The organism is Maribacter aquivivus (genome assembly GCF_900142175.1).
Taxonomy (GTDB): Bacteria; Bacteroidota; Bacteroidia; order Flavobacteriales; family Flavobacteriaceae; genus Maribacter; species Maribacter aquivivus.
Window position 1 is genome coordinate 1,844,227 of sequence record NZ_FQZX01000001.1, and the last position, 57,671, is coordinate 1,901,897.

Annotated in this window: 52 protein-coding genes and 2 tRNA genes (2 of these 54 only partly in view); 30 read left to right on the forward strand and 24 right to left on the reverse strand. The window is 35.2% G+C overall.

What is annotated here, in order from left to right:
• Both BUC31_RS07825 and BUC31_RS07830 read right to left on the reverse strand, forming a co-directional pair.
• A protein-coding gene (locus BUC31_RS07825) for a DUF3800 domain-containing protein (RefSeq protein ID WP_073242797.1) crosses the window boundary here: on the reverse strand, window positions 1-44 show its 5' end (the start). It extends 1,111 nt beyond the left edge of the window; 44 of the gene's 1,155 nt are visible here — the first part of the coding sequence; the start codon lies at window positions 42-44; its stop codon lies beyond the left edge, outside the window.
• Window positions 45-92: 48 nt separating this feature from the next.
• Window positions 93-776, reverse strand: a complete 684-nt coding sequence (locus BUC31_RS07830) for a cell division ATP-binding protein FtsE (protein ID WP_073242799.1) — start codon at window positions 774-776, stop codon at window positions 93-95.
• Between the two features lie 155 nt (window positions 777-931).
• Between BUC31_RS07830 and BUC31_RS07835 the strand changes: the two genes are divergently transcribed.
• The 3 genes from BUC31_RS07835 (at window position 932) to BUC31_RS07845 (ending at window position 6,962) form a co-directional block, all read left to right on the forward strand.
• Window positions 932-3,949: a tetratricopeptide repeat protein gene (locus BUC31_RS07835; RefSeq protein WP_073242801.1), complete on the forward strand. Its 3,018-nt coding sequence runs from the start codon at window positions 932-934 to the stop codon at window positions 3,947-3,949.
• A gap of 29 nt (window positions 3,950-3,978) precedes the next feature.
• Entirely contained in the window at window positions 3,979-5,733 is a 1,755-nt protein-coding gene (locus BUC31_RS07840) for a TonB-dependent receptor (RefSeq protein WP_073242803.1), read from the forward strand.
• 122 nt (window positions 5,734-5,855) lie between these two features.
• Complete coding sequence (locus BUC31_RS07845; protein ID WP_139251909.1) at window positions 5,856-6,962, forward strand: OmpA family protein; 1,107 nt, start codon at window positions 5,856-5,858, stop codon at window positions 6,960-6,962.
• Here the strand turns inward: BUC31_RS07845 and BUC31_RS07850 are convergent.
• Window positions 6,959-7,741 (reverse strand): NIPSNAP family protein, encoded by a 783-nt coding sequence (locus BUC31_RS07850; protein WP_073242807.1) that lies wholly within the window; start codon window positions 7,739-7,741, stop codon window positions 6,959-6,961. The genes BUC31_RS07845 and BUC31_RS07850 overlap by 4 nt on opposite strands.
• Before the next feature lie 318 nt (window positions 7,742-8,059).
• Between BUC31_RS07850 and BUC31_RS07855 the strand changes: the two genes are divergently transcribed.
• The 4 genes from BUC31_RS07855 (at window position 8,060) to BUC31_RS07870 (ending at window position 12,954) form a co-directional block, all read left to right on the forward strand.
• Window positions 8,060-8,821 (forward strand): NYN domain-containing protein, encoded by a 762-nt coding sequence (locus BUC31_RS07855; RefSeq protein ID WP_073242809.1) that lies wholly within the window; start codon window positions 8,060-8,062, stop codon window positions 8,819-8,821.
• 78 nt (window positions 8,822-8,899) lie between these two features.
• A complete protein-coding gene (locus BUC31_RS07860) occupies window positions 8,900-10,720 on the forward strand; it encodes a DUF885 domain-containing protein (RefSeq protein ID WP_073242811.1) in 1,821 nt (606 codons plus the stop codon).
• A gap of 131 nt (window positions 10,721-10,851) precedes the next feature.
• Window positions 10,852-11,229, forward strand: coding sequence for a hypothetical protein (locus tag BUC31_RS07865; protein ID WP_073242813.1), 378 nt, complete (start codon window positions 10,852-10,854; stop codon window positions 11,227-11,229).
• Between the two features lie 99 nt (window positions 11,230-11,328).
• A complete protein-coding gene (locus BUC31_RS07870) occupies window positions 11,329-12,954 on the forward strand; it encodes an amidohydrolase (protein WP_073242815.1) in 1,626 nt (541 codons plus the stop codon).
• A 65-nt stretch (window positions 12,955-13,019) separates the two neighbouring features.
• Here the strand turns inward: BUC31_RS07870 and BUC31_RS07875 are convergent, their stop codons facing one another.
• Window positions 13,020-13,559: a DUF2911 domain-containing protein gene (locus BUC31_RS07875; RefSeq protein WP_073243814.1), complete on the reverse strand. Its 540-nt coding sequence runs from the start codon at window positions 13,557-13,559 to the stop codon at window positions 13,020-13,022.
• A gap of 246 nt (window positions 13,560-13,805) precedes the next feature.
• Between BUC31_RS07875 and asnB the strand changes: the two genes are divergently transcribed.
• On the forward strand, window positions 13,806-15,479 hold the full coding sequence (asnB, locus tag BUC31_RS07880) for an asparagine synthase B (RefSeq protein WP_073242817.1): 1,674 nt from the start codon (window positions 13,806-13,808) through the stop codon (window positions 15,477-15,479).
• Between the two features lie 83 nt (window positions 15,480-15,562).
• On the opposite strand, the gene BUC31_RS07885 is transcribed toward asnB, so the two are convergent.
• A complete protein-coding gene (locus BUC31_RS07885; protein ID WP_073242819.1) occupies window positions 15,563-15,748 on the reverse strand; it encodes a CsbD family protein in 186 nt (61 codons plus the stop codon).
• A gap of 395 nt (window positions 15,749-16,143) precedes the next feature.
• Between BUC31_RS07885 and gyrB the strand changes: the two genes are divergently transcribed.
• Both gyrB and BUC31_RS07895 read left to right on the forward strand, forming a co-directional pair.
• Window positions 16,144-18,084, forward strand: coding sequence for a DNA topoisomerase (ATP-hydrolyzing) subunit B (gyrB, locus tag BUC31_RS07890; protein WP_073242821.1), 1,941 nt, complete (start codon window positions 16,144-16,146; stop codon window positions 18,082-18,084).
• A 71-nt stretch (window positions 18,085-18,155) separates the two neighbouring features.
• Window positions 18,156-19,172, forward strand: a complete 1,017-nt coding sequence (locus BUC31_RS07895) for a DUF6588 family protein (protein WP_073242823.1) — start codon at window positions 18,156-18,158, stop codon at window positions 19,170-19,172.
• Window positions 19,173-19,365: 193 nt separating this feature from the next.
• On the opposite strand, the gene BUC31_RS07900 is transcribed toward BUC31_RS07895, so the two are convergent.
• Entirely contained in the window at window positions 19,366-19,743 is a 378-nt protein-coding gene (locus BUC31_RS07900) for a hypothetical protein (RefSeq protein ID WP_139251910.1), read from the reverse strand.
• A 290-nt stretch (window positions 19,744-20,033) separates the two neighbouring features.
• On the opposite strand from BUC31_RS07900, the gene BUC31_RS07905 reads away from it, so the two are divergent.
• From BUC31_RS07905 to secDF, 3 genes are all read left to right on the forward strand, one after another.
• A complete protein-coding gene (locus BUC31_RS07905; protein WP_073242825.1) occupies window positions 20,034-20,960 on the forward strand; it encodes a malate dehydrogenase in 927 nt (308 codons plus the stop codon).
• A 138-nt stretch (window positions 20,961-21,098) separates the two neighbouring features.
• The gene (locus BUC31_RS07910; RefSeq protein WP_073242827.1) at window positions 21,099-21,716 is read left to right on the forward strand and encodes a hypothetical protein; all 618 of its coding nucleotides are present in this window, start codon (window positions 21,099-21,101) and stop codon (window positions 21,714-21,716) included.
• Window positions 21,717-21,825: 109 nt separating this feature from the next.
• Window positions 21,826-24,810: a protein translocase subunit SecDF gene (secDF, locus tag BUC31_RS07915; RefSeq protein ID WP_073242829.1), complete on the forward strand. Its 2,985-nt coding sequence runs from the start codon at window positions 21,826-21,828 to the stop codon at window positions 24,808-24,810.
• Between the two features lie 71 nt (window positions 24,811-24,881).
• On the opposite strand, the gene BUC31_RS07920 is transcribed toward secDF, so the two are convergent.
• The 7 genes from BUC31_RS07920 to exaC form a co-directional block, all read right to left on the reverse strand.
• Window positions 24,882-26,108 carry an ATP-binding cassette domain-containing protein gene (locus BUC31_RS07920; protein WP_073242831.1) on the reverse strand — a complete coding sequence of 409 codons (1,227 nt, stop codon included), beginning with the start codon at window positions 26,106-26,108 and terminating at the stop codon, window positions 24,882-24,884.
• Window positions 26,105-26,629, reverse strand: coding sequence for a GNAT family N-acetyltransferase (locus BUC31_RS07925; protein ID WP_073242833.1), 525 nt, complete (start codon window positions 26,627-26,629; stop codon window positions 26,105-26,107). Before BUC31_RS07925 ends, BUC31_RS07920 begins: the two co-directional genes overlap by 4 nt.
• Before the next feature lie 32 nt (window positions 26,630-26,661).
• Window positions 26,662-27,153, reverse strand: coding sequence for a DUF192 domain-containing protein (locus BUC31_RS07930; RefSeq protein WP_317614949.1), 492 nt, complete (start codon window positions 27,151-27,153; stop codon window positions 26,662-26,664).
• Between the two features lie 2 nt (window positions 27,154-27,155).
• Entirely contained in the window at window positions 27,156-28,118 is a 963-nt protein-coding gene (lgt, locus tag BUC31_RS07935) for a prolipoprotein diacylglyceryl transferase (protein ID WP_073242837.1), read from the reverse strand.
• 258 nt (window positions 28,119-28,376) lie between these two features.
• Window positions 28,377-28,610, reverse strand: coding sequence for a membrane protein insertion efficiency factor YidD (gene yidD, locus BUC31_RS07940; RefSeq protein WP_396627740.1), 234 nt, complete (start codon window positions 28,608-28,610; stop codon window positions 28,377-28,379).
• Between the two features lie 102 nt (window positions 28,611-28,712).
• On the reverse strand, window positions 28,713-29,087 hold the full coding sequence (locus tag BUC31_RS07945; protein ID WP_073242840.1) for a DUF779 domain-containing protein: 375 nt from the start codon (window positions 29,085-29,087) through the stop codon (window positions 28,713-28,715).
• 13 nt (window positions 29,088-29,100) lie between these two features.
• The gene (gene exaC, locus BUC31_RS07950) at window positions 29,101-30,624 is read right to left on the reverse strand and encodes an acetaldehyde dehydrogenase ExaC (protein WP_073242842.1); all 1,524 of its coding nucleotides are present in this window, start codon (window positions 30,622-30,624) and stop codon (window positions 29,101-29,103) included.
• Between the two features lie 195 nt (window positions 30,625-30,819).
• On the opposite strand from exaC, the gene BUC31_RS07955 reads away from it, so the two are divergent.
• Entirely contained in the window at window positions 30,820-31,743 is a 924-nt protein-coding gene (locus BUC31_RS07955) for an AraC family transcriptional regulator (RefSeq protein WP_244534018.1), read from the forward strand.
• A gap of 2 nt (window positions 31,744-31,745) precedes the next feature.
• Here BUC31_RS07955 and cysS read toward each other — a convergent pair whose 3' ends face one another.
• Both cysS and folE read right to left on the reverse strand, forming a co-directional pair.
• A complete protein-coding gene (gene cysS, locus BUC31_RS07960; protein ID WP_073242844.1) occupies window positions 31,746-33,224 on the reverse strand; it encodes a cysteine--tRNA ligase in 1,479 nt (492 codons plus the stop codon).
• 14 nt (window positions 33,225-33,238) lie between these two features.
• Window positions 33,239-33,919, reverse strand: coding sequence for a GTP cyclohydrolase I FolE (gene folE, locus BUC31_RS07965; RefSeq protein ID WP_073242846.1), 681 nt, complete (start codon window positions 33,917-33,919; stop codon window positions 33,239-33,241).
• Window positions 33,920-34,053: 134 nt separating this feature from the next.
• Between folE and BUC31_RS07970 the strand changes: the two genes are divergently transcribed.
• Both BUC31_RS07970 and BUC31_RS07975 read left to right on the forward strand, forming a co-directional pair.
• Window positions 34,054-35,856 carry a T9SS type B sorting domain-containing protein gene (locus BUC31_RS07970; protein WP_073242848.1) on the forward strand — a complete coding sequence of 601 codons (1,803 nt, stop codon included), beginning with the start codon at window positions 34,054-34,056 and terminating at the stop codon, window positions 35,854-35,856.
• A gap of 124 nt (window positions 35,857-35,980) precedes the next feature.
• The gene (locus BUC31_RS07975; protein ID WP_073242850.1) at window positions 35,981-37,417 is read left to right on the forward strand and encodes a T9SS type B sorting domain-containing protein; all 1,437 of its coding nucleotides are present in this window, start codon (window positions 35,981-35,983) and stop codon (window positions 37,415-37,417) included.
• Between the two features lie 51 nt (window positions 37,418-37,468).
• Here the strand turns inward: BUC31_RS07975 and BUC31_RS07980 are convergent, their stop codons facing one another.
• Window positions 37,469-38,974, reverse strand: a complete 1,506-nt coding sequence (locus BUC31_RS07980) for an OmpP1/FadL family transporter (protein ID WP_073242852.1) — start codon at window positions 38,972-38,974, stop codon at window positions 37,469-37,471.
• 32 nt (window positions 38,975-39,006) lie between these two features.
• Complete coding sequence (locus tag BUC31_RS07985) at window positions 39,007-40,275, reverse strand: hypothetical protein (RefSeq protein ID WP_170861935.1); 1,269 nt, start codon at window positions 40,273-40,275, stop codon at window positions 39,007-39,009.
• A gap of 138 nt (window positions 40,276-40,413) precedes the next feature.
• Between BUC31_RS07985 and proS the strand changes: the two genes are divergently transcribed.
• The 4 genes from proS (at window position 40,414) to rpsT (ending at window position 42,451) form a co-directional block, all read left to right on the forward strand.
• Window positions 40,414-41,889: a proline--tRNA ligase gene (gene proS / locus BUC31_RS07990; RefSeq protein ID WP_073242856.1), complete on the forward strand. Its 1,476-nt coding sequence runs from the start codon at window positions 40,414-40,416 to the stop codon at window positions 41,887-41,889.
• A gap of 78 nt (window positions 41,890-41,967) precedes the next feature.
• Window positions 41,968-42,039: transfer RNA gene (locus tag BUC31_RS07995), tRNA-Glu, on the forward strand.
• 40 nt (window positions 42,040-42,079) lie between these two features.
• A tRNA-Glu gene (locus BUC31_RS08000) sits at window positions 42,080-42,151 on the forward strand.
• 48 nt (window positions 42,152-42,199) lie between these two features.
• Window positions 42,200-42,451 carry a 30S ribosomal protein S20 gene (rpsT, locus tag BUC31_RS08005; protein WP_073242858.1) on the forward strand — a complete coding sequence of 84 codons (252 nt, stop codon included), beginning with the start codon at window positions 42,200-42,202 and terminating at the stop codon, window positions 42,449-42,451.
• Window positions 42,452-43,251: 800 nt separating this feature from the next.
• Here rpsT and BUC31_RS08015 read toward each other — a convergent pair.
• The gene (locus tag BUC31_RS08015) at window positions 43,252-43,953 is read right to left on the reverse strand and encodes a hypothetical protein (RefSeq protein ID WP_073242862.1); all 702 of its coding nucleotides are present in this window, start codon (window positions 43,951-43,953) and stop codon (window positions 43,252-43,254) included.
• A gap of 186 nt (window positions 43,954-44,139) precedes the next feature.
• A complete protein-coding gene (gene rho, locus BUC31_RS08020) occupies window positions 44,140-45,786 on the reverse strand; it encodes a transcription termination factor Rho (RefSeq protein WP_073242863.1) in 1,647 nt (548 codons plus the stop codon).
• A 195-nt stretch (window positions 45,787-45,981) separates the two neighbouring features.
• Between rho and BUC31_RS08025 the strand changes: the two genes are divergently transcribed.
• The 3 genes from BUC31_RS08025 (at window position 45,982) to BUC31_RS08035 (ending at window position 48,115) form a co-directional block, all read left to right on the forward strand.
• The gene (locus BUC31_RS08025) at window positions 45,982-46,392 is read left to right on the forward strand and encodes a DUF4293 domain-containing protein (RefSeq protein ID WP_073242865.1); all 411 of its coding nucleotides are present in this window, start codon (window positions 45,982-45,984) and stop codon (window positions 46,390-46,392) included.
• Between the two features lie 264 nt (window positions 46,393-46,656).
• Window positions 46,657-47,136, forward strand: a complete 480-nt coding sequence (locus tag BUC31_RS08030) for a DM13 domain-containing protein (protein WP_073242866.1) — start codon at window positions 46,657-46,659, stop codon at window positions 47,134-47,136.
• A 118-nt stretch (window positions 47,137-47,254) separates the two neighbouring features.
• Window positions 47,255-48,115, forward strand: a complete 861-nt coding sequence (locus BUC31_RS08035) for a hypothetical protein (protein WP_073242868.1) — start codon at window positions 47,255-47,257, stop codon at window positions 48,113-48,115.
• A gap of 44 nt (window positions 48,116-48,159) precedes the next feature.
• Here the strand turns inward: BUC31_RS08035 and BUC31_RS08040 are convergent, their stop codons facing one another.
• Window positions 48,160-48,654 carry a metallophosphoesterase family protein gene (locus tag BUC31_RS08040; protein WP_073242871.1) on the reverse strand — a complete coding sequence of 165 codons (495 nt, stop codon included), beginning with the start codon at window positions 48,652-48,654 and terminating at the stop codon, window positions 48,160-48,162.
• Between the two features lie 135 nt (window positions 48,655-48,789).
• Between BUC31_RS08040 and truA the strand changes: the two genes are divergently transcribed.
• Both truA and BUC31_RS08050 read left to right on the forward strand, forming a co-directional pair.
• The gene (gene truA, locus BUC31_RS08045; protein WP_073242873.1) at window positions 48,790-49,539 is read left to right on the forward strand and encodes a tRNA pseudouridine(38-40) synthase TruA; all 750 of its coding nucleotides are present in this window, start codon (window positions 48,790-48,792) and stop codon (window positions 49,537-49,539) included.
• Window positions 49,532-51,298, forward strand: coding sequence for an ABC transporter ATP-binding protein (locus BUC31_RS08050; RefSeq protein ID WP_073242875.1), 1,767 nt, complete (start codon window positions 49,532-49,534; stop codon window positions 51,296-51,298). The genes truA and BUC31_RS08050 overlap by 8 nt, the downstream gene beginning before the upstream one ends.
• Here BUC31_RS08050 and BUC31_RS08055 read toward each other — a convergent pair whose 3' ends face one another.
• The 3 genes from BUC31_RS08055 to folP are packed head-to-tail and all read right to left on the reverse strand — an operon-like array spanning window position 51,299 to window position 53,760.
• Window positions 51,299-52,096, reverse strand: coding sequence for a DUF3667 domain-containing protein (locus BUC31_RS08055; protein WP_073242877.1), 798 nt, complete (start codon window positions 52,094-52,096; stop codon window positions 51,299-51,301). It lies immediately after the preceding gene.
• Complete coding sequence (locus tag BUC31_RS08060; RefSeq protein ID WP_073242879.1) at window positions 52,096-52,881, reverse strand: diadenylate cyclase; 786 nt, start codon at window positions 52,879-52,881, stop codon at window positions 52,096-52,098. The genes BUC31_RS08055 and BUC31_RS08060 overlap by 1 nt, the downstream gene beginning before the upstream one ends.
• Window positions 52,882-52,935: 54 nt before the next feature.
• Window positions 52,936-53,760: a dihydropteroate synthase gene (folP, locus tag BUC31_RS08065; RefSeq protein ID WP_073242881.1), complete on the reverse strand. Its 825-nt coding sequence runs from the start codon at window positions 53,758-53,760 to the stop codon at window positions 52,936-52,938.
• A 103-nt stretch (window positions 53,761-53,863) separates the two neighbouring features.
• On the opposite strand from folP, the gene BUC31_RS08070 reads away from it, so the two are divergent.
• Genes BUC31_RS08070 through BUC31_RS08090 form a run of 5 tightly spaced genes read left to right on the forward strand, consistent with a single transcriptional unit; the run spans window position 53,864 to window position 57,451 of the window.
• Window positions 53,864-54,409 carry a DUF1599 domain-containing protein gene (locus tag BUC31_RS08070; RefSeq protein WP_073242883.1) on the forward strand — a complete coding sequence of 182 codons (546 nt, stop codon included), beginning with the start codon at window positions 53,864-53,866 and terminating at the stop codon, window positions 54,407-54,409.
• 8 nt (window positions 54,410-54,417) lie between these two features.
• A complete protein-coding gene (locus BUC31_RS08075; RefSeq protein ID WP_073242885.1) occupies window positions 54,418-55,515 on the forward strand; it encodes a BT_3928 family protein in 1,098 nt (365 codons plus the stop codon).
• A 39-nt stretch (window positions 55,516-55,554) separates the two neighbouring features.
• Complete coding sequence (gene tpiA / locus BUC31_RS08080; protein WP_073242887.1) at window positions 55,555-56,304, forward strand: triose-phosphate isomerase; 750 nt, start codon at window positions 55,555-55,557, stop codon at window positions 56,302-56,304.
• Between the two features lie 14 nt (window positions 56,305-56,318).
• Window positions 56,319-57,155 (forward strand): 50S ribosomal protein L11 methyltransferase, encoded by an 837-nt coding sequence (prmA, locus tag BUC31_RS08085; RefSeq protein ID WP_073242889.1) that lies wholly within the window; start codon window positions 56,319-56,321, stop codon window positions 57,153-57,155.
• A 20-nt stretch (window positions 57,156-57,175) separates the two neighbouring features.
• Entirely contained in the window at window positions 57,176-57,451 is a 276-nt protein-coding gene (locus tag BUC31_RS08090) for an ATP-dependent Clp protease adaptor ClpS (protein ID WP_073243822.1), read from the forward strand.
• Window positions 57,452-57,577: 126 nt separating this feature from the next.
• Here the strand turns inward: BUC31_RS08090 and BUC31_RS08095 are convergent, their stop codons facing one another.
• On the reverse strand, window positions 57,578-57,671 hold the end of the coding sequence (locus BUC31_RS08095; RefSeq protein ID WP_036157855.1) for a hypothetical protein. The gene runs 128 nt beyond the window's last position; only the last 94 of its 222 coding nucleotides appear in the window; the start codon falls outside the window, past its right edge; it ends in the stop codon at window positions 57,578-57,580.

A 57,671-nucleotide genomic window follows, 5' to 3' on the forward strand; every position in this document is an offset into this window, starting at 1 on the left:
CTTTTATCACCTGATTCGTCAATAAACCCTATTTTGTCACTCAAATTTTTATAGTTAAGAGATTAAGGGGGAGTATATCATTAAAATCTTTTTTAAACCGCTCTCTGCACCACCTCAAACACCTTATTTGCGTCGCACTTAATGGTTTTAGATGGGAATTTTAAAATCAACGCATAGTCATGGGTTGCCATTAAAATGGTTCTGCCAGATTTATTGATTTCCTGTAAGACTTTCATGACCTCTACACTGGTTTGTGGATCAAGGTTTCCGGTTGGCTCATCGGCAATAATTAGTTCTGGATCATTTAATAATGCACGTGCAATGGCAATACGTTGTTGTTCTCCACCAGAAAGTTCATGTGGGAACTTAAATCCTTTAGTTTTCATACCCACTTTTTCAAGCACGTTTGATACCTGGGTATCCATTTTAACCTTATCTGTCCAGCCTGTTGCCTTTAAAACAAAAAACATGTTTTGGTTAATATTTCGGTCTGGTAATAGTTTAAAATCTTGAAAAACAATACCTAATTTTCTACGTAAAAACGGAATATCTTTTTCTTTTAATGTCTTAAGATCGAAGTCAACCACATGACCTTCACCTTTTTGCAAAGGTAAATCGCCATATAGTGTTTTCATGAAGCTACTTTTACCGCTTCCGGTCTTGCCAATAAGGTATACAAATTCCCCTTTGGCAATTTTTATAGTTACTTCACTCAATACCAAACTCTCCTTTTGAAAAATTGAGGCATCCTTAAGTTCTAAAACAATCTCTTCCATAACGCAAATGTTGTTATAAAAGTAATAAGTTCCATTTGATATTAGAGAACCCTTTTTTAAAATCTTTTATTTTGATGGGGTATTACACATACTTAGGTACAATTTTTGCCGTTATCACATGTGATAATGGTAATGCTAAATAGGTACAGAACACTATGCTTAAAAAAATCACCGCTTTTATTCCATTGGTATTCGGTTTGGTCGCTTTGACCAATGCCCAAGAAACTAAGATTTATACTCATGAGCAAAAGGCTTTTCAAGACGCGCTAGCGCTTTACAACAACGAACAATACCAAGCAGCACAGACTATTTTTGAAAAGGTCAAAGTCTCTACAAAAGATGAGGAGACCGCTGCCAATAGTGCTTACTACGCAGCCAATGCCGCAGTACGCTTAAACCAGATGGGTGCAGACCGATTGATGGAAGATTTCGTGGAAAAATACCCGACTTCTACCAAACGTAATTCTGCCTTTGCAGATGTGGCAGAGTACTACTTTCAAACAGGTAAATACCCGTATGCATTGAAATGGTATGACAAGGTAGATCAGAACTCACTTTCTCGTGGCGAGATGGATAAGTTTAACTTCAATTATGGCTACTCTTTATTCTCATCTCGTAAAACAAAAGAAGCCGAAAAGTATCTTGAAAAAGTAACTACTTCTCAAGTGTACGGTTCTCAAGCAAAATACTACTTGGGTTATATTTCATATCAAGAAGATGACTATGAAACGGCAAACCAGCGTTTTGATCAAATTACCGATCAAGATGTATTAGAGGAGAAGCTAAGTTATTATCAGGCAGACATGAATTTTAAGTTGGGTAAATTCGATGAGGCAATTGCTTTGGCGAAAAAACAACTAACAAAAGCTGACAGACGAGAAGTCTCTGAATTAAATAAGATTATTGGGGAGAGTTACTTTAACTTGAAGCAATACGAAAATGCGATTCCGTATTTAACGGAATACAACGGTAAAGGTGGTAAATGGAGCAATACTGATTACTACTATTTAGGATATGCATATTATAAAGGTGGCGATTATAGTAATGCCATAGCTCAATTCAATAAAATTATTGGGGGTACCAATAGCGTTGCTCAAAATGCATATTACCACTTAGCAGAATGTTATTTGAAGTTGGATAAAAAACAGGAAGCGCTGAACGCTTTCCGTAATGCTTCTCAAATGGATTACAGTGCCGAGATTCAGAAAGATGCTTTTTTAAATTATGCACGTTTAAGTTATGAGGTGGGTAATGCCTATGAGCCGGTTCCGCAGGTAATTACAAATTACTTGAAAACGTATCCGAAAGATGAGCATCAAGATGAGATGCAGACCTTGTTGGTAGATTCATATATTACTTCAAAGAACTTCGCAGGTGCAATGACGTTGCTAGAAGAGAATAAGAACTATGCTAGTAAGGCTGTCTATCAAAAAGTTGCCTATTACAGAGGTATTGAACTTTTTATGGAAGGTGATTATAATGCTGCAGCTGAAAACTTCAATAAATCTTTAAACAGTGCAGAAGATATGCTGTTTAAGGCAAGAGCGAATTACTGGAAAGCAGAATCTGATTACCTGTCTAATCGTTTTGATGAGGCTGTAAAAGGATATACGGCGTTCAAGAATAATCCTTCAGCAAAAAACACAGAAATGTATGCCGATGTAGATTACAATTTGGCATATGGCTATTTTAAACAAAAAGATTATACTGATGCCATTACCTACTTCAATGCGTTTACAGCAAACGGAAATACAGAAGTAGAGAAATTACATGATGGCTATTTGAGATTGGGCGATAGTTACTACGCTACCAGTAAATACTGGCCAGCTATTGAAACTTATAATAAAGCATTGGCATTAAATGGACCAGAGAAAGATTATGCCTTTTACCAAAAAGCGATGAGCTACGGTTATGTAGATAGAGGTGACAGCAAAATTGAAAACTTAGAAGAATTTGTAAGCCAATATCCAAGGTCTAGTTTTAAAGATGATGCCTTATTTGAATTAGGAAACACCTATGTTTCTCAAGGTCAAGAGAATAAAGGTCTTGCCGCTTACGATCGTTTGATCAGTGAATACAGAGGTAGTTCGTTGGTGCCACAAGCATTAATGAGACAGGGACTTGTAAATTATAATGCCGCAAGAAACGAAGCTGCCTTGGTGAAGTTTAAAACGGTTGTTCGCGATTTTCCAAAAACACAAGAAGCAATACAAGCTGTAGCAACGGCTAAATTGGTATATGTAGATATGGGGCGTGTAAACGAATATGCAGAGTGGGTACGCACGCTCGATTTTGTACAGGTTACCGATGCTGAATTGGACAACGCCACGTTTGATGCTGCCCAAAAACAGAACTTAGAAGGTAATGTTGATGCCGCTATTAAGGGATATAAAAATTACGTTCAACAATTTCCAACTGGTTTACATGCTGTAGATGCTAACTTTAGTTTAGCTCAGTTGTATTTCGGAAAAGGGGAAAAAGAATCGGCTTTGCCATATTACAAGTATGTTGCCGATAGAAGCACTAGCGAATATGCAGAACAGGCATTAACTCGTGTTTGTGAAGTCTATATTTCTAAAGATGATTACCAAATTGCATTGCCATATTTATTGAAATTAGAGAGTCAGGCAAATATTCAGCAGAATAGAACATTTGCACGCTCTAACTTAATGAAAGGATATTACGGGCAAAAGAATTATCCGAAGACCATAGAATATGCGGATAAGGTATTGGCAACTTCTAACATTGATAATAGAATTAAGAGTGATGCGCATATTATGATCGCAAGATCTGCCATTGCAACCAATGACGAGGTAAAGGCAGAATCAGCATATGCAGAGGTCTTACAAATAGCATCTGGCGCAACAGCTGCGGAAGCATTATACTATAACGCCTATTTTGAGCATAAAGATGGGGCTTACGAGAACTCTAATATTGCCGTACAAAAATTAGCTAAAGATTATGCAGCGTATAAAGAATGGGGTGGTAAAGGTTTAGTGTTAATGGCTAAAAACTATTATGCATTAAATGATGCCTACCAAGCGACATATATTCTAGAAAGCGTTATTACAAACTTTAGTCAATATCCAGAAATTGTTTCAGAGGCAAGAGCAGAGCTTGCAATCATTAAATCGAAAGAGGCAAAAAGTAACTCATCGGTTGATCCTAACTAAAAATTACGTACACCAGTAAAAGAACACCTATGTACAACAAACATATATTTACGCTTATATTTTTAACGCTTGGCTTTCAAGTTGTTTTTGCCCAAGAAGAAGAGGAAAAAGATTTGGGTACGGAGACCGTAACGGTAACTAAAGCATATACGCCAACCGTTTCAGATGCTTTTAAGATTAAGTCGGTTCCGAATATGAACGACTCTATCGTGTTACAGAAAAAGCCTATCAATTATAGTATTTTTTCCGTTCCCGTAGCATCGACGTTTACACCTAATAAAGGCACGGCATCGAAAGTAGAAAGACTGCCACCACCAGTATTGTATAATTCGTATGCCTCTTTAGGTGCGGGATTGTATGGTAATGTATTGGGTGAGTTTTATACCAGTAGAACCATTAATAGAGATGAGAATTTTGATATCGGTTTTAATCACTTATCGTCTCGTGGTGGTATTGATGGTGTAGAATTGAGCGATACGTTCTATGATACCAAATTAGATGCTTCTTATGCAAAACGTGATCGCGATTTAGATTGGGGTGCGGCGATTGGTCTACAACATCAATTATATAATTGGTACGGAATTGAGCCAGGTGTGTTCAGTGAAACAATTCTTAATAGTATTGATGAACGTCAAAACTATTACATGGGTGAAGTTAGCGGTCACATTAATGTCGAAGATGCTTATTTTAAAAGAGCAGATTTAAAATACAGACGATTTTTTGATGCTGTAAGTTCAGGTGAAAACAGGGCTATATTTAATAGCGGATTCGAATTTCCGGTTAACGAAGAGACTTTAAATGCAAAAGTAAATGTTGATTATGTTGGCGGTACTTTTGAAAATGCATCTTTAAATAGTACAACCAATGATAACGGAATTTCTTATAGCAATTTGCAAGTAGGTGTTAACCCTTCTTTAAAAATGCTTCGCGATGATCTTTCATTGAATTTAGGAGTGAATTTGGTTTACGGTATGGATTTAGAGAATAGCGAAAGTAACTTCTATATCTATCCTGCTGTTACAGCTTCATACAGATTGTTAGATGAAACAGTAATCGCTTATGGTGGAGTAACGGGAGAATTAAAGCAGAATTCTTATTATGATTTAGTAGAGGGTAATCCGTTTGTTTCACCAACCTTAAACATTGCGCCTACAGATAGTCAGTATAAGGCCTATATCGGTTTTAAAGGTCAGTTGTTGCCTAATTTAAGTTATAATGTAAAAGGGTCATACTCGGCAGAAAACAACAGACCATTGTATACGTTGAACCCTAGAAATGATTTTAGGTCAGATGATAAAGGGTACTATTATGGTAATTCATTTGATGTGTTTTATGATGATATTAAAACCTTGGGAATTTTTGGTGAGTTGAATGTTGATGTCAACCGTAACTTTACAGCAGGTGTAAATGTAGCCGTGTATGATTACAGTACCGAAACAGGTAACCCAGCTTGGAACTTACCAAATTTGAAAGCATCGTTGTTTATGGATTATCAAATTGGGGAGCAATGGTATGCAGGTGCCAATTTATTCTATGTAGGTGAGCGTGATGATTTTTCGTCAACTGCATTAGAAAATGTACCAACAAGCGATTTTCCAGCAGCGTTAATAACCTTAGATGGTTATTTTGATGCCAATGCACATATTGGGTACCGTTATACAGATCAGTGGTCGTTCTTCATAAAAGGAGCAAACCTTTCTAATAACGCATACCAACGTTGGGCTAATTTTCAAGTTCAAGGAATTCAAATTTTAGGAGGAGCTACATATAAGTTCGATTTCTAGAATTTATCATAAAATTTAAAAGATTAGAAACGCCCTTCTCATTTTTGAGAAGGGCGTTTCTATTTAGGTCAATTACTCCATTTTATAGGATTTCAGTATTTTAGAGATTCTGTACAAAGCGCATGTCTATTAGAATACCACATTTTGGAGTTATAAGTATGTTAATGCTTTGTATGCATTTTTACGGATTTGGACAAAATTTGGTAGTGAATCCCAGCTTTGAAAAGTATAGAAATTGCCCAATTAAATTGGGTAATCTTGAAAAGGATGTAATAGATTGGAGTATGCCCACCTTGGGTTCTACAGATTATTTCAATGGTTGCAGTATTGCCATGGGAACGCCAGAGAATTTCAATGGCAAGCAACCTGCAGATTTCGGAGTAGGGTATGTTGGGTTTTACATGTATGCACCCAATGATTACAGAGAATACATTCAAGCAAGATTTAATACAACATTAAAGAAAGGAGAACGCTACGCTATTTCATTTTATGTGAGTTTAGCAGAACGGTCAGATTTTGCTGTTAAGGAATTTGGAATACGATTTACCGAATTTCCTGTTGAAGTTGAGACTACCAAGGTACTATCTGGATTGCATCTTTCTAAGATGAAAGGTGAGGTGTCCGAGAAACTAGAAATATCCTATTCTAAATATTATTCTGATGAAATTAAATGGGTGAAATTGACTACGGAGTTTGAAGCTTCTGGCTCAGAAAACTATATGATCATTGGTAATTTTAAGAACAACAAACGGACACAGAAATATCAAACGAAGAGAAAAATTACCAAAGGTTCTTACTACTATTTAGATATGGTTTCGGTATTGAACGTAAAATCAAAATCTCAAAACTTACAGGTTACAGAATTAAAAGAATATGAATTGGATAGTGTGCACATATTTAAAGATGTCTATTTCAATTCTAACAAGTCTAGAATAAGAGGAAACCACCAGCACGAAATGGAATCGCTGCTTTCATATTTAAAAACGAATTCAAAAATAAATATTCAAATTTTTGGGCATACAGATAGCGTTGGGTCAGATTCTTTTAATAAGCGATTGTCTGTACGGCGAGCAGCAGAAGTTGTTGCCTATTTAACTAAAAATGGAATTCAAGAAAATAGAATTAGTGCTCAAGGCTTTGGCAGTTTAAAACCTATTTCAGCAAACAAAACAAAAGCCGGTAGATTTCTCAACCGGCGTGTAGAATTTATTTTAAGTAAATCAGATTAGTAATCAGAATACTCGGTTGGGTACAATAAATGGCGATCCAATTTATTCATGTTATTTTGATATTTTTCCATAGAAGAAATTTCTTTCCATTTAGGTGATGAACCAAATTGTTCCCATAAAGAATCACGTGTTTGTAAATTTGGGAATGTGGTCATATACATTAAATTTGGCATACGGTCTCCAGAAATAACTTCAGCATAAAAAACGGCATTAAAGCCCAAATTTTTGAATAAAGTTACTTCACCTCCTTCATTGAACATATCTACTTTGTTTTTATAAAGCGCCTCTGTAGGCGATTCATAACTCCTTAATTCATAAACCCTATCTTTTCTTGCGCCTTCAACAGTAGTTGGTTTCATTTTAGGCATATCTGGGAAGGCACGCAGTAAGACTGATTTGATGCGTTCGTAGGGCGGATTTTCAAACTTTGCATTTATATAATTTGCGCCATCGGTTACATGTAATTTATCAAGTGCTAACATTTTTTCAACACTTTCGAATTGAGTAAGTGATGTATACGGTATAAGCACATAGATTTTATCGCTCATTTTATACTTATCGCTACGCACTTTAAACACTCCTATATTTTCAATACCCATTCTTTTTAGGGCAGGCAGGTAAGCACCCTTCAAATAGTCATCGACCATTTTTTCTTGGGTGTCATTTTTTAAGGTGTAAGTTTTTAGTTCGTAGTATTCTTTTTCTTGTGCAATGCTTGAAAAAGAAGTGATTATCGCTAACAAAAGTAATAGCAACGGTAGAGGAAATTTATTCTTCATGTGTTTAGAGTTTTTTTTTCAATGAACAAGTTAATGATAAATTGAGTGAACGTTGTGTTGTTCATTTTTACGGGTAATTTTTCTAGGGCAAATACTTTCTAAAAAGTATCAATTGAGCCTTTCAAATAGGTTGTTTTATTTAGATGTGATTTTTGTTACGGCACTAGAACCACGTTTATGAAGTCTTTGCTTTTTTTTTAATTATTTAATCTACAAAAGCTAATAATTCGCAGTAAAAAAATCATTTTTAACTTTATTGGGTAACATGTTGCTATTCAATTAGAAATCAATTTATCTTTACATAAAACACTACAAAAAATGGATTTGAATTTAGCAGTATTGATAGATGGCGATAATATACCGTCTGCCTATGTAAAAGAAATGATGGAAGAGATTGCTAAATATGGTAACCCTACCATTAAACGTATTTATGGCGATTGGACCAACCCACGTTTAGGGAAATGGAAAAATGTATTGCTTGAAAATGCCATTACACCTATTCAGCAATACGGATATACGCAAGGAAAAAATGCTACCGATTCTGCTATGATAATCGATGCTATGGATGTTTTGTATGCCGGCAAGGTAAACGGATTCTGTATTGTTAGTAGCGATAGTGATTTTACGCGTTTGGCTACACGATTAAGAGAAGCTGGTATGCAGGTGTTTGGAATTGGTGAGCGTAAAACTCCTAATCCGTTCATTGTAGCTTGTGATAAATTCATTTATATAGAAATTCTTAAGGGTAGATCAGAAGAAGAAACTTCAGATGCTACAGATAAAACTCCGGCAGAAAAGAATACGGTCGATAAGATTACGCCTAAAGCATTACGTTTTATTTCAACGACTATAGATGATGTTGCCGATGATGATGGTTGGGCTTTTTTGGGCGATGTTGGTAGCTTATTACAAAAGAAACAACCCAATTTCGATTCTCGTAATTATGGCTTTCAAAAACTGACTCCGCTAATCAATTCCATTCCTCATTTCGAGATTGAAAGAAGAGAAGATTCTAAGGGTCGTAAAAAGTTGATTTACGTAAAAATTAAGGAGAAGGCGAATTCTAAATCCAAAAAGTAAACGGTTTATAAAATATCGTAAAATAGACTTCATTCCATAGTATTAGTTTTTGTATTTTTCAGTACAAATTCTAATACTATGATTCGTACACTTTGGCTTTTATTATTTGTTGTTGTTATTTATTCTTGCAAAGAATCTTCAAAACAAGAACAATCAACCACAACGAAACCTATTGCTGAAGTTTTTGCCGAATTTTACGAGTTTAAGAAAAGCATCAACCCCATAGAAGCTACAAAAGCTGGCTTTTCGGAATATAATGATACGATAGCCAATTATATTTCTAATGACTACATTTTACATCTAAAAGATCGTTACACTTATTTTCTAGAAGAACTAGGTCAATATAATGCTGCTAATGTAAGTGCTGCCGATTATATGAGTATGCGCGTTATGCAGTGGGATTGTACCGTGAAGTTAGAAGGCGTTATGAACCCCATAGTAACGGTTGCTTCTCCAATCTACGATTTACCAAACTTTGAGTTAATGCCACTTTTTCAGATCCAATCTTTGCACTTATATGTTGCCCAGTTGGCAGGTGGTACCAGTGTGCAGCCCTTTAAAAGTATAGAAGATTATAATAATTGGTTAGGTAGGTTAGAAGATTACTTGGTGTTTTTAGATACGTCTATTGAGAAGATGAAAATAGGTATGGACCAAGGTGTCGTACCACCAAAAGTACTGACCTTAAAAATGCTGCCACAGATTCAATCGTTTATTGATGTACCTCTTGAAGAAAATCTTTTCTATCAGCCTATAATGAATTTCCCTGACGGACTGTCTGATGTTGATATGGACATATTACAAAGTAATTATGAAGATTTCATTCAAGAAAAACTGACCCCTAAATATGTAGAATTAAATCAGTTTTTAACCGAAATCTATTTACCTGCCTGTAGAAATACAGACGGATTATTAGACCTGCCAAATGGAAAAGAAACGTATCAATATTTAATAAAACTACATACGACAACAAACATGAATGCTGATGAAATTCATGAATTAGGGCTGTCTGAAGTGGCACGTATTTCTAAAGAAATGGAGGCGGTTAAAAATGAAATTGGGTTTAAAGGAGACTTAAAATCCTTCTTCAATTCGCTGCGGAATAAAAAAGAACTAATGCCTTTTTCTAAACCAGAACAAGTCATTGAAAGTTTTAATGCTATTAATGATCGTATTGCGTTACGTATAGATTCTTTGTTTGCGTTAACGCCAAAAGCTGGTTTCAACGTGCGTAGAACAGAAGCATTTAGAGAAGCGTCGGCAAGTGCAGAATATGTGCCGGGTTCAAAAGATGGGTCAAGAGCGGGAATTTTCTATGTTCCTATACCTGATGTAAAGAGTTATAACATGGTGCATGATGAAGCTTTGTTTTTACATGAAGCCATACCTGGGCATCACTTTCAATTAAGTTTACAACAAGAGAATAACAATCTTCCAGAGTTTTTGCATCCAGAGAGTATGGGTGTATTTGTGGAAGGATGGGCGTTATATGCAGAATCTTTAGGAAAGGAATTGGGAATTTACATAGATCTATACCAATATTTTGGAATGTTGAGTATGGAGATGCATAGAGCAATTCGTTTAGTAGTGGACACAGGTATTCATGCAAAAGGATGGAGCAGAGAAAAAGCGATTCAGTATTCTTTAGACAATGAGGCTGAATCTGAGGAAAGTATTATTGCTGAAATAGAACGTTATATGGCAACCCCAGGTCAAGCGCTATCGTATAAAATTGGTCAATTGAAAATTCGCGAACTAAGAACGAAGGCGGAAGAAGCCTTAGGCGATAAATTTAATATTAGAGAATTTCATAGTCAAATTTTAGACTCAGGTAGTTTACCTTTGGTACTATTAGAAGAAAAAATAACAAATTGGATAGTAGCGAAAAATAAATTGTAGTAGTAAAAAACTTACAATTTTTAAAATATTTATAAAATAGCATCGTTACTAATGCATATAAAACAATACTTTATAGAATGAGCACTAACCATGTTTTGATAAAAATTGTCTTATTTACAAATGTTCTATTCATGAATACATTTATTGAAAATAGTTCGATAAATTCATCATATGATGTTGTAGAACAGGAGCAAATAAAAGATAAAAATCCAATTTTGGGTGTTTGGGAGTTTTTAATGCCAGATGCTGATGCACCTTATAGAAAGGGGCGTATTTTTATTTCAAAACCAAATGGTGTCTACCAAGTTGTAATTAGCTTAAAAACGGGTTCACTAAACGGTCAAGATGTTAAGGTTGATGATAATCGCATCAATTTTAATATTAATATAGAAGGTATAGAACGTACCTCTTTTGTTCTTGAGGTAAAAGATGATAAAATGATTGGTGAATTTTATTCTGATAGTAGCTCAAGCGAATTTTTAGCAAAACGACAATTGCCTTTAGAATAAAGATTTAAATCTTTCCAAAAAAATACTTAGTTTTCAGTAATTATTTAAAAAGGCACTTATAGCCTTATTTGACGATTTTACTAACTAACTATTTTTGTTTTGAAAAAACTACTTCCAATACTACTCGTGTTATTATCTGGTTGCGAACTCATGAAAGAGAAAGTTGACCTTGTAATAGTAAATGCCAAAGTCTATACTGTAGATAATTCCTTTTCTGAAGCTCAAGCTTTTGCCGTACAGGATGGTAAATTTATAGCTGTTGGTACTACCGAAGAAATTCGTGATATATATACTTCTGATCAACTAATTGATGCAGATGGTAGAGCTATTACTCCCGGTTTAATAGATGCACATTGCCATTTTTACGGATTAGGGCTTACCCAGCAAATAGTAGATTTAGTAGGGACTACAAGTTTTGAAGAGGTTTTGGAGCGCGTTAGAGCTTTTCATACTGCCAACCCAAAGTCTTTTGTTAGAGGTAGAGGTTGGGATCAGAATGATTGGGAAGTAAAAGAATTTCCGACAAAAGCGCAATTAGATACTATTTTTCCTGATATACCGGTAGCTTTAGAACGTGTAGACGGTCATGCTTATTTGGTAAACCAAAAGGCTTTAGATATGGCTGGTATCGACTGGAGTACTAAGGTTGAAGGTGGTGAAATCGTAAAAAAATGGGAAAATGGCTATTCTGGTATTACAGGAATTTTAGTTGATAACCCAATGGCGCTTATAGATAGTGTTATGCCGTCGCCAACATTGGAAGACAAAATTAAGGCGTTGAAAGATGCAGAAAGAATAAGCTTAAACCACGGACTAACAACTGTAAATGATGCAGGATTAGATAGAAGTACTATTGAGCTTATAGATAGCTTGCAGCAGGCAGGTGAATTATCTATTAGAATATATGCCATGGTAAGCAACAATAAAGAAGATGTAGATTACTTCATAAATAAAGGACCTATTAAAACAGACCGATTAAACGTGCGATCTATTAAAGTGTATGGCGACGGAGCATTAGGTTCTAGAGGAGCTGCTTTAAGAGAAGAATACAGTGATCTGCCTGAGCATTTCGGAGCAATGATTACTCCCGTTGCAGATATTGAGGCTTTAGCTCAAAAACTAGCAAATTCAGAATATCAAATGAATACCCACGCCATTGGTGACTCTGCAAATATTGCGGTATTAAGAGCTTATAAAAAAGTGCTAAAAGGTAAATCTGATAGACGATGGAAAATTGAGCATGCGCAAGTTTTGACAGAAAGCGATTTCGATTATTTTGAGGATGGTATTATTCCGTCAGTACAACCTACACACGCAACTAGTGATATGTATTGGGCAGAAGATCGTTTAGGGGAGAGAGTAAAAGGAGCCTATGCTTATAAAACGTTATTGAATAAAGCAGGTACAATTGCATTAGGAACTGATTTTCCTGTGGAAGATGTGAGTCCGTTTTTGACATTCTATGCAGCAGTAGCAAGACAAGATACAAGCGGGTACCCAAAAGGAGGTTTTCAAATGGAGGAAGCTTTGTCTAGAGAGGAAACCTTAAAAGGAATGACGATTTGGGCAGCATACTCTAATTTTGAAGAAGATGAAAAAGGGAGTATAGAGCCAGGAAAGGTCGCAGATTTTGTTATTTATGATAAAGATATGATGACGGTACCTGTATCTGAGATTCCTACCATTCGCGCTGAGCAGACTTTTGTAAATGGTATAGTTCGATAACAGAAAAAGTTCAAAAAAAAGCCTCGGTCATTGACCGAGGCTTTTTTAATATATTGTATTTCTAATTACATAGTAATTGGAACAGCAACTCTTGTTTTGTCCCAACCCATTACTAGTTGAGTACCACCGTTAGCTTCTTTGAAAGCGATTGAAAATTCTTCAAGCGACGCCGCATCAGAACCGTTAGGTACTGTTACGCGTGCAACATCAGAAGCTTCATCGTAGAAATAAGAACCCCATTGGTTCAAGTTTGTATTCAAAATAACTGTCCACTCATCTGCACCAGGTATTGTGAATAAAGAATACGTTCCAGCTTTAACATCTTTACCGCCGAATTTTACATCTTTATAAAATGTAATTTCAGGAGCTTCGTTCGCACCCGTTCTCCATACTTTTCCTGTTGGAGCTAATTCTTCCATAGAACGACCTTTCAATTGTGGTCTTCCGTAAATAATACGTACTGCCTTTTCAGATACTTTGTAGTCTGTAGGGTAAGCAGCCATATCCATTGGGCTTTTGTCTATTCCAGAAAATTCTTGAGCAGATACTGTTGAGGTTAAAACTAGAGCCAACATTAATGTAGCTAGTGTAAATACTTTTTTCATAATCATTTGTTTTGGTTTTCTAGGTCATAAAACTAAGCAGTTCCTTACAGTACTGTTAATAAAAAGAAGTTAAATTTTTGATTGTTACATTTCATTACGTTTTAAACATGTTTTAAAGGCGGTATATGTCAAATAGAACTTAAAATGTATTTTATAGTTACAATTTGTAATCATAATTTATATATGTGTTTGTTAATTGAAACAATAAATTGATATTTGTATTCGAAATGATATAATTATTAGATTATGTGTGGAATAGTATGTGCATTTGATGTTAAGGAAAGTACTGAAGTACTTAGACCTCAACTTTTAGAAATGTCGAAGAAAATTAGACATAGAGGTCCAGATTGGAGTGGTATCTATGCAGATGATAAAGCCATCTTGGCGCATGAGCGTTTGGCTATTGTAGATCCAGCTTCTGGAAAACAACCATTATTGAGTCCTAATGGTAAATTGATATTAGCGGCAAATGGTGAAATATATAATCATAGAGAGTTACGTAAGCAATTTGAAGGTAAATACGATTTTCAAACAGAGTCTGACTGTGAAGTAATTTTGGCTTTGTATCAAGAAAAGGGTGTTAATTTCTTAGATGAATTGAACGGTATTTTCGGTTTCACTATTTATGATGCTGAGAAAGATGAATATTTTGTTGCTCGTGACCACATGGGTATTATTCCATTATACATGGGATGGGATAAAAACGGAACGTTCTATGTAGCTTCAGAATTGAAAGCACTAGAAGGTACGTGTACTAAAATAGAATTATTTCCTCCAGGACATTATTTACATAGTTCTGACGGAGAAATAAAAAAATGGTACTCTAGAGATTGGATGGAGTATGATGCAGTTAAAGATAATGCAACAAGCATACAAGAAGTTAAAGAAGCTTTAGAGGCTGCTGTTCATAGACAGTTGATGTCTGATGTGCCTTACGGTGTTTTGTTGTCAGGTGGTTTAGATTCATCAGTAACTTCTGCTATTGCCAAAAAATACGCTCAGAAAAGAATTGAAAGTGGCGATACGGTTGATGCTTGGTATCCACAATTGCACTCTTTCTCTGTAGGTTTAGAGGGGTCACCAGATTTGGCAGCTGCAAAAAAGGTTGCTGATCATATTGGTACCGTACACCACGAAATTAAATTTACCATTCAAGAAGGTTTAGATGCTATAAAAGATGTTATTTATAACATAGAAACTTATGATATTACTACCATTCGTTCTTCTACGCCAATGTATTTAATGGCTCGTGTTATTAAGTCCATGGGTATAAAAATGGTATTATCTGGTGAAGGTGCAGATGAGTTATTTGGAGGTTACTTATACTTTCATAAAGCACCTAATGCGCAAGAGTTTCATGAAGAGACGGTACGTAAATTAGATAAGTTACATATGTATGATTGTTTAAGAGCTAATAAGAGTTTAGCTGCTTGGGGAATTGAAGGTCGTGTGCCATTCTTAGATAAAGAATTTATGGACGTAGCTATGCGTATAAACCCACAAGATAAAATGATCAACGGCGAGCGCATGGAGAAATGGGTTGTTCGTAAGGCATTTGAAGATATGATTCCTGAAAGTGTTGCATGGAGACAAAAAGAACAGTTTAGTGATGGCGTTGGTTACAGCTGGATTGATACCTTAAAAGAATTGGTTGATAAAGAAGTAACTGATGAGCAAATAGAGAACGCGGCATTCCGTTTCCCTATCAATACACCATTAAATAAAGAAGAGTATTACTATAGAACGATTTTTGAAGGACATTTTCCTAGTGATGCTGCAGCCTTAAGTGTACCGCAAGAAGCAAGTGTAGCTTGTAGCACGGCGACGGCTTTAGAATGGGACGAGGCATTTAAAAACATGAATGACCCTTCTGGTAGAGCAATAGCTAACGTGCACAGTGAAGCATACGTTAAACAATAGGGTTTGAATTAGTCATTATATCTATTGTCAAAACCCCGTCTATTTTGTAGACGGGGTTTGCTTTTTTATAAAAATGAAGTAGACTATAAGTCGTTTATCATTTTCTTCAATTTCTCTTTTGACTCTCCGGTTTTTTCTTGGATTCTTCCTAATAGCTCATCAGATTTTCCTTCAGCGTAGGTTAGGTCATCATCTGTTAAGTCAGCATATTGTTGCTTAAGCTTCCCTTTTGCTATATTCCATTTTCCTTTAAATTGTTCCTCATTCATGATGTATTGTTTTAAGATTATATAGCTAAGTTAAAAGCCATATGTAAAGGAAATCTTAATATTTTCTTGATTTGATTGATATCGCACACATCGGTTTTAATCCCGTTAATTTTGGTTTTAAAATGTTAACATTATGCTGTGAATAATGCAATTTTTAGTGGAGGTACTAAGTTTATTTATATTTTACAAGGCATGCATTTTATTACTTATTCCGCTTTCGCGCTTCAATTTAGGGGTGTATTCTAAAATATGCTGCTTTTTAGGGGTTGAGGGCTAATTTTCCACAATTATTGTTGATAACTTGCTTTTGTGTAATAGCTAGAAAGGCTATATTTCACGGGGTATTGCGTATATTTGTAAGATTGCAAAATTTGAAGTAAAACAACCATAATTTTATGAGCGAAGAAGCAAATAAGAAAAATTATTCGGCAGATAGTATTCAGGCCTTAGAGGGTATGGAGCATGTACGTATGCGTCCATCCATGTATATTGGTGATGTTGGGGTCCGTGGTTTGCACCATTTGGTATATGAAGTAGTAGATAACTCTATTGATGAGGCTATGGGTGGTCATTGCGACACCATTAGTGTAATCATTAATGAAGATAATTCAATAACCACTAAAGATAACGGTAGGGGTATACCTGTAGATCTTCACAAAAAAGAAGGTGTATCTGCATTACAGGTTGTAATGACCAAAATTGGTGCCGGAGGTAAGTTCGATAAAGATTCTTACAAAGTTTCTGGAGGTCTTCACGGTGTGGGTGTATCTTGTGTTAATGCACTTTCAGATCATTTGTCTGCAAAGGTATTTAAGGAAGGTGTTATTTGGCAGCAAGAATACTCTAGAGGTAAGGCTTTGTATCCTGTTAAAAGAATAGGAGAGACTACAGAAAGAGGTACAGAGGTGACTTTTCACCCAGATGATACTATATTCACTCAAACTATAGAATATAGCTACGAGACTTTAGCGAACAGAATGCGTGAACTTTCATTCTTGAATAAAGGTGTTACTATCAGTATTACTGATAAGCGCCAGAAAGATGAAAAAGGCGAATACGTTAGTGAAACCTTTGTTTCTACTGAAGGTCTTAAAGAGTTTGTTAAGTTTTTAGATGGTAACCGTGAGTCTTTGATCAAAGACGTTATTTCTATGGAAGGGGAGAAAAATGACATCCCTGTAGAAGTAGCTATGATTTATAATACTAGTTACACAGAGAATCTTCATTCCTATGTAAATAATATTAATACACACGAAGGTGGTACGCATTTATCTGGATTTAGAAGAGGTTTAACTTCTACTTTAAAGAAATATGCAGATGCTTCTGGAATGTTAGATAAGTTGAAGTTTGAAATTCAAGGAGATGATTTCCGTGAAGGTCTAACGGCAATTGTATCTGTTAAAGTTGCTGAACCTCAATTTGAAGGTCAGACCAAAACAAAATTAGGTAACCGTGAGGTTTCTGCAGCAGTAAGTCAGGCAGTGTCTGAAATGCTGACAAATTATTTAGAAGAGCACCCAGACGATGCTAAAACAATTGTTCAGAAAGTAATTCTTGCAGCGCAGGCTAGACATGCAGCTTCTAAAGCTCGTGAAATGGTTCAGCGTAAGAATGTAATGAGTGGTGGTGGTTTACCTGGTAAATTATCAGATTGTTCAGAACAAGATCCTGAAAAATGTGAAATATTCCTTGTCGAGGGAGATTCGGCGGGTGGAACTGCAAAAATGGGTCGTGATCGTAATTTTCAAGCTATTCTGCCTTTAAGAGGTAAGATTTTGAACGTTGAAAAAGCCATGCAACACAAGGTTTTTGAAAATGAAGAAATCAAAAATATGTACACTGCTTTAGGTGTAACTATTGGTACCGAAGAAGATAGTAAAGCATTGAACCTTTCTAAATTAAGATATCACAAGGTAGTCATCATGTGTGATGCCGATGTCGATGGTAGTCATATTGAAACACTTATTTTAACCTTTTTCTTCCGTTACATGAAAGAGTTGGTAGAGCAAGGGCATATTTATATTGCTACTCCGCCTTTATATTTAGTGAAAAAAGGACAGAAAAAACAATACGCTTGGAGTGATAAAGAGCGTGATGAAATTGCTGATAGCTACAGTGGTGGTGTTAGTATTCAACGATACAAAGGTCTTGGGGAGATGAATGCATCTCAATTGTGGGATACTACAATGAACCCTGACTTTAGAACACTACGTCAAATACAAATTGATAATCCGACAGAATCGGATCGTGTTTTCTCAATGCTTATGGGTGATGAAGTGCCACCAAGAAGAGAATTTATTGAGAAAAATGCTGTTTATGCAAACATTGACACATAGAAAATACCACTTACACAACAAAAACCTGCGCCTACAGCGCAGGTTTTTTAGTTTTAGGTAAAATTAGAAATATGAAAAATTTACTTACTTCCATTTTTGTTGGTACGTGCTTAACTGCTTCTGCTCAAGCAGATTTCAATAATGTGCTTTCAGCAGGTGTTGAAGATGCAGAAACGTTTACAACAGATTACATGGCTCCGCTTTCTGAAAGTGTAGTTTATAGCATGTCTACAGGTTGGTATAATACCGCTGATGCAAAACCGCTAGGAGGTTTTGAAATTTCTATCATTGGTAATATTACCGGATTTAAGAATAAAGAAGATAAGAAGACTTTTATCTTAGACCCTAATGATTATCAGAATTTAGATTTTGTAGATAACCCTGGTGTAGCAAGACAGGTTTCAACTGCATTAGGCGATATTTCTGGTACAGAAGTATTTGTTGAGGGAGAAGTTTTGGGTGTTACCGTACGTGAGACTTTTGAACTGCCATCAGGTTTATCTGGAGAAGATATTGATTTTGTTCCTTCAGGATATGTGCAAGCAAGTGTAGGGTTGATTAAAGGGACTGAGGTTAAGGCAAGATTTCTTCCGAAAATAGAATATGAAGATGCTTCTATTGGTTTGTTCGGTTTAGGTATACAACATGATTTTACCAAATTATTACCGGCAGATAAAATTTTACCTGTGGCTATTTCAGCGGTTATTGGGTATACCAATATTAGCGGCGATTATGACTTGGCCAATGCTGATTTAATAGATGGTGAAAATCAAAGAATAGAAGCAGAAATTAGCAGTTGGGCATTTGGTGCTGTAGTTTCTACAAAACTGCCTATCATTAATTTTTATGGAGGGGTAAATTACATTACTGGTAAATCGGTAACAGATGTATTAGGTACTTACAGAGTAACAAGTGGCCCTTTTGCTTCTGAAACATATGAGGATCCTTTTTCTATTACGAAGAAGGTTAATGGAGTTACGGGTACTTTAGGTACGAAACTTAAATTAGGTTTCTTTAGACTGAATGCAGAATATAACTTAGGAGAATTCAATACCGCTACTGTTGGTATTAATTTCGGATTCAGATAAATAAAACTTACATAATTAAAAAGGTTCGATAGAATTATCTCTAATTCGTCGAACCTTTTTTTTGTGCTTTAAATAAGCGTAGGTAATTGTAATAAAAATCTTTTCAATTGCTTAGGGCGAACAGCAATGGGTATAAAAAAGACTGCCCAGATCCCTCCGGACAGCCTTTTTCCCATGGCCCTGTTAAAATCGTTTATTCCCTTATTGCCAATGTAGCACCATCTTTCTTCTGTAGGTAAAAACCATCATCAGTAGATTTGATAGTGATAATATTGTTGGGTTTGCCGTCAAGACCTTTATACTCAACTGTATAAATGTCATCTTGTTTGGACCAATTGAAATCTGTTTTTAGGGTAGTAGTAGAACCGTCAATTTCATGATATCTTCCTAAGAAAACATCATTAAAAATCCATTCTTTTCGAACAGTTTGTTTTGAAGAATTTTCGGTTACAATTAATTCAGATTGCGACCATATTCCGATAATAGGATCATTGTTTTGTTCGATCCTAGAACAGTTCGCAAGAAACACTATGGCGCATATCGCCAACAAAGAGAGGAACTTCTTAGTCATAAGTAGGTTAATTTAATTTTGGATTTGGGATCCACAGTATTTAACGTGACTAATATTGGGTTATTACTTTAATTCGATGTATGGTAACTAATTCACGATATCTTCGTTAAAGCGCAATTTTTTTTAACAAAACCTGCATTTTATCGATGTTTTTAAAGGCTTTGTGAGCTAATTAAATCAATAGGTGAATAGCATATTTTGTCAATAAATACCTATTTTTGGAGTGGAAATTCAATAAACATAAGGTGGGTGTTCCATTTTATATATAATAATTCATAAAATAGAAATAAATGAAAGTTACAGTTGTAGGTGCTGGTGCAGTAGGTGCTAGTTGTGCAGAATACATTGCCATTAAAGATTTTGCTTCAGAAGTGGTTATTTTGGATATTAAGGAAGGTTATGCAGAAGGTAAAGCTATGGATTTGATGCAAACTGCATCATTGATGGGCTTTGATACTAAGATTTCGGGTAGTACAAATGACTATGCTAAAACTGCTGATAGCCATATTGCTGTAATTACTTCTGGTATTCCAAGAAAACCAGGAATGACTAGAGAAGAATTAATAGGTATTAATGCTGGTATTGTAAAAACAGTTTCAAGCAACCTTTTAAAGCATTCTCCAAATGTTATCATTATTGTTGTTAGTAACCCTATGGATACGATGACGTACTTGGTACACAAAACTACTGGCATTCCAAAAAATAGAATTATTGGTATGGGTGGTGCTTTAGATAGCGCTCGTTTCAAGTATCGTTTAGCAGAAGCTATGGAAGCTCCTATTTCTGATATCGACGGTATGGTAATAGGTGGTCATAGTGATACTGGTATGGTGCCATTAACATCTCACGCAACTAGAAACAGTATTCGTGTTTCAGAATTTTTATCTGCAGATAGATTACAACAAGTTGCTGATGACACGAAAGTTGGTGGTGCAACATTAACTAAATTGTTAGGTACAAGCGCATGGTATGCTCCAGGTGCAGCAGTATCTTCTATGGTACAGGCAATTGCTTGTGATCAGAAAAAAATGTTTCCATGTTCAACTATGTTAGATGGTGAATACGGATTGAATGATATCTGTATTGGTGTACCAGTAATATTAGGAAAAGACGGTATCGAAAAGATTATCGATATTCCTTTAAGTGATGCTGAAAAAGCAAAAATGAAAGAAAGTGCCGCTGGTGTAACTAAAACTAATGGTCTTTTAGAGTTGTAGTTTATAAACTCTTAAACATAAAACAAAGCCTTTATAGTCTAACTATAAAGGCTTTGTTAATATAATAAGGTATACTTTAGAAATATATATTGTAGAAAATATACTACCTAGAATAATCTTTCTTTTTATATTTGCCGCATGAATGCAAAATGGTGCGTAAGTACTTTATTTATTATTCTAGCCTTATTCGGGCTAAGTCAAGAGCAAAAGAAGGCTTCTAATCAGCAAATTTTATTACAATTTGCAGATGTAGAATTAGCTTCAGGTACTGCTCATGATGATGTTTTGGCTGTTATCACCAAGAAATTAGAAGTTTTAGGTGTTGATGCTATTGAAATAGTAGAAAATGACGGTACACAATTAAGTATTCGTTATTATAGTGATGTTGATGCCCTTAGTGTTAAAGAGTTTCTTTCTCAAGAAAATCATCAGTCAATATTGAATGAAGAAGAGTTTCCTTCCGATTCTCCAAAAAAAGAACTTCCTGAGACTTATAATTTAGTAGTATCCGATCTTCATCAGCAAGCTGATGATGGCATTACTTTAAACGCAACGCTGGTTGTACCTCAGAAGCAAGTTGATAAAACTTTTTCTTATCCGGTGGTTTTACCATTTAGCGAAACCATAGTTTTTGAGCAAGATGCAATAGTAGATACAGCATTTAAAATAAATAGAACTATTGCAATAGCAATAGAAAACTCTTCACGAACAATACCAGAAGTAAGGGCAGGACCTTATGTTTATGGGAATAGTTAATTCCATTCAAAAATATTTCTAAGCAACGTAATTATTTTACGTAAAAGTTATTTGCCTTAGATTTTAAAAATATTCAAAATAATAATCAACATAAATTAAATTATTACAAATGCAAAACAAGGGACTTATAAAGCTTTTTGCTTTATTATTTGGGTTAGTTAGTATTTACCAGCTATCCTATACTTTCGTAACTAGTAAAGTAGAAAAAGAAGCGAATAAATTCGCGGTTAGCCGTATTTCTGAATCAGAAGAAGGTTACGTAGCAAAAAGAGAAGTTGCAGCAGCAAGCTATCTTGATTCTATTGGTAGCGATCCTGTTTTTGGTTATACCAATTACAATGAGGCTAAAAAGAAAGAACTTAATAAAGGTCTTGACCTTAAAGGTGGTATCAACGTTACTTTGCAAATCTCTATTAAGGATATCCTTAAAGGATTAGCAAACAATACAAAAAGTCCAGTTTTCAACAAGGCTTTAGCTGATGCAGATGCTGCTTCTAAAAATAGTGATGATACATATATCGATTTGTTTTTTGAAGCTTTCGATAAGATAAAAGGGGAGACGAAATTGGCTTCACCAGATATCTTCGCTAATAAAGGGCTTAGTGATGAAATCAATTTTCAAATGTCCGATGATGAGGTTAAGCCTATCATCCATAGAAAAATTGATGAATCTATTGTTTCTGCTTTTGAAGTATTAAGAGAACGTATTGATGGTTTTGGTGTAACACAACCAAACATTCAAAGAGAAGGTAACTCTGGTCGTATTCTAGTTGAATTGCCAGGTGCTAGAGATATTGCTCGTGCACAAGATTTATTATCAAGTACTGCTCAATTAGAATTTTGGGAAACGTACAAGCAAAGCAATACAAGCTTTAGCACATTCCTTATTCAAGCGAATGAGAAATTAAAAACGATTGTAGAGGTTAAGCAACCAGAACAAATTAAAGAAGAGTCTGAATTAGATTCTTTATTATCTGATGTATCTGCTGATTCTTTAGACCTAGCTACACAGGTAAATCCTTTATACGAATTATTGATTCCTGCTAACCCAGGCAGCAACGCAATGTTTCGTGCTGCAATTAAAGATACTGCTACTATTGGTTCTTACCTAAGAATGCCAGAAATCAGAAGGTTATTACCTGCTGATATTCAGTTCACAAAATTTGTATGGGAAAGACCTTCTGCGGAAGAAACTGAAGTGATTGATTTATACGCGTTAAAATCTAACCGTGACGGTACCCCAAGAATTAGTGGTGATGTAGTAAGTGATGCTAGAGCAGATTTTGATCAGTTCAGCAAGCCTGCTGTTTCTATGACCATGAATACAAAAGGTGCTAAAGAGTGGGAAAAATTAACTGGTGATGCTTATACTAACCAGACTGGTATTGCTATTGTTTTAGATAATAAAGTATATACTGCTCCTGGTGTTTCTTCAGGTCCTATATCTGGTGGTCGTTCAGAAATTACGGGTGACTTTACAGTAAACGAAACTAAAGATATCTCTAACGTACTTAGAGCTGGTAAACTACCTGCTTCTGCAGAAATCATTCAATCAGAAATTGTTGGTCCTTCATTAGGTCAAGAAGCTATTGATAGTGGTTTTATGTCATTCTTAATTGCTTTTGTAATTGTTCTTTTATGGATGATTGGTTATTACGGTAAAGCAGGTGTATTTGCTGATATCGCTTTAATGTTGAACATCTTATTAATATTCGGTGTCCTAACTAGTTTAAATGCGGTGTTAACATTACCTGGTATTGCTGGAATCGTTTTAACGCTAGGTATGTCGGTTGATGCCAACGTACTGATTTTTGAACGTATTAAAGAAGAATTAGCGAAAGGTAAAGGCAAAAGCCAAGCTGTAGCTGACGGTTTTGGTAATGCGCTGTCTTCTATTTTAGATGCGAACATTACTACTGGTTTAACCGCAATTATCTTATTCATATTTGGTTCTGGTCCTATTAAAGGTTTCGCAACTACATTAATTATAGGTATTGTAACATCTTTATTTACTGCGATATTTATTACTCGTTTGTTAATTGACTGGTATATTAGTGGAAAAGGTAGAAGCTTAGATTTCTCAACAGGAATCACGAAAAATCTTTTCAAAGGAATCAATGTCGATTTCTTGGCGAAAAGAAAGATTGCTTACGTAATATCTGGAATTTTAATAGCAATTGGTTTATTCTCATTGTTGGCAGGACCAGGATTGCAAAAAGGTGTAGATTTTATAGGTGGTCGTTCGTACACAGTGCGTTTTGAGCATCCTGTAAATCCTTCTGAAATAACATCAGAATTGAATACTGTATTTGGTAGCGGAACAAATGTGAAAACATACGGTGAGTCTAATCAAGTAAAAATTACGACTCCTTATAAAGTAGATGTAGAAGGTATTGAAGTAGATACTGAAATTCAAGACAAACTATATGCTTCGCTTCAAAAATACTTACCAGATGGTTTTAGTAAAGAAGCTTTTGTATTAGGTGGTGTTGATGAAGAGGCAGTTGGTATTTTAGCATCTGTAAAGGTTGGACCAACGATTGCAGATGATATTCAGAAAAATGCATTCTTGGCAATTTTAGGTTCATTGCTTGTAGTTTTCCTTTATATCTTAATTAGATTTAGAAGATGGCAATTTTCATTGGGTGCTGTTACTGCAGTATTCCATGATGTATTGATTGTGCTTGGTGTATTTTCAATATTAGGTAAACTAATGCCTTTTAGCATGGAAATTGATCAAGCATTTATTGCTGCGATTTTGACAGTAATTGGTTACTCGTTGAATGATACCGTGGTAGTATTTGACCGTATTCGAGAGACTTTGGCAGAACGCGGCTGGAAAGGTGGTTCTAACATTAACTACGCTATCAATAGTACGTTAAGTAGAACATTGAATACTTCGTTAACTACTTTGGTAGTATTATTGGCAATCTTCATTTTTGGAGGTGAGTCATTAAGAGGATTCATGTTTGCCATGATCGTTGGTGTTGTTGTGGGTACATACTCATCTGTATTTATTGCAACTCCTGTAATGTTTGATGCATTGAGTAAGAAAGTTACTTCTGGTGAAGCGGAAGTGAAAATTGAAGAGTAGATAATATAACTAACTCAAATAGAAAAAGCCGTTCAGAAATGAACGGCTTTTTTGTTTCTTAAGGTTTCCTGTTATTTTATAATACCTGATGAACCATTTTTACTGGGTATAAGGTCTAAAATTCGTTCGGGTTTTAGACCTTTTTCTTTTCTATGAGAAACGAATATTATTGCAGTTTCTGTTTCATTCGCAAATTTGTTGACTAGCGAAACTAGAAGCGATGCAGCGTCATCGTCCATACCTGCGGTGGGCTCATCAAGAATTAGAATTGGTGGTCTTTTGACCATGGCACGCGCTGTCATGACCAATCGTTGCTGACCTGTTGAAAGGGCATTGAAATACGTATTTTTAATAGGATACATATTTAATATGTGTAGCCATTGTTTAACAATCCTCTTTTGTAGCTCTGTTGGGATGGTATAAAGCCCTACGGAATCATTTAAACCAGAAATAAGCATATGCTCTACAGAATGTCTACCATTGAACTTAAGTGTCATTGCAGGGGTGTAATAGCCTATTTTCTGTTTTATATCCCAAACGCTCTCACCGCTTCCTTTTTTGTTCCTGAATAAATAAATTTCTTGACCGTATGCTTTAGGGTTGTCTCCAAATATCATGGAGAGCATAGTTGATTTACCGCTTCCGTTGGCGCCCGATAATTGCCAAAAATCGCCCTTTTTTACTGTCCAGTTAATAGCATTTAATATTTTTTTACTTCCGTAGGATATGCTGACGTTTTTAAAATGGATTAGTGGAGATTCAATATTTGAGAATTTTGTGATAGATTGCGGAATACCAACTGCATTAAAAGCACTATCGATTTCGTTATCATTTAACGGTGTATTCTCTGTGATGGAGAACATACTTTTATCCAATCTTCCGTAATAATTTATGAACGATAGCGTGTCTGACTTGCGACTTGCTAACTGAATAAATGAAATATGTTTTGAGTGATCTTTAAGTATCGTTTTTAATTCTTCTTGAAAGGCGATATCTAAATTATCAAAAGGATTATCTAGAATAATATAATCTGGTTTTTTGTTCAGTAAGTAATGAAGTAGCGCTCTTTTTTGCTCTCCACTAGACATAGTTTCTAACGCTTGATGCTCAGTACTGATAATTTTTTTATCGTGCTTATCTTCCTTATCAATTAATTTTTCTAATGTGAAAGGAGAAAATAATCTTCCAATTTTATTGTCAAACTCTTGAAGTTCTTGTGGTATTTTTCCTTTTTCAAAATCCTTTAAGAAGCCTTTTTTATCAGAATTGTTGTCTAAGTAAATTACCCAATGTTTCATAATGCATTTATTCTAAAAATATGAACTGTATTGTTGTGGTAAGTGGTTGTAAAATCTAAAAACATACCATTTTTTAATGCTGTTTTTTGCGAAGGAATATTGTCAACTTGTATGATGGATATTAAACTGGTTGCCCATTCCTTTGTAAAAGCTACTTGCTTACATTTTTGGGCTGCTTCAAACGCAAAACCTTGTCGCCAGTACTTTGGTAGTATAGAATACCCTATTTCTAATTCTTTTTTACCATCTACTTCTTGAACTAATAGACCGCATAAACCCACTAAAGTATTAGTGCCTTTTATGTACAATGCATTCATACCGCCCAAGTTGTTATTGTAGCGCTCGAATATTCTGTCGAATTGTTGTTGGCAGGCTTCTTTTGGGTCTTTTGGTAATCCTGACCAGAATTGACTACTTAAAGGTTCTTCATGAAAAGGTAGCCAGTTTTCAAAATCTGATGGCTGTACTTCTTTGAAAAGTAAGCGTTCAGATTTTTCATTGAATAATATGTGTGCTGGCATTATGTTGCTATAAAATAAGAAAAGGCAAGTCTCTATTTTCTGCTAAAGCTAATGCTGTCACCAATAGATAATCCTAATTCTTGTGCTAAACCCCCATTGATTTCAAGAACATATTTAATAGGAACTTGAGATGTTAACCCAGACTCATTAAGTGGTTGTGCATTTTCTTGAAAACTAGCAATTCTTAAATCTTCTTTTATGTAAATAATATCTAAGGGAAACTCTGTATTCTTCATGTAAAAAGAATGCACTCTCTCATCAGGGAAAATAAATAACATCCCTTGATTACTATCCATACCCTTTCGGTACATAAGTCCGGTTTGGGTCTCGTAATCAGTTTCTGCAAACTCAATATTGAATTTGGTTTTTAAGGTGTCACTTGAATTTAAAAAGATAGATAAGTCTCCTTCATGAGTAAAATCTATACTTTGCGTGGCTATAGTTTTTTTTGACTCTGTTTTACAAGAAAAAAGTAGCAGTGCTATAACCATTAAAATAACTGAACTCTTATGTATTGTCTTCAATATTATGCAGTTTTAGTTTTTTTGAACATAAAGTATAGTCCAATTAAAATAAAAGGAATACTCAACCATTGACCGGTTGAAAGTAGCCCTAAAGATTCTTCGAATCCGCCTTGGCTTTTCTTTACGAATTCAACTAAGAAACGAACGGTCCATAATAACACAAAAAACAATCCAAATAAGTAACCTGGTTTATTCTTTTTATCAGTTTTCCAGTAAAGGAAGTATAGTAGAACGAATATTAAAAGGTAGCCTATACCTTCGTATAATTGTGCTGGATGACGGTACGGTATCTCAGCAAGATATTGAGAAAATTGCGGATTATTCTCAATTGCAGCATATGCTGCATTCAAAGTTTTTTCTTGGGTAATGCCTAATGCTTTTGATGGGTGTAAGTCGTCTGAGTCACGAATAAATTTAGTAGCGAATATGAAATTCTCATCTACTATTTTCCCATTAATTTCAGAATTGAAAAAGTTGCCTAATCGTACACAAAAACAACCAATAGCAACAGGTATGACCATTCTGTCAAATATCCAGAGCATTTTAAATTCAGGGAATTTTCTAGTGTATAAATAAGTACCTATGATAATACCAATTGTAGCACCGTGACTAGCTAAACCGGCAAATCCTGTAAATTCATAGCCGTCTATTAAACCAAATAATAGACTGCCAGAAGCACTTTCGCGAACAGGAATTAATATTTCTACAAGGTGATTAGAGTAGTATGCCCAATCATAAAAAAATACATGACCTAATCTTGCACCTAGCATGGTGCTTAAAACCGTGTAAATGAATAGGGAGTCTAGTTGCTCTACAGATTTTTTCTCGTTAAGGAATATCTTTTTCATTATAAACCAACCTAAAGCAAAGGCGGTGATCCAAAGAAGATTGTAGTACTTTATTTGTATGAATCCAATGTTGAAAAGAGTCTCATTCGGATTCCAAGTAATTCCTAAGAAATGCATGTGTTGAATTTTGAAAGGCTAAGATAATAAAATAGAAATCTACCTAGGTCTTAGATTGTGGAAATCGGTTTTGTTATTAGCTAAAAGAAGGAGTTCAGAAGGGAAAAATAGATGTGAATTGAGAATTGAGAAAAAATTGAAAGGGAATAGAAATGTAAAGTTTAAAATAAACAAAGGTGTCGAGTGACTATATCATGATTCTTTACTTAATTATCCTAGTATTTGAAATTGAGTTTTGAACTTGAACTTAAAATTTGTTTAGGGAACAGGATCGTATCCTTTTCCACCCCAAGGGTTGCAGCTAAAAATTCGTTTGGTTGCCATCCAGCCTCCTTTAAACAAGCCGTGCTTTTTTAATGCTTCTAAGGTGTATTGAGAACATGTAGGGGAGTATCTACAGGTTGCAGGTGTATAGGGAGATATCGCCAGTTGGTAAAAACGAACTAGAAATATAAATGGGGCAATCAGAATTTTTTTTAATGAAATTTTCACGGTGATAAATTGATTATACAAATTTACTACAAAACTAGTAACCTTTGTAAATAACAAGTCCCGATGAAAAACATCAGGACTTGTATTTATTACTCATTACTTTTAGATACCTATTCTTATGGGTTCTAGATGTTCAGCTTCTTCTTCAGAATACAACCTAGATTTGATTAAGAATCGAATTCCCATGGGTATTTCTAATGAAAAACTTGAACCTATGCCTGGCGTAACATCAAGGGTGAGTTGAGTGTGTTTCCAGTATTCAAATTGGTCTCTAGACATGTGAAAGTCACAACCTTCAATACTGCCTAGGTAAACGTCATTGTCATCGAGCATTAATTCACCTTTTTCAAAGCACATTGGCGCAGAGCCATCGCAACAACCACCACTTTGGTGAAACATAAGTTCGCCATGTTTCTCTTTAAGTGCTGTAATTACCGCAGCTGCTTTTTCGGTTACTATTACTCGTTTAGTTTTCATATAATCTATGTTATTAAAAGAATCCCATTTTTTTCTTATCGTAAGAGATAAGCATATTTTTGGTTTGACGGTAATGTGCCAACATCATTTTATGGTTTTCTCTACCAATACCTGATTTTTTGTATCCGCCAAATGGAGCATGTGCGGGGTATAGGTGATAGCAATTTACCCAAACTCTACCTGCTTTAATAGCTCTTGAAATTTGATATGCTTGGTGTGTGTCTCTTGTCCAAACGCCAGCACCTAAACCGTACAAGGTATCATTAGCAATTTCTATAGCTTCAGCCTCATCTTTAAAAGTAGTTACGCAAAGTACAGGTCCAAATATTTCTTCTTGGAAAACACGCATCTTATTATTTCCTTTTAGAATAGTGGGCTGAACATAGTAGCCACCTTCTAAACCTTCATTATATGCTTGCTCGCCACCAGTAAGTACTTCACAGCCTTCTTCTTTACCTATTTCTATGTAGTTAAGAATTTTTTCAAATTGGTCGTTAGAAGCTTGTGCGCCCATCATGGTGTTAGGGTCTAAAGGGTGCCCCATTTTAATTGCCTTGGTGCGTTCAATTACACGTTCTATAAACTTATCATAAATACTTTCTTGAACTAGCATACGTGACGGACAAGTACAAACTTCACCTTGGTTTAGTGCAAACATATTAGCACCCTCCAAACACTTGTCAAAGAAATCGTCATCCGCATCCATAATGCTTTCAAAGAATACATTCGGAGATTTACCGCCAAGTTCTAATGTAACGGGAGTAATATTTTTAGATGCATACTGCATAATTAATTGTCCGGTTGTAGTTTCTCCCGTAAAGGCAATTTTGTCTATTCTTGGACTAGATGCCAATGGTTTGCCTGCTTCTGCACCAAATCCGTTAACCACATTAAGAACACCATCTGGTAGAATACCTTCAATGATTTCCATTAATATTAGAATTGCAACAGGGGTTTGTTCAGCAGGCTTAAGTACCACACAGTTACCGGCTGCCAATGCTGGTGCCAATTTCCAAGTAGCCATTAATAATGGGAAGTTCCATGGTATTATTTGACCAACGACACCTAATGGTTCGGTGACGTTCAAAGCAACTGTATTAGAATCTAACTCACTGACTGATCCTTCTTCTGCTCTAATGACTCCTGCAAAATATCTAAAGTGATCTACTGCCAAAGGTAAATCTGCAGCTCTGGTTTCGCGAATTGCTTTACCGTTGTCCCAAGTTTCAGCTCTGGCCAATACCTCAATGTTTTGCTCTATTCTATCGGCAATTTTTAAAAGCATATTACTTCTTTCGGTTGCCGAAGATGCATTCCATGATTTAGCAGCTTCCCACGAGGCATCTATAGCCTTTTCTATATCTTCCGCTGTTGATCTAGGTATTTTTGTGAAAGACTTACCGTCTACTGGTGAGATATTGTCAAAATACTCTCCTTTACTAGGCGCAACCCATTTTCCACCAATGAAGTTTTCATATTGGTTTTTGAATTTAGGTTTTTGAAGTACGTCTTTTTCTACAGTTGCTGTTGTGCTCATAATATATGATTTAAGTTAATAATAGAAGTCTAATCGTTTTAGGTTTGCCAATACGATATTCTAAATGTACTTCTCAGCTATTCAATTCATCTGACGCATTCTACGAATAGTGTGAACTATTATATCATTTAATGATATTATGATTTTTTTAAGTATATTTTTTTGTAAATTCCTTAAAATTAAATCAATATAAGTGTGATTCGTTTAGCTGATAATTTCTTAAAAGGGAGACGTTTAGAGACTATGGTTGAAAACCAAACCTCTTATACGATGAATAACGCCGCAATGCATGTTTTTGAAACTCATGAGCAAGCAGCTAGTGTTCTTTTGAAATTTGAACAACCTGTTTTGGCGAGTATGATTCAAGGAAAGAAGATTATGCACTTACGCGATTATGAATCTTTTGATTTTTTGCCAGGTGAATCTTTGGTTTTACCGGCCAATGAGGGTATGTGTATAGATTTTCCTGAAGCGATGGCAAAGAACCCGACTAGATGTTTGGCAATGGCTATATCTGAAGATAAAATAAATAAAGTATTGCAATTCATGAACGAAAACATGCCTAAAAGCAATAAGGATGCATGGGGGTTAATGGATTACAATTTTCATTTCGTAAATGACAGAGGTATATTTCAAATTATACAACGGCTTTTGTTCTTGTTTTCTGAAGAGCACCCATCTAAGGATTTGTTTGTAGATAATATGTTGCGTGAACTTATTATTAGAATTTTACAGACTAATGAGCGAAAAATTTATAGTAATGCTACTTTGTCTATTAAAAAAGAAAGTAGGCTAACAGAAGTTATACGTTACATTAGGGATAATGTGCATAAGTCATTAACTGTAGATGCGCTTAGTAAGATAGCTTGTATGAGTCCGTCACATTTTTATAGAACTTTTAAACTAGAGCTGGGTATCTCTCCTGTTGAGTTTATAAATAACGAACGTATAAAATTAGCAGTTGGTTTACTGCAAGATCCTAAGCGAAGCATAAAAGATGTATATCTAGACTGCGGATTTGAAAGCAGATCCTACTTTAATAGGGTTTTTAAAACAAGGCAACAGGTAGCTCCTGGTGAATACCAGTCTAAAATTCAAAAATCTAGATTTTTAGATTAAACCTAAAGGCTATACGTAGTACCTTCTTTACCGTCTTTTAATTGAATACCTAGTGCTGCTAATTGATCACGTATTTGATCAGATGTGGCAAAATCTTTATTCTCTCTCGCTGATTTACGTAATTCAATCAATAATTCTACAACACCACCTAGTTTTTCGGTATCGGCATCAGAACTACTTTTGTTCTCTAAGCCTAAAACATCAAAAACGAAACCGTGTATGGTGTTCTCCAATTCAAGTTTATCTTCTTCAGTAATAGATTCAATACCTTCTTTGATAAGGTTGATGTGCTTAACGGCATCAAACAGTTTTGCAATTAAGATCGGCGAATTAAAATCATCGTTCATGGCTGCATAGCAAGATGTTTTCCAAGATGCAACATCAAAATCGGTAGTCTTACCGGTATTTAAAGATTTAAGTGAATTGATAGCCTCCATCAATTTATTGAATCCTTTTTCAGATGCTAGTAAAGCATCATTACTTATATCTAAAATGCTCGTATAATGTGCTTGCATCATAAAGAAACGCACCATAGAAGGGGAGAAGGGTTTGCTAAGAATCTCGTTTTCACCAGAAAATATTTCACCAGGTAAAATACTGTTTCCGGTAGATTTAGCCATTTTTCTTCCGTTCAAGGTCAGCATATTGGCATGTAACCAATAGTTTACAGGACTTTTGCCATTACAAGCTTCAGCCTGTGCAATTTCACATTCGTGGTGCGGGAATTTTAAATCCATTCCACCTCCGTGAATATCGAATGTTTCACCTAAGTATTTTGTACTCATGGCTGTACATTCTAAATGCCATCCTGGGAATCCGTCGCCCCATGGCGAAGGCCATCTCATAATATGTTGTGGTTCTGCTTTTTTCCAAAGAGCAAAATCTTGCGGATTATGCTTGTCATCTTGGGCAGCAAGATCACGGGTGTTAGCAATCATGTCTTCAAGCTTACGGCCACTTAGTTTACCGTACTCATGCTCTTGGTTGAATTTAGCTACATCGAAATAAACTGAACCATTGGTTTCATAAGCAAATCCTTTTTCAAGAATATCCTTAATAATTTCAATCTGCTCTATAATATGTCCTGTAGCTGTGGGTTCAATGCTAGGAGGTAGAAAATTGAATTTCTCTAAAATATTATGGAAATCTAAAGTATAGCGCTGTACAACCTCCATAGGTTCTAGCTTTTCTAATCGTGCTTTTTTAGCAATTTTATCTTCGCCATCTTCCGCATCATCAACTAAGTGACCGGCATCTGTAATATTACGAACATAACGTACTTTGTAACCTAGGTGTCTAAAGTATCTGAAAATCATATCAAAAGACATGAAAGTTCTACAGTTTCCTAAATGTACATTACTATACACTGTTGGTCCACAAACATACATGCCTATGTGGCCTTCGTTTATGGGCTTGAAAACTTCTTTTTTTCCTGATAAGGAATTGTATACTTTAATTTCTTGGTTTTCGTACAATTGCATGAAGCTATATGCTATTAAAAATGGGTATCTAGGTTAAGGTAATTTAAGAACTCGCGGCGTACCAATTCTTCTTTAAATTTACCGCCATACTCTGCTGTTACAGTGCTGCTGTCAATATCACGAATTCCTCTAGAATTTACACAAAGGTGTTTTGCATCAATAACACAAGCAACATCTTCAGTACCTAAAGCTTTTTGTAATTCTCTTACAATTTGAATATTTAAACGCTCTTGAACTTGTGGGCGTTTAGCATAATAATCAACAATACGGTTCATCTTAGAAAGACCAACAACGGTACCATTAGAAATATAAGCAACGTGGGCACGACCAACTATTGGTAGAAAGTGATGTTCGCAGGTGGAGTAAAGAGTAATGTTCTTTTCAACCAACATTTCACCATACTTGTACTTGTTGTCAAAAGTAGAAGCTTTAGGTTTTTTAGCAGGGCTTAAGCCACCGAATATTTCGTTTACATACATTTTAGCAACTCGGTTAGGAGTTCCTTTTAAGCTATCATCGGTTAAATCTAAACCTAAGGTTAGCATAATTTCACGTACATTTTCGCGAATGCGTTCAATCTTTTCGGCATCATCCAAATCAAAGGCATCTGAACGTAAAGGAGTATCCTCTGATGTAGAAATATGATCGTTTCCTAATTCATCAAATTGATTTTCCAGTGTATCCTCAATTTTCATTTTATCTATCTTTTAGAAGCTGCAAAGATATACAATATGTGCCACTTTATAACTAATTGCGGGCATTACACAACATAAATTAGCCATAACGTTAAGGTCTAGTTAATTTTAATTTTTCAAATGAGAAGGGCTCTATGATCAAGTATGGTATATCCATTTTATTAATTTGCTTTTTTAGCATCTTCACTAGTTTTGCACAGGTGTCGGCAGATTGCGCCAATGCGGTTCCTATTTGCTATAATACCCCTGTAAATGGTGGTGCCAATGGTTATGGCATTGACGATTTCAACGGGGCTTCTATTTCTGGTTGTATAAATCAGGGTAGTGGTACTATCGAAACAAATTCAGCTTGGTACAAATTTAAGATTGGTGAAGTAGGTCAATTAGGTTTTAATATCGGATTTGATACTGACGAAGATTGGGATTTTGCTTTATATAGAACGAACGACTGCAGTACTTTAGGTGATCCAGTTCGTTGTAATTACTTCGATAATTCTGATGATAGTAGTTTTATAGGAGTGGGAGAGGACCCTACAGGAATAGATAATATACAGTATGATGATTGGTTAGATGTTGAACCGGGAGAAGAATACCTCTTGATGATTAATAACTTCAGGAACAATAATTCGGGATTCTCTATTCAGTTTTCAGGTAGCATATTTGTTGAGTTTCCATATAGTGCTTTAGATTGTGATATCATAGATAATTTATTAGGTGCCCCGGTTATTGCATGTGATGACCAAACTGTGGTTTTGGACGCAACTACTGCAGATGCTAAAACTTATCAATGGGAATTAGATGCTGGAGCAGGTTACCAACGGATACCTGGTGAAAGTGACCCAGAACTCTCTATTGCCGTTTCTGGTATGTATCGTGTTATTATAGTGCGAAACTCAGGTAATCCTATAACAAGCGAAACCCAAGTGGCTTATGCACCTTCTCCGGAAACATTTTCTTTAGAAGATGAAACTGCTTGTTTAGACGGTACTGCTATAGATTTTAATGAAAAAGATGTAGAGGCATTAGGTGCTCAAAGTCCGCTAGATTTTAGGATATCTTATCACGAAAGTTTTGAAGATGCTTTTGATGGTGCCAATGCGCTTTCAAAAGAATTTATACCTACGAAAGTAGCCCAAACTATATATGTAAGAACTACTTCTATAGAAAACTCTATGTGTTTTGATGCATCTGAAACTTTTGAGGTAAACGGAATTGAATTGCCTGTTTTAGATTTTGAAACAGAAGTGTTTATATGTGGTGATGAGCCAATTGTAACTATTGGGCAGCGTATTCCAGACAATGATTTTACGTATGAATGGAGTTCGGGTCAAACCTCTTCTTTAATTACTGTTGCTGAGCCTGGTGTTTATACATTATCGGTAACGAACAAAGAAGGTTTGATTCAGTGTATTACAGTACGTTCTGTTACCGTTGTTTTTTCTAGTCCGCCTGTAATTTCAGATATTACTATAGAATACGAAGATGATGCTTCTAATGTTGTAAACGTTTATTTAGAAGAAGATGGGGATTTTGAGTTTCAAGTGGATAATGAGACACCGCAAAATAGTGGAGTTTTCAATAACTTATTCCCTGGTGAGCATACAATCACAGTTAGTGATGTAAATGGGTGCGGTTCTGATTCTAGAGATATCGTAGTGGTCGGTTTTCCAAAGTTTTTTACTCCTAATGGAGATAACGTAAATGATACTTGGAAAGTAGACGGGTTGTCGGCTTTAGATAACCCTGTTATCACTATCTATGATAGATATGGTAAATTACTGTATCAAATATTCGAAAATTCAGCTGGCTGGACCGGTTCTTTTAATGGAGCCTTGCTGCCAGAGTCAGACTACTGGTTCAAACTTACTTATACCAATTCTTTAGGAGAAAGTACAAACGCATCTTACATTAATAATCATTTCACTTTAAAGCGTTAACTCTGTTGTTTAGGCATAATCAGTGCATTTTATCGATTAAACGCAAGAATCTTCGATGTAAAATACTAAAGCATGTCATGTGTAGTTATAATATACATCATGTATACTAATAAGCTACGCTTTTATGAGAACACTTCTTTGTTCTATATGTTGTTTGTTTCTTTTTTATTGGAACGTAACTGCACAGAATTCAGCCGATTGTAGAACGGCTATACCAGTTTGTGCCGATCAGCCTATTATGGGTATTGCCGGTGGAACTGGGGATGTTGATGATTTTGACCCAGAAGTAATACTTCAAACTGGGTGTTTAGAAAAAGGTAGTCTTTCTTCCGCAAATATTGAGTTTAATACTTCTTGGTTCGTTTTTAGAGCGGGCACGGGTGGTCAGGTTGGTTTTGATATTGAAGCTTTGGCGACTTCAGGCTCTACACCAACTGCCGAGTGGGATTTTGCCGTATATGGACCAGATGTTGATTGTGCCGATATTAGTAATGGTACAGCACAACCTATTCGTTGCAACTATGAGGTAAACGATACTAATTTTACGGGGCTAGGGGTTAACCCTGAAAGCGGTGAAGAAGGTCGTGCATCTTTAACGGGTAGTCAGAATACATATGATGAGTATTTAGATGTTATACCTGGTGAGATTTATTACATATTGATAAATAATTTTGCAGATAATTTTACTGGAGATCCTGAGCCTTTTATGTTAACATTTACGGGTAGTTCTGTTAGTGATAGTCAAGATACCGCTTTAGACTGTACATTAAGAGATGAGTTTTTAGGATTGGATATCATTGCCTGTGAGGGTGATGACCCAATAACTATTAGTGCATTGAATTCACCTGCGGGTGCAGATATTGCCAACGTAGAGTGGACGGTAGATTATGAAGATGATGGCGTAGTAGATGATACGCTAACTGGTTCTGGTGATTTTGGAGCTGAACTAATTATTACAAGCCCTAATACTGGTCGCTATTTTGCTTCGATTACAACAATAACCGGAACGCCGCCAACAGTTAGTGATGATAGTGGTGTATTGGTAACCTTTTTTGGAACGCCTATTTTAGACCGTGTAGAAACTTTAGATACTAATCTTTCAATTGATCCTGATCAAAATAATATTGAATTTTTTGTGGAGGGTGATGGAGATTATGAGTATGCTATAAATGATGGCGTATTTCAAGATAGTTCTATTTTTATGAATGTGCCTCCGGGTGTAAATACGGTTGTTATTAATGACAAGAATGGATGCGGAATTACTGATGCTATAGAATTTTTAGTGGTTGGTTATCCAAAATTCTTTACGCCAAATGGTGATGGTATTAATGATGATTGGAATGTTGAGGGAATAGAAACTTTAAATAACCCTGTGGTACTTATTTTTGATAGATACGGTAAGTTACTAAAACAACTAGGGGCGAATGATAGCTGGGATGGAAATTACAACGGACAGCAAATGTCTTCCACCGATTATTGGTTCCGTTTTGAATATAGCGATATGGAAGATGGACTACTTGTAGCGAAAACTCGAAAGACACATTTCTCATTAAAGAGATAAAAAAAGGGGAGCAATTTGCTCCCTTTTTTTTATGATTAAATTTTATATCCTTTAGAAATTGATCGTATAACTCAATGTTGCATTCATAATACCTCTATCAATTATAGCAGGTGTTGTAATACCGGCATTAAAAAGTCTTTCACTAACATCTTGTTGAGAGCGGCTAAGTGCAAAATCTAATTTACTACCTCCAAAATTGTAGCCTATACCACCAGAAACCGCATTTAAGTCACCAATCGTATTACCGTTTGCATACGGACTCTGTTCAAAACGATATCCAGCTCTAAGGCTTACTTGTTGAATTCTATATTCACCACCAAGTCTAAATGTAGAAACAGCACCTAAATCACTTGCAATTTGAGAGTTTACTGTTTGAAAACTTGGATCGTTGGTAGGGCGTAATTCCGATTGAGAGAAATCTTGATATCCGTAATCAAAACTTAATAATCCGTCTTTTGCGAAAATTACAGCTAAACTACCGGTTACTTTGCCAGGAGTCTTTACAGTGTATTTTTCGAATAAATTTACCACATTAAAATTGATAAAATTTATTTCATCATCCGCTAAATCTGAATTAATACGTTGAGATGTATTATCCTCTAAACGATACCAGGTAGGGGATTGGTAGCTACCGCCTAAACGTACACTTTCATTTAGTTTAGCAATAGCTCCTAAGGTAAAAGAGAAGCCATTACCTTCAGTTTCTAAATAATTATCAAATGTTGTTCTTCGTATTTCTGAATTAGGTTCGTATCCATCTTCAGTAAATTGATCAAGCTGAGTGTATAGTACGCTATGAAAGTTTAATGAAGCACCCACGTAAAGATTATCTTTATATTGAGAAGCAACATTTACAGTAAACTTACTGTTGTAGCCGGTGGTTCTTCTTAAAAAATCTTGATCAACAAAATCATAAAGAGAATTACTGATGTAATTGGTGTTGCCGTCATTTTCGGTTTCTGGGTCAAGAATTCCACCATAATAACCTAGGAAGGTTTGTTGATCTCTAAATCCTTGTGCTGAACCAATATCAAGATAAGCTTCTTCTAAAAATTCGCCCTCTTGTAAAAGAATAGAACCAAAAGGTGTACCGACTGCATATTCTAAAAAATACGTATCGATACCTTCTGTTGCACTTCCAGAAACATAATATTCATTATCGAAATTATTCACCAAATCATAATTGAAAGCTAAAGTGAATTTTTTCCAATCAGAATTAGAATCTGTATTTTTAAAAACAAATGCACCACCAATTTGATTTAGTTGAATGTTATTGTTTTTAGTAATCAATGCATCACCAAAATAACGAGCATCATTATTGGTGTGATAATTAGATCCACTGATTGTAAAAAGACTGTTATTGAAAACAGCTGATCCTGCGGGATTAATATTTAGAGATGATAAATCTCCACCTAAGGCACCAAATGCTCCGCCCATAGATTGAAAGCGAGCAGTACCTTGTAGGTTTTCAGTACCGTAACGTAAAGCCTCATTTATGTTCTGTGCATTACTAACGGCACATGCCATTAGTACTACGAAAGTTAAATATCTTTTCATATCAATAATTCAAAGGTGATAAATGTTTGATTTTAGTTTCTTCTGCTGCTACTGCTTCTAGATGAGCCAGAAGATCTAGAAGAAGATCCACTGCTTGAACTTCTAGAGCTGCTACCTGAGCTTCTGTAAGAACTGCCGCTAGAACTACTTCTGCCTGAGCTGTAATTGCTACTTCTAGAACTGCTTCTTCCAGAATTGTAGTTACTGCTTCTAGAGCTGCTACCAGAACTTCTGCCTGAAGAATAACTTCTTGAGCTAGTACCAGAATTTCTATAGGTTGAAGTTCTAGGTACGGCAACTCTGCTGCTTGATCTTGCGCTGCTAGAACTTGATGTTCTAGGGCTAGTGCTGTATCTGCTGCTATAGTTTCTAGAAGAACTACTGTTGTATCTTGGTGTTGCTCTAGTGCTTCTACTTGTTCTGTAGGCTCTATTTTGGTCAACACCTACCGTTCTTCTTGCAGTAGAATTACCTGAATACGTTCTTGAACTACGTGTGTTTGCAGAACTTCTAGCTGTGGTTGCTCTACCGGTTGTAGTTCTATATCTAGAAGAATTACCTCTGGTATTTACATTTGATCGACCTCTTGCCGCTGTGGAAGAAAGTCCACTATTATTAGAAGTTTGTCTTGTGTAGTTTCCTCTTCTAGAATTGTTTAATGCATAACTTCTATTAGAGAATCTATTGTTACGACTGTAATATCTGTTGCCATAACCGTAACCATATGCATAACCAAAATTATTACCGTAGAAAGGTCTGTTCCATCCATATCCCCAGTTGTTCCAACCAAATCCAAATCCGCCATAACCCCAGTTGTTCCATCTGTTCCAACCCCAAGGCTGACCCCAGCCAGCACCGTAAAATCCTGCATAACCAATATTGTTCCAACCCCATCCATAGAGACCACCATTGTTCCAGTTATTCCACCCGTTATTATGAATGTAAATGCTTACGTCAGCATTATTACTTCCCCAGCTACCATAACCTTCATAGTCATTTGCAGTGGCATAATAATCTGTTAATTGATCTTCTGGCACGTCTTGGTTTAAATCATTACTAGAGTAAGAATCTACATCTGTAAAAATTTCTTCATCTAATATTTCGCCATATTGATCTGCTTTTTCACCAAAATAGTTCGTATAAGTATCCGATTCAGGATTATTCTGTGTGTAATTTCTTTGTTCAGGTCTTCTTTCTACCGTTGTTGGGGCATCATCAGAATAAATGCCGTCATTATCGTAGTAAGATGATTGTTGGTATGAACCACAAGAAGCTGTAATAACAGCCAAGGTTACCAACATTGTTATGTTTCGAAGTTTGTTGTGGGGTATAGAATATATCATCGGATCAAAATTATATTGTTGAACATATTAAAAATAACTAGTTTTACTCAATTATTATATACTAATATTCACAAAATTTGTGCCAAAGTCCAGATAATGAGTAAAAATTTGACGAAGAGAAGTGAGGATTATTCCAAATGGTATAACGAATTAGTGGTTAAGGCAGATTTAGCCGAAAACTCTGGTGTAAGAGGCTGCATGGTTATAAAACCATATGGTTACGGTATTTGGGAGAAAATGCAAGCCGCTTTAGATAAGATGTTTAAGGAAACGGGTCATGAGAATGCCTATTTTCCATTATTTATACCTAAATCTTATTTAAGTAAAGAGGCTAGCCATGTTGAAGGTTTTGCAAAAGAATGTGCTGTAGTAACACATTACAGGTTGAAAAACGCAGAAGATGGAAGCGGAATAATCGTTGATCCAGATGCTAAACTAGAGGAGGAGCTTATTGTTAGGCCCACTTCTGAAACCATAATTTGGGATACGTATAAAAGATGGATACAGTCTTATAGAGATCTACCATTGCTTATTAATCAATGGGCGAATGTTGTTCGTTGGGAAATGCGTACAAGATTGTTCTTAAGAACGGCAGAGTTTTTATGGCAAGAAGGCCATACGGCACATGCTACCGAAAAAGAAGCAATTGCAGAGGCGGAACAAATGATGAATGTTTATGCCGATTTTGCAGAAAACCATATGGCGGTACCTGTCATAAAAGGTACTAAAACAGAAAGCGAACGTTTTGCAGGTGCTATTGAAACGTACTGTATTGAAGCATTAATGCAAGATGGTAAGGCTTTGCAAGCTGGTACTTCTCACTTTTTGGGTCAGAATTTCGCAAAAGCTTTTGATGTAAAATTTGCAACCAAAGAAGGTAGTAAAGAATATGTTTGGGCTACTTCTTGGGGAGTTTCAACAAGATTGATGGGGGCGTTGATTATGACGCATAGTGATGATAACGGATTGGTGATTCCGCCTAAATTAGCGCCTATACAAGTTGTTATTGTGCCAATTTATAAAGGATTGGATCAGTTAGATCAAATTTCTGAGACCGTTAATCCGCTAGTGAAAGAATTAAGAGCAAAAGGTATTTCTGTAAAATTCGATAATAGAGATACTCACAAGCCTGGTTTTAAATTTAATGAGTATGAGTTACGTGGAGTCCCGGTAAGGTTGGCAATTGGGCCAAGAGACCTTGAAAATGGTACATATGAGTTGGCTAGAAGAGATACGTTGCAAAAAGAGACTGTTTTGGCAACAGACGTAGTGGCTAAAATTGAGTTTTTGATGGAAGATATTCAGAAAAATATGTACCAAAAAGCACTTGATTATAGAACTAATCATATTACTGAAGTAAATTCTTACGATGAATTTAAAAAAGTTTTAAAAGAAAAAGGTGGATTTATTTCAGCTCATTGGGACGGTAGTAAAGAGACTGAAGAACGTGTTAAAAACGAGACGAAGGCAACTATACGTTGTATTCCCATCGATGCAAAAGAAGAAGAAGGCTCTTGTATGGTAACGGGTAAACCGTCTAATAAAAGAGTGTTATTTGCTAAAGCTTATTAATTTTTTTAAAAAATAATAAGTAGGTGTTGTGTTAGTAAAAAATATTTGTATTTTTGCATCCGCAATTGCGCAAAGTATGGTCCGTTCGTCTAGGGGTTAGGACGCCAGGTTTTCATCCTGGTAACAGGGGTTCGATTCCCCTACGGACTACTAATAAACCGTTGGATGTATTTCCAAGTATTGACATAATGGTCCGTTCGTCTAGGGGTTAGGACGCCAGGTTTTCATCCTGGTAACAGGGGTTCGATTCCCCTACGGACTACAAAAATTGAATGGATGAGAATCCGAAGAAATTATAATAAATTATAAAATGGCAAATCACAAGTCGGCATTAAAGAGAATCAGAAGAAACGAAGCAGTTCGTTTACGAAACAGATATCAGCATAAAACTACACGTAACGCTATAAAAAGATTACGTTCAGAAGAAACTAAGAAAGATGCAGAGGCTCTTTTTCCAAGTGTCGTTAGTATGATCGATCGTTTAGCAAAACGTAATATTATACATGATAATAAAGCTGCCAACTTAAAGAGTAAGTTAGCTAAGCACGTAGCTGCACTATAATTTAGCTTTAAAGTAAAAATTTAGAGCCTTCCTTTAATTGGGAAGGCTTTTTTTGTTGGTTTTTTTTTGTGATTAGCTTGTCCTATTTAATTACTTCGTTTGCTATTCTGAGCCTTTTCATGAAGATAAGACCTGTGATTATGCAAGCGTAAAATATACCTATAGATATGTAATGGTGTTTTGATAAGTTATGGATAGTGAAAAAGTCGTAATTAAAAGATAAGATATACATGGTTATTGGATAGCATATGTAAAAAAACAAAATCCCAGCACTTAGCCAAAATAAAAGATTTCTATATAATGGTAGTCTATGTTTAGTAATTATCAGTTTATATAAATATATCGATGCTGCGTATACTAAAATTATCGACCCGATAATGATTGCAAAATTTTGAGGTTCTGTAAAAAAGTCTTGAATAAATAGATTTACAATACACGTTAGTAAAAAAGTTGCTCCGCCATATTTTATTAAATTTTTAGTGAGTCTATTATTACTTAATTGATAATAGACATAGAAGAAATATAGAAAGAAAATAATATCATATATATTGAAAATTATGGTGTTGTAATTGTAATACTCTTGCCTGTATACTAATTGAATGTCATCTACGTCTCTTACTATTAGGCCTAATACTTCAGTCATGAAGGTGTAGGTAAGTAGTATTGGGAAATACCTTAATACTGTATCATAGTATAATTGATATTTAATTATACATAGAACCAATGCTATAAAATAGAGTGGCATGTAGTAATTGTCCAAAAGGTACTCTAGCATAATTTTCAACCTTATTATTGTAAAATTATTGGTTTTTTGGTGGTGGTACACCAGACCCTCTATTTAAAGTTAAGCTTTGTGACTCTTGAAGATTAAGTGGTGCTGCAGCTGTTGAATTAAAGCTAGGTGCAATAGTTGCATACACTTTGTTTCTTTCTTGCATACGAGTGCTGTATCCCTTTATATCTTCAAAGTCGTTAGTTAATGGTATTGCTTGCTTACCTTTTGCGCCTTGTGCTACGTAGAAAAGGTAATCCCGTTTTCCGTCATTATAGGTAGGGGAAAGCATTATAGAATTCTGCCTAGGGTGTTTAATGGAGTCTTTTGTATTTTCAAAAACGACTTCATCTGGATAATTAGAAAAATAAAACCTTAAAGTCGAAATTTCTACATCCGCATCTTCGGCCTCTTGTTCTATAAAAGCTAAGTATTGCTTAATAGTTTTATAGTCATAGTATACAAATCTACTAACATCAAATTCTTTATCATCTTTATGAATTGTATTTATAGAGTCTTCGTAGTGTTGAATTAATGGTACTCTTCTTTTACTATAAGAGTTATACATACTTTGCGCTTCAGGTATTGCGATGAGTTGTGTAGGTGCTTCAACAATTATTGGATCTTCATTTTTGGGATTACTTGCTTTTTGTGGTTGATTACAACTAATGATTGCTGTTAGTGCGCATAATAAGGCGATTTTGGTACTTAAGGTGGTTGGTCTTTTCATTTTCTAGGAATTAAAATTATTAATACGAAAATTGGTAAAAGACTGGGGGAGAGTTCTTTTGTTATATGCTAAAGATATTAAAAAGAATAATAGTGGTCCGGTTTTATGTAGAGCCAGAGTTTATGGAATAAAAAAATCCCGATTTCTTTACGAACTCGGGATTTTAAAATATAAGTTAGAATTGTTCTACTGATTCATAGTCATTAAGAACTCTTCGTTGTTTTTAGTTTGTTTAAAGCGTTGTTCAATAAATTCCATCGCTTCTACTGGGTTCATATCTGCAAGATACTTACGCATGATCCACATACGTTGTAGAGTAGCTTCATCTAATAGCATGTCATCTCTACGTGTACTAGAAGATGTAAGATCAATAGCAGGGAAAATTCTTCTGTTGGCAATTTTACGATCCAATTGAAGCTCCATGTTACCGGTACCTTTAAATTCTTCAAAGATAACCTCGTCCATTTTAGAGCCAGTTTCTGTTAAGGCCGTAGCAATTATGGTTAGGGAGCCACCATTTTCAATATTTCGGGCTGCACCAAAGAATCTCTTAGGCTTGTGTAATGCGTTGGCATCAACACCACCACTTAATACTTTACCAGACGCAGGTTGCACTGTGTTGTATGCTCTTGCCAAACGTGTAATGGAATCTAAAAGAATTACAACATCATGACCACATTCTACCAAACGCTTAGCTTTTTCTAAAACAATATTGGCTACACGTACGTGCTCTGTTGGTTCTTTATCAAAAGTTGAAGCTACAACCTCGCCACGTACATTACGTTGCATGTCGGTAACTTCTTCTGGTCGTTCATCAATTAATAATATAATTTGATAAACTTCTGGGTGATTTGCAGCAATACCATTGGCAATATCTTTTAAAAGCATGGTTTTACCAGACTTTGGTTGAGATACAATCATACCTCTTTGTCCTTTTCCAATAGGAGAGAACAAATCTATAATACGCGTTGATATCGTACTTTGGCGTTCTGCCAAATTAAATTTTTCTTGTGGGAATAACGGAGTCAAATGCTCGAATGACACACGGTCACGAACTATTTGTGGATCTATACCGTTAATTTTACTCACCTTAATAAGTGGAAAATACTTTTCTCCTTCTTTAGGTGGTCTTACATTACCTAATACTGTATCTCCGGTTTTTAAGCCAAAAAGACGTATTTGCGATTGAGAAACATAAATATCATCAGGTGATGATAAGTAGTTGTAATCAGAAGAACGTAAAAATCCGTATCCATCTTGCATGATATCTAAAACACCTTCACTGGCAATAATAGAGTCAAACTCATACTCAGGTTCCTTATACCTATTCTTTAAATCTTTGTCAAAATTACTTTTGTCGTGAGTCGGTCTCGGATTAGGCTTATTTTTATGATTGTTATTCTGAGGCGAATTCTTTTTGTTAGGCTGGTTGGCAGCTTTTGGTCTTGGTCTTGGTCTTTTTTGCTCAACAGGTTCCTTCGAATCACTTTCTTGAGTATTTTCTGTTTTAGCTACATTGACTTTAGCTGGTGCCACCTTTTCTGATGCTACTTTTTCAGGAGCATTAGTTTCTTTGTTCGTATTTTTTTCAACACGAGGTCTAGGTCTTGGCTTTGGCTTTGGTTTTGGTTTTACTTCTGCAGGCTTGCTGACTGCTTCAGTAACAGCAGGAGCTATCGCTGCAGCAACCTTCGGGTTAGCGGCTTGTAAGTCCAAAATCTGATAAACTAAATCTAGTTTTTTTAAGGTTTTGAATTTAGGAACCTTAAGTCCTTTCGCAATTTCCTGTAATTCAGGTAGCTTTTTTGATTTTAAATCTGAAATCTCAAACATTAAGTAGTAGAATAAATTATATGAGTTTGTATTGTAAGAAGTAAATATTTTATTTGGATAATTTAAAGGAGATAATTTCCTTACTGGTAGGTGTTATGACATGATAACGTAGCAATATTACAAATTATTTTGAATAAAAGGGTTATATTTTTTGAAAAGACATGTATTTTTGCAGTGTAAAGTGGTAATTGATTTATGATTCAAAGAATACAAAGCCTTTATTTGATAGTTGTAGCAATACTTACAGGTATTCTACCGTTCTTCTTTAACCTATGGATACATATCGATGGTACTGAAGTATTTGCAAATAATGAAATGCTTATTTCTATTGCCTTTTATGCAAGTACTGTTCTAGCAATATGGGCTATGGTACAATTTAAAAATAGAAAATCTCAGTTTGTAATAAACAGGCTGAACATGATATTAAATGTTTTTTTATTAGGATTTTTCGTTTACCGATCACTAAACTTATCCGGAGAGACTTTGGTTTCTGAGAAGGGTATTGGGATGCTGATTCCAGTATTTTCTATCATTTTTTTGGTTCTTGCTAACAAGGCTATAAAAAAGGATGAAGATCTTGTAAAATCTGTTGATCGCTTACGTTAGACCTATAATCTTAGTAGTATTAGTGCGTTAAAACCCGGGGTAGTTTCCGGGTTTTTTTATGACTTTACTTTTCTAAACTTAACGTACTCCTTTCTTTAAGTATCACAGAAATATCGCAGTTTTTCTACCTGCTGTGATAAACTGTTTACTTTTTCTTGAATTCTTCGTGATATCACATTTCTATGTTTGTTCCAAGAAACAGCAAGGCTAACGATAGTCGTTAGTTACTCTGTTTTTAAACTAAACATTTTAAAAATTACGATTATGAAAAACAGAAAATTTGCTCTTGTAGTATTAGCTAGTGCCATGACAACTTTCTTTATTAGCTGCTCAGATGATGATGCAGATGTAGTAACAGTGACAGAGACCGTTGAAGTGGATTCTTCATTGCCTGTTGGCGATTTGTTGGTGAGCTTAAGTGGTAACCTGGTTGCAGAGAGTGGTACGCCAACACAAGGCTTGGTAGAAGTAGGTGTTGATGCCGATGATACAAATTTTGTTCGCTTTGCAGATGATTTTACAACTGAATTAGGAACTGGTACAGTAGGTATCTTTCTATCAACTTCTGCAGTATTTACTCCTGATCCAGCAAACGGAAATCCAGATTTAATGCTTATTGGTAATGTAGCTGATAATGGAGAGATGTTTATTAAGTTGAGTGATACACCTGATGCTAAATATACACACATTGTTCTTTGGTGTGCTACAGCTAACATACCATTTGGTAATGTTGCTTTAAACTAATATAATTTTTTACTGCCTTTGGGAATAGAGACACATGATTCTGTTTTTCTATGTCTCCCAAGGGCTTTTTTTATTATGTGGTTTAAAACAGCCCTTTTACTTTTAATATAACAGAATTATGAAAAAAATAAAAAATATCCTATTTATATGCTGTTGCTTCTTTACTTTTTATGCTCAAGCGCAAAGTGGATGGACGAGAGAGGCTAAAGGATTTTATGTTCAAGCATCTGCAGCGCATTTCTCTTCTAATAACTATTATACCACAGAAGGTAGATTGGCCGATCAAGGAAGTACTTTTAATACGAGTGCACTTTTAATTTATGGTGAATACGGAATATCTGATAGGTTTACGGCGATTGTTGATTTGCCATTGGTTCGTTTAAATAGTTTTAGCACTACAGAAACTGTTGGCGGTGTAGGTAATATTCAACTAGGGGTGAAGTATAAATTATTAAAAAGCTTCCCATTGTCATTACAAGTAGCATTAGATATACCTACTAATGATGGTAGTAATTTTGCGCAATCTAAGACTGCGAATGCATTTGGTGATTTTGATGAAATTAACTTACCTATTTCTGATGGGGAGTTTAACGTGTGGACAACCCTTGCAGCTTCACATGGCTTTAAAAATGGTAAAACTTACGCCTCTGCTTTCTCCAGTGTTAATTTTAGAACAGAAGATTTTAGTAATCAATTTCAGGCTGGGGTAGAGCTAGGTCATTTGTTTTTTGATAAACTGTATCTCATTGGTAAGCTTAAAATTCAAGAGCGGTTATCATCAGAAAACAATGTACAAAGCGGATCGTTCTTGTTTGGCGAGGGTACTACTTTTACTAATTATGGTATCACTACTATGTACAAGGTAACCGACCATTTTAATGTGGTTGCCCAATATTCTGACTATGCGGGTTTTTTAGTCGATCGTAAGAATATTTATGATGGCGGCACATTTTCTTTAGGGGTTTCGTTCGAATATTAATTAGCTAAAATACAGGGTGTAGATTAGTGAAAATGCCCTGTGTTTTATCTTTTGCCTAACTCAATTACTTCAAGGTCTTTGATATTATCACCTTCTATAACAAAACGTAACATGGTACGTACTTGATGAAAACCATGCTTGCCACAAGCACCTGGGTTCATATGTAATACGCCTAATTTTTTATCCATCATTACCTTTAGAATATGTGAATGGCCGCAAATGAATAATTTTGGGGGATTTTCTCTGATCATATCTCGGGTTCTCATATTATACTTAGGTGGGTATCCTCCTATATGAGTTATAAAAACATCAACACCTTCACAATAAAATCTGTTGTTTTCTGGAAATTCTTTTTGAATAATATGGTCATCAATATTCCCATGTACTCCTTTTAGAGGTTTTAATTTTGCAATTGCATCGGTAACATCTAAAGATCCAATATCACCAGCATGCCATACTTCATCTGCCCATTTTACATGCTTTAATATGGCATCGTCAATATGTGAATGAGTATCAGAAAGTAAGAGGATTTTGGTCATTTTTAGATTTCAATTTGATTGGAAAAATAGACTCGCTTTATTGAGCAACTAATATTTTTATTTGTCTTAGCAGGATGGAATGTTAAAACGTATCGTTTTTAATACCTTTGTGAGATACAAAATTAGCACATACTTTTGAGATTCTTCATTCAATTTTCATACTTCGGTAAAGCTTATCATGGCTGGCAAAATCAGCCTAATGCCATTACCGTTCAAGAAGTGCTAGAGAACGGCATGTCTAAACTGTTAAATTCGCCTGTTTCGCTTATGGGTGCAGGTCGTACAGATACCGGTGTTCATGCCAAAGAAATGTATGCCCATTTCGATATTGATGCTTTAGATAATATACCTGAATATATTTTTAGATTAAATTCTTTCTTGCCAAATGATATTGCGGTTCATAGAATTTTTGAAGTAGAACATGATGCACATGCACGTTTTCATGCTACGGCAAGAACTTATGAATATCATATAGATAAAAAGAAAGACCCTTTTTCTACAGATTTGGCTCATTTTGTAAAGAAAGACTTGGACATAGCTCAAATGAATAGTGCCGCTGCATTATTGTTGGGTAAAAAGGATTTTGAATGTTTTTCAAAGTCGAATACAGATGTGTATACTAATATTTGCGACCTAAGAGAGGCGAAATGGGAGCGAAAAAAGGATCAACTTGTTTTTACGATTACGGCAGACCGATTTCTTCGTAATATGGTTAGGGCCATTGTTGGAACATTAATTAATGTGGGATTGGGTAAATACCCGGCAGACTATGTTAATACCATATTAAAAAGCAAGGATAGAACAAAAGCAGGTGTTTCTGTTCCTGCAAAAGGACTATATTTGACCTCTATTGTTTACCCCAATACTATTTTAAAGAATGGATAAGGATTCTGGCAAAGCATTTGACACTCGTCTTTTTAAACGCTTACTCGCCTATACAAAACCGTACAAAATTACTTTTTATGGCGTTGCATTGGCTGCTATATTATTGTCTTGTTTTGCTATTCTTACTCCCTTAATTGTCAAGAAAATTATTGATGAAGCCATAAAAGAAAGCAATGCAGAGATGTTGCTGTACTTAACTATAGCTATGTTGGTAGTGTTGCTTGGTCAAGTAATTTGTCAGCTGGCTTTTAATTATTACGCAAACTGGTTAGGCGAATCTGTTATTAAAGATGTTCGTATAAGTCTCTTTAAAAAAATGCTTTCTTTTAAAATGAAGTATTTTGATAATTCTTCGTTGGGCGTGTTGGTGACAAGAGCTGTTGCAGATATGCAACGAATAGGCGAGATATTTAGTCAAGGTTTTTTCGTGATTGTGGCAGACTTGCTTAAAATGGTAGTTGCCGCCATTGTTATGCTATTCATAAATTGGAAACTCGCTTTAATAGTTTTTGCGTTGTTACCTATAATAATGTATGCTACAAGATGGTTTCAAAAAGCTATGAAAGTTGCTTTTACAGAAGTTAGGGCAGAGGTTTCTAATCTGAATTCTTTTGTACAAGAGCGTATTACGGGTATGAAAATAGTACAGCTATTTACCCGAGAAAAAATTGAGAGCGATAAGTTTAGAGAAATTAACGAAAAGCATAAAAAAGCTTGGTTGAAAACAGTTTGGTATAATTCCATTTTCTTCCCGATTGCAGAAATTGTTTCATCACTTACCGTGGGGTTAATTGTTTGGTATGGCGGATTGCAAAATGTTGCTAATATATCTACGGATATAGCAGGTACAATTTTCGCTTTTATAATGTTGATCGATTTGCTTTTTAGACCACTTCGTCAAATTGCAGATAAATTCAATACCCTACAAATGGGGATGGTTGCCGCTAACAGAGTTTTTAAAATTTTAGATACTGATAGTCATATTCAAAATATAGGTTCTCTTGAGAAAGATGTAGTTAATGGCGATATTAAATTTGATGATGTTCATTTTGGGTACTTAGAAGATGAAGAGGTTTTACACGGAATTTCATTTGATGTAAAAGCAGGAGAAACAGTTGCTATTGTAGGTGCTACCGGTGCTGGTAAGAGTACGATAATTAATTTATTGAATAGGTTTTACGAGATAAACTCTGGTGCTATTTTAGTTGATGGCGTAGATATTAAAGAGTACAATTTATCATCATTACGCACGCATATAGCCGTGGTATTACAAGATGTCTTTTTGTTTGCAGATACGATCGCCAATAATATTTCTCTAAAAAACTCTGCGATAAGTGTTTCTGATATAGAGAATGCTGCTAAAGCTATTGGTGTAGATGAGTTTATAACGAGTTTGCCAGGTGGTTATCAGTATAATGTAAAAGAGAGAGGTACTATGCTTTCTAGTGGTCAGCGACAGCTAATTGCTTTTTTAAGGGCTTATGTAAGTAACCCAAGTATTCTGATTTTAGATGAGGCTACGTCATCTGTAGATACCTATTCTGAGCAGTTAATTCAGTCTGCTACAGATAAAATTACGCAAGGGAGAACTTCTATAGTAATTGCCCACCGTTTAGCTACTATTAAAAAAGCGGATAAAATTATTGTAATGGATGCCGGTAATATCGTAGAAACCGGAACGCACAAACAACTTCTTAAAAAAGGTGGTTATTATAGTAATCTATACGAGGCTCAGTTCTTGGCTGAGGAGGTTGCTTAATTATGGTGCCATTTTCTGAAATGTATCAGTAAATAAGGCTATATATACTGTTGCGATGATCATGAAAATAAAAAATATTGCAGCGAATAAAACAAGAAATAGTAGAAGTTTTAATACTGTTTGTTTGATAGTTAGATTAAATAGTTTGTAAAATACCCAAGTAAAGAATCCTATTTGAAATATCATATTTCCCATTGAAACATAATAAATAATTTTAGAATTCCAAATCGTTAGCAAGTAGGCAATATTGATGATTATAGTTAAATGTGAGTATGCATAAATATTAATTACAAAATGCTCACTTATATTAAATTGCTTTTTGTTGAGAAATACAAGTCTAGAAAGTAATGCCAAAAATGGCAGCATAGCCATGTAAAAGAGACTTTGATATTTTATTAGGTAAGCATTCCATTGTTTTTGAAAATCCTGTCCTAATTTTTCTGCCTCGGTAATCGAATCTCCAGATTTATAAAGAAAATCAAAATCTAGAGCATTTGGGAAAAACTCAGAGTATACATAAGCAAATAGTCCGCCAAGTGTAATTGCAATGGTGAAATAACTAATCGGATTTAAATACTTTTTTCTAACTCCGTTAATATAACCGCCAATTACTTCATCTGGTTTTGTAAATAGATGTTTAAAGGTGATAAGAAAGGTGTTGTCTATATTGAAAAATCTTTCTGTGGCATCATACCAAAGATTTTTTACGGTTAGTCTATTGCGAATTACTTTAGCACCACAATCGGGACAATAACTGAAATCGGTTCTTAGGTTGGTATGGCAGTTTTTACATTCCACTATATCAAATCTTGTTTAAGCATATTCCCTAATTGGGTAATGGAATCGTAAAGAACAAATTCTCCGTTTTTAATATAAGATATCAATCCTGTTTCTTCACTTACTACGATGCTTAGGGCATCGGTCTTTTCACTTATTCCTACTGCGGCTCTATGTCGTAATCCGAAACGCAGCGGAATATTACGTTCGTTGGAAACTGGTAAAATTACTCTAGTAGCAACAATATAATTTCCAACGATAACAGCAGCACCATCATGAAGTGTACTGTTTTTGTAAAAAATACTTTCAAGAATAGGTTGGTTAATTTCAATATTCATGCGATCACCTGTACTCTTTATAAAATCTAAGGAGTTATTACGTTCGATAACCAAAATAGCTCCTGTTTTGGTACTAGCCATTTTCTCGCATGCTTTTAATATGGCATCAACATCTGTATCTGTGGATAGACCTTCTTGTTTTAAGAATTTAAAATGCTTTACAAAGTTTCTCTTATTTGCGAAATTTGTAGAGCCGATCATTAAAAGGAATTTTCTGATCTCTTGTTGAAAAACTATAATTAGGGCAATAAGTCCGACTTGCATAAATGCACCTACCATACTGCTGATCATTTGCATGTCTAGCAATTCGGTCAATTTCCAAAAAGCCCATACAATGACAATCCCGATAAAAATATTAATGGCTACTGATCCCCTAACTAATTTGTAGATGTAGTATAGAAGTACGGCAACAAATATGATGTCTAGAACATCTGTAATCTTAAAGTCAATAAAATTTAAAAAATCCAATCAGTACCGTTTTAGTAAAATTAATAAAATTGACGACAACAAATTCATATAAACTTAGGCATTTAATTGTTCATAGAGTTTAATACATTCCATGGCTTCTTTTACGTCATGTACTCTAAGAATATTAGCCCCTTTCTGTAAGCAGATCATATGTAGTGCCGTTGTACCATTTAATGCTTGATTGGCAGTTGTGTCTAAAGTCTTATATATCATCGATTTTCTGCTGATACCAGCTAATAATGGGTGCTCAATGATTTTCATTACCTCCATTTGGTTTAAAAGTTTGTAATTCTGATGCAAACTTTTAGCAAAGCCAAAACCTGGGTCAATGATAATATCTTTTATTCCTAATGCCTTAGCTGCAACTAATCTCTCTGAAAAAAATGAAAGCACCTCTTTTACAACATCTTCATAATCTGTTTTTTGCTGCATGTTTTGTGGCGTGCCGCGCATATGCATCATAATGTATGGTACATGTAACTTGGCAACGGTGGGTAACATATCGCTATCCTGCAATCCCGCAGAAATATCATTAATTATGGAAGCGCCATTTTCAACACATGCTTTAGCGACATTACTTCTAAAAGTATCAATAGAGAGTATGATGCCTGGAAAATTCTTTAGAATTAAGTTGACAATGGGTGCTATCCGCTTTAACTCGATAGCTTCATCAACTTCTAAGGCACCTGGTCTTGTGCTATAAGCGCCTACATCAATAAAAGTAGCACCTTCGTTCAGCATTTTTTCAACCTGATTTAGTATACTCTTTTCGTCTTTGTATTTTCCGCCATCAAAAAAAGAATCAGGAGTAACGTTTAAAATACCCATTACTTTGGGCTGATCTAATGATAAAAGTTTACCGTTGCAATTTATGGTCATTATCAATTTTTAATAGGAATTTGTGGCATTTTCCAAGTTTAAACCGTCAATCTTGATGGTTCCAATTTTTTAAGCGAAATTTACACAAATTAGATAGAATTACATGCTAGATACGGCAAAGGAATACGATGAGGTTATTGAGGTTTGTTTAAATCTGTACCAGAAAAAAATGACAGATTACGGCAGTGCATGGCGAATTTTAAGATTGCCATCGCTAACAGATCAAATATTTATTAAAGCACAACGTATACGTAGTCTTCAAGAGAACGATGTTCGTAAGGTTGATGAAGGTGAGCGTTCAGAGTTTATCGGGATTATAAACTATTCGGTAATGGCATTAATTCAATTAGAACTTGGTGTTGCTGATCAGCCCGATTTAAACACCGAAAAAGCGGTAGAATTATACGAAAAGCATATTAAAATTACCAAAGAATTGATGTTGAACAAGAACCATGATTATGGTGAGGCTTGGCGAGATATGAGAGTGAGTTCTCTAACAGATTTAATTTTGCAAAAATTACTTCGAGTAAAACAGATAGAAGATAATAAGGGTAAAACTTTGGTAAGCGAAGGTATAGATGCCAATTATCAAGACATGATTAATTATGCTGTTTTTGCATTGATACATTTAGGTTCAGAATCAAAATAAGAATAAGAATGAGGTATTTAGTAGGTGTCGTAAGAATTTTTGTTGGTATACTTTTTATTATAAGCGGATTTATAAAACTGAACGATCCTGTTGGTTTTTCTTTTAAGTTAGAAGAATATTTTAGTCAAGGTGTGTTAGATCTGCCTTTTCTAACTCCTTTTGCTTTGGCAATTTCAATTCTTGTAGTGATTGTAGAGGTCATGGTTGGTGTTATGCTTATACTTGGCTACAAACGCAAAATCACGATTTGGACGCTGATTGCCATGATTGTATTCTTCACATTTCTAACCTTTTATTCTGCTTACTTCAATAAAGTAACTGATTGTGGTTGTTTTGGCGATGCTATAAAGTTAACCCCTTGGGAGTCTTTTACGAAAGATGTAGTGTTGTTGGCACTAATATTAATCATATATGTAGGTAGAAAATATATTACACCGTTAGTAAATTCAAAAGTCTTGACGACAGTTTTATCAGCATCGTTTTTTGCTTGTATTGGTTATGTATATTATGTTTTAAACCACTTGCCAGTAATAGATTTTAGACCTTATGAAATAGGTAAGAATATAGAAGAGGGTATGAGTACACCAGATGATGCGCCTAAAGCTATTTTTGAATACAGATGGAAGTTTGATGTAAACGGTAACGAAGAAATTCATATTAGTAATGGTGATTACCCAACTGTAGATGGGGAATTTATAGATGTTGAAACAGAAGAGATACAAGCGGGCTATGAACCACCTGTTCATGATTTTACCATAGAGCAGGCAGGAGAGGACTTCGCTGCCTCTTTATTACAAGAACCAAAATTGGTTATGGTAATAGCCTATGATTTAAGAAAAACGAATTTAGAAGAGTTCAAGAATATTAAAACAGTAGCCGATAAGGCTATAAAAGCTGGATATAAAGTAGTAGGTATGTCAGCTTCTGGTCCAGAACAAACGGATGCTTTGGTAAAAGAGTACAACCTAGGTTTTGATTTTTACTTTACAGATGAGACAACACTTAAGACTATTGTAAGATCAAACCCCGGAGTGTTGGTTTTAGAAAAAGGTACCATAAAACAGAAAGTTCATTACAACGATTTAGAAGATTTAATCTTCAATTAAGAAATTAAAGCGAAATAGTATAATTAGAAATAAAACAACATGAGAGCAAAGATAGTAGCAGGTAACTGGAAAATGAACAAGAATTTGGAGGAAACTGAAACGCTTTTAGCAGAGTTGGCGGCAAAGTTGCCAGATACAAATGCAGAGGTTATGGTTGCGCCAACATATGTAAACTTGGCTAGTGCCGTACGTGCTTTAGAAAGTTCTAAAATTGAAGTTATTGCACAGAACATGCATTATGCAGAAAGTGGTGCATTTACTGGTGAGATATCTGCAGATATGTTGTTGAATATTGGTGTTGATACTGCAATTATTGGACACTCAGAAAGAAGAGCGTATTTTGCTGAAGGCGATGAAATACTTTCAAAGAAAGTTATTACAGCTTTAAATAAAGGTATTCGTGTAATGTTCTGTTTCGGTGAGGAATTAGAAGATCGTAAATCTGGAAACCATTTCAAGCTAGTTGAAAGCCAGTTAAAGAATGTGCTTTTTAGTTTAGAACCATCTGCGTGGACTAATATTGTTTTGGCGTATGAGCCAGTTTGGGCAATTGGTACGGGTGAGACTGCTTCTCCTGAACAAGCACAAGAAATGCATGCATTTATTCGCAAAACTATTTCAGAAGCATTTGATGCCACTATAGCTAATAATGTAACTATTCTTTACGGTGGTAGTGTTAAGCCAGGTAATGCAGAAGAGATTTTTTCCAAACCAGATGTTGACGGTGGTTTAATTGGTGGTGCTTCTTTAGTTGCTGACGATTTTATTGCTATCATTAAAGCTATTTAAGCTAAGTATTTAAAATGAGTGATACAGTATATATTGAATACCGTTTTACGGTAAAACCAAAAGATCCGGCTTCAGACCTTCTCATTGCAGAATTGGGTGAAGTCGGTTTTGAAAGTTTTGTTGAAGAAGAAGATGATGTGTTGGCATACATTCAAAAAACTGATTGGTCTAAAGCTATATTAGAGGATCTTCCTATTTTAGAGAATCCTCGTTATAAATTTACTTTCGACTATAAAGAAATAGAGCAGGAGAACTGGAACGCTACTTGGGAGCAAAATTTTCAACCTATTATTGTTGATGATATTTGTATGATAAGAGCTCCATTTCATGAGACCATTAACGTAGATTATGACATTGTTATTGAACCAAAAATGAGTTTTGGTACAGGTCATCATGAAACAACTCATATGATGTTGCAGCATATTTTACAGTTAGATGTGAAAGGGAAGACTGTTTTAGATATGGGCAGTGGTACAGGTGTTTTAGCAATTCTAGCAGGTATGAGAGGGGCAACAACAATTGATGCTATAGATATTGATAATTGGTGTTACTTAAATGCTAAAGAAAATGTTGAGCGTAATAATATGGACTTCATTTCTGTATATGAAGGCGATGTAGCTTTACTAGAGGGCAAGAAGTACGATTTAATAATCGCTAATATTAATAGAAATATTTTATTGGCAGACTTACCTAGTTATGCAAAATCTTTGAATTCAGGCGGTACTTTGTTGCTAAGTGGTTTTTATACTGAAGACTTAGGTATGATCACACAAAAGTGTACTGATTTAGCGTTAAAGTTTGAAAAAAACCTTGAACGTAATAATTGGGTTGCCGCAAAATATGTAAATTAGAAGGTATTAATTGGAATATGATGAGCACAATAGAAGAAATTTCCGAAGAATTACTTTTAGAAGAAGAAACGGTTCAGCAGAATGAGATCGTTCTTTTTAATGATGAGGTCAATACTTTTGACCATGTTATAAATACATTAATGTCTGTTTGTGAGCATTCACCAGAACAGGCTGAGCAATGTTCTTTAATAGTACATTATAAAGGTAAGTGTACGGTTAAGACTGGTGAGTATGAAGAATTGAAACCACAATGTTCTAAATTACTGCAAGCAGGACTTAGCGCAGAAATTGTTTAAATCAGGCTTCGTAATTTGTAGAAGGGTAAAATAGTATTGAAATAAAAAAATCCCTTGAACCAAGTTCAAGGGATTTTTTTATTTCAATTAAACTCTTAAAAGAAATTTAAATAAGTCTTATAAAGCTTATACTAAAGGTACTCCGTTCAATCGTTTTTCGATTTTCTTCTTTTTGACTGTAACTTCTTTCATTACATCCATTAAGTTAGAATCTTTAGTT

Bases quoted from the DNA above. Each gene is read 5' to 3' on its own strand.
- BUC31_RS07830 (WP_073242799.1), bottom strand. From the start codon at position 776: ATGGAAGAGATTGTTTTAGAACTTAAGGATGCCTCAATTTTTCAAAAG.
- BUC31_RS07835 (WP_073242801.1), top strand. From the start codon at position 932: ATGCTTAAAAAAATCACCGCTTTTATTCCATTGGTATTCGGTTTGGTC.
- BUC31_RS07840 (WP_073242803.1), top strand. From the start codon at position 3,979: ATGTACAACAAACATATATTTACGCTTATATTTTTAACGCTTGGCTTT.
- BUC31_RS07845 (WP_139251909.1), top strand. From the start codon at position 5,856: ATGTCTATTAGAATACCACATTTTGGAGTTATAAGTATGTTAATGCTT.
- BUC31_RS07850 (WP_073242807.1), bottom strand. From the start codon at position 7,741: ATGAAGAATAAATTTCCTCTACCGTTGCTATTACTTTTGTTAGCGATA.
- BUC31_RS07855 (WP_073242809.1), top strand. From the start codon at position 8,060: ATGGATTTGAATTTAGCAGTATTGATAGATGGCGATAATATACCGTCT.
- BUC31_RS07860 (WP_073242811.1), top strand. From the start codon at position 8,900: ATGATTCGTACACTTTGGCTTTTATTATTTGTTGTTGTTATTTATTCT.
- BUC31_RS07865 (WP_073242813.1), top strand. From the start codon at position 10,852: ATGAATACATTTATTGAAAATAGTTCGATAAATTCATCATATGATGTT.
- BUC31_RS07875 (WP_073243814.1), bottom strand. From the start codon at position 13,559: ATGAAAAAAGTATTTACACTAGCTACATTAATGTTGGCTCTAGTTTTA.
- asnB (WP_073242817.1), top strand. From the start codon at position 13,806: ATGTGTGGAATAGTATGTGCATTTGATGTTAAGGAAAGTACTGAAGTA.
- BUC31_RS07885 (WP_073242819.1), bottom strand. From the start codon at position 15,748: ATGAATGAGGAACAATTTAAAGGAAAATGGAATATAGCAAAAGGGAAG.
- gyrB (WP_073242821.1), top strand. From the start codon at position 16,144: ATGAGCGAAGAAGCAAATAAGAAAAATTATTCGGCAGATAGTATTCAG.
- BUC31_RS07895 (WP_073242823.1), top strand. From the start codon at position 18,156: ATGAAAAATTTACTTACTTCCATTTTTGTTGGTACGTGCTTAACTGCT.
- BUC31_RS07900 (WP_139251910.1), bottom strand. From the start codon at position 19,743: ATGACTAAGAAGTTCCTCTCTTTGTTGGCGATATGCGCCATAGTGTTT.
- BUC31_RS07905 (WP_073242825.1), top strand. From the start codon at position 20,034: ATGAAAGTTACAGTTGTAGGTGCTGGTGCAGTAGGTGCTAGTTGTGCA.
- BUC31_RS07910 (WP_073242827.1), top strand. From the start codon at position 21,099: ATGAATGCAAAATGGTGCGTAAGTACTTTATTTATTATTCTAGCCTTA.
- secDF (WP_073242829.1), top strand. From the start codon at position 21,826: ATGCAAAACAAGGGACTTATAAAGCTTTTTGCTTTATTATTTGGGTTA.
- BUC31_RS07920 (WP_073242831.1), bottom strand. From the start codon at position 26,108: ATGAAACATTGGGTAATTTACTTAGACAACAATTCTGATAAAAAAGGC.
- BUC31_RS07925 (WP_073242833.1), bottom strand. From the start codon at position 26,629: ATGCCAGCACACATATTATTCAATGAAAAATCTGAACGCTTACTTTTC.
- lgt (WP_073242837.1), bottom strand. From the start codon at position 28,118: ATGCATTTCTTAGGAATTACTTGGAATCCGAATGAGACTCTTTTCAAC.
- BUC31_RS07945 (WP_073242840.1), bottom strand. From the start codon at position 29,087: ATGAAAACTAAACGAGTAATAGTAACCGAAAAAGCAGCTGCGGTAATT.
- exaC (WP_073242842.1), bottom strand. From the start codon at position 30,624: ATGAGCACAACAGCAACTGTAGAAAAAGACGTACTTCAAAAACCTAAA.
- cysS (WP_073242844.1), bottom strand. From the start codon at position 33,224: ATGCAATTGTACGAAAACCAAGAAATTAAAGTATACAATTCCTTATCA.
- folE (WP_073242846.1), bottom strand. From the start codon at position 33,919: ATGAAAATTGAGGATACACTGGAAAATCAATTTGATGAATTAGGAAAC.
- BUC31_RS07970 (WP_073242848.1), top strand. From the start codon at position 34,054: ATGATCAAGTATGGTATATCCATTTTATTAATTTGCTTTTTTAGCATC.
- BUC31_RS07975 (WP_073242850.1), top strand. From the start codon at position 35,981: ATGAGAACACTTCTTTGTTCTATATGTTGTTTGTTTCTTTTTTATTGG.
- BUC31_RS07980 (WP_073242852.1), bottom strand. From the start codon at position 38,974: ATGAAAAGATATTTAACTTTCGTAGTACTAATGGCATGTGCCGTTAGT.
- BUC31_RS07985 (WP_170861935.1), bottom strand. From the start codon at position 40,275: ATGTTGGTAACCTTGGCTGTTATTACAGCTTCTTGTGGTTCATACCAA.
- proS (WP_073242856.1), top strand. From the start codon at position 40,414: ATGAGTAAAAATTTGACGAAGAGAAGTGAGGATTATTCCAAATGGTAT.
- rpsT (WP_073242858.1), top strand. From the start codon at position 42,200: ATGGCAAATCACAAGTCGGCATTAAAGAGAATCAGAAGAAACGAAGCA.
- BUC31_RS08015 (WP_073242862.1), bottom strand. From the start codon at position 43,953: ATGAAAAGACCAACCACCTTAAGTACCAAAATCGCCTTATTATGCGCA.
- rho (WP_073242863.1), bottom strand. From the start codon at position 45,786: ATGTTTGAGATTTCAGATTTAAAATCAAAAAAGCTACCTGAATTACAG.
- BUC31_RS08025 (WP_073242865.1), top strand. From the start codon at position 45,982: ATGATTCAAAGAATACAAAGCCTTTATTTGATAGTTGTAGCAATACTT.
- BUC31_RS08030 (WP_073242866.1), top strand. From the start codon at position 46,657: ATGAAAAACAGAAAATTTGCTCTTGTAGTATTAGCTAGTGCCATGACA.
- BUC31_RS08035 (WP_073242868.1), top strand. From the start codon at position 47,255: ATGAAAAAAATAAAAAATATCCTATTTATATGCTGTTGCTTCTTTACT.
- BUC31_RS08040 (WP_073242871.1), bottom strand. From the start codon at position 48,654: ATGACCAAAATCCTCTTACTTTCTGATACTCATTCACATATTGACGAT.
- BUC31_RS08050 (WP_073242875.1), top strand. From the start codon at position 49,532: ATGGATAAGGATTCTGGCAAAGCATTTGACACTCGTCTTTTTAAACGC.
- folP (WP_073242881.1), bottom strand. From the start codon at position 53,760: ATGACCATAAATTGCAACGGTAAACTTTTATCATTAGATCAGCCCAAA.
- BUC31_RS08070 (WP_073242883.1), top strand. From the start codon at position 53,864: ATGCTAGATACGGCAAAGGAATACGATGAGGTTATTGAGGTTTGTTTA.
- BUC31_RS08075 (WP_073242885.1), top strand. From the start codon at position 54,418: ATGAGGTATTTAGTAGGTGTCGTAAGAATTTTTGTTGGTATACTTTTT.
- tpiA (WP_073242887.1), top strand. From the start codon at position 55,555: ATGAGAGCAAAGATAGTAGCAGGTAACTGGAAAATGAACAAGAATTTG.
- prmA (WP_073242889.1), top strand. From the start codon at position 56,319: ATGAGTGATACAGTATATATTGAATACCGTTTTACGGTAAAACCAAAA.
- BUC31_RS08090 (WP_073243822.1), top strand. From the start codon at position 57,176: ATGAGCACAATAGAAGAAATTTCCGAAGAATTACTTTTAGAAGAAGAA.